Source organism: Pseudomonas tremae (assembly GCF_001401155.1).
Lineage (GTDB): Bacteria > Pseudomonadota > Gammaproteobacteria > Pseudomonadales > Pseudomonadaceae > Aquipseudomonas > Aquipseudomonas tremae.
Genome location: NZ_LJRO01000438.1, coordinates 1 through 54,783, shown reverse-complemented (window position 1 = coordinate 54,783; position 54,783 = coordinate 1). Strand labels below are relative to the sequence as shown.

At 56.7% G+C, this 54,783-nt stretch carries 54 protein-coding genes and 6 pseudogenes; 30 read left to right on the top strand and 30 right to left on the bottom strand.

Features of this window, described 5'->3' with window-relative positions; all coding sequences use genetic code 11:
- Positions 1 to 67 precede the first annotated feature (67 nt).
- The 8 genes and pseudogenes from phnH to ALO43_RS32235 all read right to left on the bottom strand — a co-directional run.
- Entirely contained in the window at positions 68 to 664 is a 597-nt protein-coding gene (phnH, locus tag ALO43_RS23745) for a phosphonate C-P lyase system protein PhnH (RefSeq protein ID WP_054998171.1), read from the bottom strand.
- Positions 664 to 1,128: a phosphonate C-P lyase system protein PhnG gene (gene phnG / locus ALO43_RS23740; RefSeq protein WP_054998170.1), complete on the bottom strand. Its 465-nt coding sequence runs from the start codon at positions 1,126 to 1,128 to the stop codon at positions 664 to 666. The genes phnH and phnG overlap by 1 nt, the downstream gene beginning before the upstream one ends.
- A gap of 14 nt (positions 1,129 to 1,142) precedes the next feature.
- Positions 1,143 to 1,874: a phosphonate metabolism transcriptional regulator PhnF gene (gene phnF / locus ALO43_RS23735; RefSeq protein ID WP_053480803.1), complete on the bottom strand. Its 732-nt coding sequence runs from the start codon at positions 1,872 to 1,874 to the stop codon at positions 1,143 to 1,145.
- A 37-nt stretch (positions 1,875 to 1,911) separates the two neighbouring features.
- Entirely contained in the window at positions 1,912 to 2,700 is a 789-nt protein-coding gene (gene phnE, locus ALO43_RS23730) for a phosphonate ABC transporter, permease protein PhnE (protein ID WP_024689862.1), read from the bottom strand.
- Positions 2,701 to 2,726: 26 nt separating this feature from the next.
- A complete protein-coding gene (phnD, locus tag ALO43_RS23725; RefSeq protein ID WP_054998169.1) occupies positions 2,727 to 3,737 on the bottom strand; it encodes a phosphonate ABC transporter substrate-binding protein in 1,011 nt (336 codons plus the stop codon).
- 53 nt (positions 3,738 to 3,790) lie between these two features.
- Entirely contained in the window at positions 3,791 to 4,624 is an 834-nt protein-coding gene (gene phnC, locus ALO43_RS23720) for a phosphonate ABC transporter ATP-binding protein (protein ID WP_054998168.1), read from the bottom strand.
- 267 nt (positions 4,625 to 4,891) lie between these two features.
- The gene (locus ALO43_RS32240; RefSeq protein ID WP_412778930.1) at positions 4,892 to 5,656 is read right to left on the bottom strand and encodes a methyl-accepting chemotaxis protein; all 765 of its coding nucleotides are present in this window, start codon (positions 5,654 to 5,656) and stop codon (positions 4,892 to 4,894) included.
- Positions 5,657 to 5,749: 93 nt separating this feature from the next.
- Positions 5,750 to 6,712: pseudogene (locus ALO43_RS32235) on the bottom strand (HAMP domain-containing protein); the annotation flags it as partial.
- A gap of 404 nt (positions 6,713 to 7,116) precedes the next feature.
- Between ALO43_RS32235 and ALO43_RS23710 the strand changes: the two are divergent.
- From ALO43_RS23710 to ALO43_RS23700, 3 genes are all read left to right on the top strand, one after another.
- Positions 7,117 to 7,941, top strand: a complete 825-nt coding sequence (locus ALO43_RS23710; protein ID WP_024669069.1) for an HDOD domain-containing protein — start codon at positions 7,117 to 7,119, stop codon at positions 7,939 to 7,941.
- 181 nt (positions 7,942 to 8,122) lie between these two features.
- Positions 8,123 to 10,096, top strand: a complete 1,974-nt coding sequence (locus ALO43_RS23705) for a DNA topoisomerase III (RefSeq protein WP_054998166.1) — start codon at positions 8,123 to 8,125, stop codon at positions 10,094 to 10,096.
- An 88-nt stretch (positions 10,097 to 10,184) separates the two neighbouring features.
- Complete coding sequence (locus ALO43_RS23700) at positions 10,185 to 10,583, top strand: RidA family protein (protein WP_053932260.1); 399 nt, start codon at positions 10,185 to 10,187, stop codon at positions 10,581 to 10,583.
- An 8-nt stretch (positions 10,584 to 10,591) separates the two neighbouring features.
- Here ALO43_RS23700 and ALO43_RS23695 read toward each other — a convergent pair.
- Positions 10,592 to 10,902: pseudogene (locus tag ALO43_RS23695) on the bottom strand (DUF6482 family protein).
- A 207-nt stretch (positions 10,903 to 11,109) separates the two neighbouring features.
- On the opposite strand from ALO43_RS23695, the gene ALO43_RS23690 reads away from it, so the two are divergent.
- On the top strand, positions 11,110 to 11,481 hold the full coding sequence (locus ALO43_RS23690) for a PH domain-containing protein (RefSeq protein WP_005893391.1): 372 nt from the start codon (positions 11,110 to 11,112) through the stop codon (positions 11,479 to 11,481).
- Between the two features lie 64 nt (positions 11,482 to 11,545).
- Here ALO43_RS23690 and ALO43_RS23685 read toward each other — a convergent pair whose 3' ends face one another.
- From ALO43_RS23685 to ALO43_RS32225, 3 genes and pseudogenes are all read right to left on the bottom strand, one after another.
- Positions 11,546 to 13,342, bottom strand: a complete 1,797-nt coding sequence (locus ALO43_RS23685; protein ID WP_054998165.1) for a methyl-accepting chemotaxis protein — start codon at positions 13,340 to 13,342, stop codon at positions 11,546 to 11,548.
- Between the two features lie 132 nt (positions 13,343 to 13,474).
- Entirely contained in the window at positions 13,475 to 14,200 is a 726-nt protein-coding gene (locus ALO43_RS32230) for a methyl-accepting chemotaxis protein (RefSeq protein WP_371906712.1), read from the bottom strand.
- A gap of 132 nt (positions 14,201 to 14,332) precedes the next feature.
- A pseudogene (locus ALO43_RS32225) lies at positions 14,333 to 14,617 on the bottom strand (HAMP domain-containing protein); the annotation flags it as partial.
- Positions 14,618 to 15,297: 680 nt separating this feature from the next.
- Here ALO43_RS32225 and ALO43_RS23675 point away from each other — a divergent pair.
- On the top strand, positions 15,298 to 16,242 hold the full coding sequence (locus tag ALO43_RS23675) for a DNA/RNA non-specific endonuclease (protein ID WP_053480798.1): 945 nt from the start codon (positions 15,298 to 15,300) through the stop codon (positions 16,240 to 16,242).
- 95 nt (positions 16,243 to 16,337) lie between these two features.
- On the opposite strand, the gene ALO43_RS23670 is transcribed toward ALO43_RS23675, so the two are convergent.
- Complete coding sequence (locus tag ALO43_RS23670) at positions 16,338 to 17,171, bottom strand: DUF1206 domain-containing protein (RefSeq protein ID WP_005893395.1); 834 nt, start codon at positions 17,169 to 17,171, stop codon at positions 16,338 to 16,340.
- A gap of 278 nt (positions 17,172 to 17,449) precedes the next feature.
- Here ALO43_RS23670 and ALO43_RS23665 point away from each other — a divergent pair, with 278 nt between their 5' ends.
- From ALO43_RS23665 to ALO43_RS23655, 3 genes are all read left to right on the top strand, one after another.
- Positions 17,450 to 17,821 carry a hypothetical protein gene (locus tag ALO43_RS23665; protein WP_054998163.1) on the top strand — a complete coding sequence of 124 codons (372 nt, stop codon included), beginning with the start codon at positions 17,450 to 17,452 and terminating at the stop codon, positions 17,819 to 17,821.
- Positions 17,822 to 17,823: 2 nt separating this feature from the next.
- Positions 17,824 to 18,006 (top strand): DUF1289 domain-containing protein, encoded by a 183-nt coding sequence (locus ALO43_RS23660; RefSeq protein WP_005893397.1) that lies wholly within the window; start codon positions 17,824 to 17,826, stop codon positions 18,004 to 18,006.
- Positions 18,007 to 18,111: 105 nt separating this feature from the next.
- Positions 18,112 to 19,365, top strand: a complete 1,254-nt coding sequence (locus ALO43_RS23655) for an MFS transporter (protein ID WP_054998162.1) — start codon at positions 18,112 to 18,114, stop codon at positions 19,363 to 19,365.
- Positions 19,366 to 19,371: 6 nt separating this feature from the next.
- Here ALO43_RS23655 and ALO43_RS23650 read toward each other — a convergent pair whose 3' ends face one another.
- On the bottom strand, positions 19,372 to 20,121 hold the full coding sequence (locus ALO43_RS23650; RefSeq protein WP_054998161.1) for a carbon-nitrogen hydrolase family protein: 750 nt from the start codon (positions 20,119 to 20,121) through the stop codon (positions 19,372 to 19,374).
- Positions 20,122 to 20,311: 190 nt separating this feature from the next.
- On the opposite strand from ALO43_RS23650, the gene ALO43_RS23645 reads away from it, so the two are divergent.
- The 5 genes from ALO43_RS23645 (at position 20,312) to ALO43_RS23625 (ending at position 27,987) form a co-directional block, all read left to right on the top strand.
- Complete coding sequence (locus ALO43_RS23645) at positions 20,312 to 20,848, top strand: hypothetical protein (protein ID WP_054998160.1); 537 nt, start codon at positions 20,312 to 20,314, stop codon at positions 20,846 to 20,848.
- A 334-nt stretch (positions 20,849 to 21,182) separates the two neighbouring features.
- Positions 21,183 to 22,484, top strand: a complete 1,302-nt coding sequence (locus tag ALO43_RS23640; RefSeq protein ID WP_054998172.1) for an Nramp family divalent metal transporter — start codon at positions 21,183 to 21,185, stop codon at positions 22,482 to 22,484.
- Positions 22,485 to 22,710: 226 nt separating this feature from the next.
- Complete coding sequence (locus tag ALO43_RS23635) at positions 22,711 to 24,822, top strand: TonB-dependent siderophore receptor (protein WP_005893402.1); 2,112 nt, start codon at positions 22,711 to 22,713, stop codon at positions 24,820 to 24,822.
- Between the two features lie 52 nt (positions 24,823 to 24,874).
- Entirely contained in the window at positions 24,875 to 25,603 is a 729-nt protein-coding gene (locus ALO43_RS23630; RefSeq protein ID WP_005893403.1) for a DUF4198 domain-containing protein, read from the top strand.
- Positions 25,604 to 26,046: 443 nt separating this feature from the next.
- On the top strand, positions 26,047 to 27,987 hold the full coding sequence (locus ALO43_RS23625) for a methyl-accepting chemotaxis protein (RefSeq protein WP_024671170.1): 1,941 nt from the start codon (positions 26,047 to 26,049) through the stop codon (positions 27,985 to 27,987).
- Positions 27,988 to 28,195: 208 nt separating this feature from the next.
- On the opposite strand, the gene ALO43_RS23620 is transcribed toward ALO43_RS23625, so the two are convergent.
- Positions 28,196 to 29,080, bottom strand: coding sequence for a LysR family transcriptional regulator (locus tag ALO43_RS23620; protein ID WP_005893405.1), 885 nt, complete (start codon positions 29,078 to 29,080; stop codon positions 28,196 to 28,198).
- A gap of 110 nt (positions 29,081 to 29,190) precedes the next feature.
- On the opposite strand from ALO43_RS23620, the gene ALO43_RS23615 reads away from it, so the two are divergent.
- The 3 genes from ALO43_RS23615 (at position 29,191) to ALO43_RS23605 (ending at position 31,128) form a co-directional block, all read left to right on the top strand.
- Positions 29,191 to 30,066, top strand: a complete 876-nt coding sequence (locus tag ALO43_RS23615) for an MBL fold metallo-hydrolase (RefSeq protein ID WP_054998159.1) — start codon at positions 29,191 to 29,193, stop codon at positions 30,064 to 30,066.
- A 117-nt stretch (positions 30,067 to 30,183) separates the two neighbouring features.
- The gene (locus ALO43_RS23610) at positions 30,184 to 30,582 is read left to right on the top strand and encodes a hypothetical protein (protein WP_053480794.1); all 399 of its coding nucleotides are present in this window, start codon (positions 30,184 to 30,186) and stop codon (positions 30,580 to 30,582) included.
- Between the two features lie 60 nt (positions 30,583 to 30,642).
- A complete protein-coding gene (locus ALO43_RS23605; protein ID WP_054998158.1) occupies positions 30,643 to 31,128 on the top strand; it encodes a GNAT family N-acetyltransferase in 486 nt (161 codons plus the stop codon).
- 72 nt (positions 31,129 to 31,200) lie between these two features.
- On the opposite strand, the gene ALO43_RS31780 is transcribed toward ALO43_RS23605, so the two are convergent.
- The 4 genes from ALO43_RS31780 to ALO43_RS23590 form a co-directional block, all read right to left on the bottom strand.
- On the bottom strand, positions 31,201 to 31,326 hold the full coding sequence (locus ALO43_RS31780; protein ID WP_005617503.1) for a hypothetical protein: 126 nt from the start codon (positions 31,324 to 31,326) through the stop codon (positions 31,201 to 31,203).
- A 55-nt stretch (positions 31,327 to 31,381) separates the two neighbouring features.
- Positions 31,382 to 32,872, bottom strand: coding sequence for a chemotaxis protein CheW (locus ALO43_RS23600; RefSeq protein ID WP_054998157.1), 1,491 nt, complete (start codon positions 32,870 to 32,872; stop codon positions 31,382 to 31,384).
- A complete protein-coding gene (locus ALO43_RS23595) occupies positions 32,869 to 35,001 on the bottom strand; it encodes a methyl-accepting chemotaxis protein (RefSeq protein ID WP_054998156.1) in 2,133 nt (710 codons plus the stop codon). The genes ALO43_RS23600 and ALO43_RS23595 overlap by 4 nt, the downstream gene beginning before the upstream one ends.
- A gap of 843 nt (positions 35,002 to 35,844) precedes the next feature.
- Entirely contained in the window at positions 35,845 to 36,936 is a 1,092-nt protein-coding gene (locus ALO43_RS23590; protein WP_005893412.1) for an NADH:flavin oxidoreductase/NADH oxidase, read from the bottom strand.
- Between the two features lie 59 nt (positions 36,937 to 36,995).
- Here ALO43_RS23590 and ALO43_RS23585 point away from each other — a divergent pair, with 59 nt between their 5' ends.
- Positions 36,996 to 37,331, top strand: coding sequence for an ArsR/SmtB family transcription factor (locus tag ALO43_RS23585; RefSeq protein ID WP_005893413.1), 336 nt, complete (start codon positions 36,996 to 36,998; stop codon positions 37,329 to 37,331).
- Positions 37,332 to 37,343: 12 nt separating this feature from the next.
- Here ALO43_RS23585 and ALO43_RS23580 read toward each other — a convergent pair whose 3' ends face one another.
- A complete protein-coding gene (locus ALO43_RS23580; RefSeq protein WP_005893414.1) occupies positions 37,344 to 37,907 on the bottom strand; it encodes a DUF6891 domain-containing protein in 564 nt (187 codons plus the stop codon).
- Between the two features lie 26 nt (positions 37,908 to 37,933).
- Between ALO43_RS23580 and ALO43_RS29545 the strand changes: the two genes are divergently transcribed.
- Entirely contained in the window at positions 37,934 to 38,293 is a 360-nt protein-coding gene (locus ALO43_RS29545; protein ID WP_081022034.1) for a hypothetical protein, read from the top strand.
- Positions 38,294 to 38,528: 235 nt separating this feature from the next.
- On the opposite strand, the gene ALO43_RS23575 is transcribed toward ALO43_RS29545, so the two are convergent.
- The 6 genes from ALO43_RS23575 to ALO43_RS23550 all read right to left on the bottom strand — a co-directional run bounded on the left by ALO43_RS23575 (position 38,529) and on the right by ALO43_RS23550 (position 45,512).
- Positions 38,529 to 40,151, bottom strand: a complete 1,623-nt coding sequence (locus ALO43_RS23575; protein WP_024691365.1) for a methyl-accepting chemotaxis protein — start codon at positions 40,149 to 40,151, stop codon at positions 38,529 to 38,531.
- A gap of 449 nt (positions 40,152 to 40,600) precedes the next feature.
- Positions 40,601 to 41,920 (bottom strand): MFS transporter, encoded by a 1,320-nt coding sequence (locus ALO43_RS23570; RefSeq protein WP_054998155.1) that lies wholly within the window; start codon positions 41,918 to 41,920, stop codon positions 40,601 to 40,603.
- An 81-nt stretch (positions 41,921 to 42,001) separates the two neighbouring features.
- Positions 42,002 to 42,880, bottom strand: a complete 879-nt coding sequence (locus ALO43_RS23565) for an SMP-30/gluconolactonase/LRE family protein (RefSeq protein ID WP_054998154.1) — start codon at positions 42,878 to 42,880, stop codon at positions 42,002 to 42,004.
- A gap of 103 nt (positions 42,881 to 42,983) precedes the next feature.
- Positions 42,984 to 43,916 carry a beta-keto acid cleavage family enzyme gene (locus ALO43_RS23560; RefSeq protein ID WP_024691368.1) on the bottom strand — a complete coding sequence of 311 codons (933 nt, stop codon included), beginning with the start codon at positions 43,914 to 43,916 and terminating at the stop codon, positions 42,984 to 42,986.
- An 89-nt stretch (positions 43,917 to 44,005) separates the two neighbouring features.
- Positions 44,006 to 44,794: an SDR family oxidoreductase gene (locus tag ALO43_RS23555; RefSeq protein ID WP_024671771.1), complete on the bottom strand. Its 789-nt coding sequence runs from the start codon at positions 44,792 to 44,794 to the stop codon at positions 44,006 to 44,008.
- The gene (locus ALO43_RS23550; protein ID WP_053480791.1) at positions 44,781 to 45,512 is read right to left on the bottom strand and encodes a GntR family transcriptional regulator; all 732 of its coding nucleotides are present in this window, start codon (positions 45,510 to 45,512) and stop codon (positions 44,781 to 44,783) included. The genes ALO43_RS23555 and ALO43_RS23550 overlap by 14 nt, the downstream gene beginning before the upstream one ends.
- A 309-nt stretch (positions 45,513 to 45,821) precedes the next feature.
- Between ALO43_RS23550 and ALO43_RS23545 the strand changes: the two genes are divergently transcribed.
- The 4 genes and pseudogenes from ALO43_RS23545 (at position 45,822) to ALO43_RS32215 (ending at position 48,452) form a co-directional block, all read left to right on the top strand.
- Positions 45,822 to 46,124 (top strand): hypothetical protein, encoded by a 303-nt coding sequence (locus ALO43_RS23545; RefSeq protein ID WP_162010091.1) that lies wholly within the window; start codon positions 45,822 to 45,824, stop codon positions 46,122 to 46,124.
- A 235-nt stretch (positions 46,125 to 46,359) separates the two neighbouring features.
- Positions 46,360 to 46,563, top strand: a pseudogene (locus ALO43_RS31675) (hypothetical protein); the annotation flags it as partial.
- A gap of 248 nt (positions 46,564 to 46,811) precedes the next feature.
- Positions 46,812 to 47,597 (top strand): annotated as a pseudogene (locus ALO43_RS32220) (MCP four helix bundle domain-containing protein); the annotation flags it as partial.
- Positions 47,589 to 48,452: a methyl-accepting chemotaxis protein gene (locus ALO43_RS32215; RefSeq protein ID WP_371903753.1), complete on the top strand. Its 864-nt coding sequence runs from the start codon at positions 47,589 to 47,591 to the stop codon at positions 48,450 to 48,452. The pseudogene ALO43_RS32220 and the gene ALO43_RS32215, both read left to right, overlap by 9 nt.
- A gap of 110 nt (positions 48,453 to 48,562) precedes the next feature.
- On the opposite strand, the gene ALO43_RS29535 is transcribed toward ALO43_RS32215, so the two are convergent.
- Positions 48,563 to 48,790, bottom strand: a complete 228-nt coding sequence (locus ALO43_RS29535; protein WP_083492238.1) for a hypothetical protein — start codon at positions 48,788 to 48,790, stop codon at positions 48,563 to 48,565.
- Positions 48,791 to 49,195: 405 nt separating this feature from the next.
- Here ALO43_RS29535 and ALO43_RS32210 point away from each other — a divergent pair.
- The 4 genes and pseudogenes from ALO43_RS32210 to ALO43_RS23525 all read left to right on the top strand — a co-directional run.
- Positions 49,196 to 49,414, top strand: a pseudogene (locus ALO43_RS32210) (DUF2388 domain-containing protein); the annotation flags it as partial.
- A gap of 517 nt (positions 49,415 to 49,931) precedes the next feature.
- Positions 49,932 to 50,099: a hypothetical protein gene (locus ALO43_RS30460; protein WP_005893429.1), complete on the top strand. Its 168-nt coding sequence runs from the start codon at positions 49,932 to 49,934 to the stop codon at positions 50,097 to 50,099.
- Entirely contained in the window at positions 50,096 to 50,377 is a 282-nt protein-coding gene (locus ALO43_RS23530; protein WP_005893430.1) for a hypothetical protein, read from the top strand. Before ALO43_RS30460 ends, ALO43_RS23530 begins: the two co-directional genes overlap by 4 nt.
- Complete coding sequence (locus ALO43_RS23525) at positions 50,374 to 51,018, top strand: MazG-like family protein (RefSeq protein ID WP_054998152.1); 645 nt, start codon at positions 50,374 to 50,376, stop codon at positions 51,016 to 51,018. The genes ALO43_RS23530 and ALO43_RS23525 overlap by 4 nt, the downstream gene beginning before the upstream one ends.
- 320 nt (positions 51,019 to 51,338) lie before the next feature.
- Here ALO43_RS23525 and ALO43_RS29525 read toward each other — a convergent pair whose 3' ends face one another.
- The gene (locus ALO43_RS29525; protein ID WP_080268167.1) at positions 51,339 to 51,578 is read right to left on the bottom strand and encodes a hypothetical protein; all 240 of its coding nucleotides are present in this window, start codon (positions 51,576 to 51,578) and stop codon (positions 51,339 to 51,341) included.
- A gap of 276 nt (positions 51,579 to 51,854) precedes the next feature.
- On the opposite strand from ALO43_RS29525, the gene ALO43_RS23520 reads away from it, so the two are divergent.
- The 4 genes from ALO43_RS23520 to ALO43_RS23505 all read left to right on the top strand — a co-directional run bounded on the left by ALO43_RS23520 (position 51,855) and on the right by ALO43_RS23505 (position 53,449).
- Complete coding sequence (locus ALO43_RS23520) at positions 51,855 to 52,286, top strand: hypothetical protein (protein WP_122326330.1); 432 nt, start codon at positions 51,855 to 51,857, stop codon at positions 52,284 to 52,286.
- A 16-nt stretch (positions 52,287 to 52,302) separates the two neighbouring features.
- A complete protein-coding gene (locus ALO43_RS23515) occupies positions 52,303 to 52,641 on the top strand; it encodes a hypothetical protein (RefSeq protein ID WP_054998151.1) in 339 nt (112 codons plus the stop codon).
- Complete coding sequence (locus ALO43_RS23510; protein ID WP_024689633.1) at positions 52,638 to 52,826, top strand: hypothetical protein; 189 nt, start codon at positions 52,638 to 52,640, stop codon at positions 52,824 to 52,826. Before ALO43_RS23515 ends, ALO43_RS23510 begins: the two co-directional genes overlap by 4 nt.
- A gap of 104 nt (positions 52,827 to 52,930) precedes the next feature.
- A complete protein-coding gene (locus ALO43_RS23505; RefSeq protein WP_235662558.1) occupies positions 52,931 to 53,449 on the top strand; it encodes a DUF7168 domain-containing protein in 519 nt (172 codons plus the stop codon).
- Positions 53,450 to 53,603: 154 nt separating this feature from the next.
- Here the strand turns inward: ALO43_RS23505 and ALO43_RS23500 are convergent, their stop codons facing one another.
- Both ALO43_RS23500 and ALO43_RS29520 read right to left on the bottom strand, forming a co-directional pair.
- Positions 53,604 to 53,837, bottom strand: coding sequence for a hypothetical protein (locus ALO43_RS23500; RefSeq protein ID WP_024669845.1), 234 nt, complete (start codon positions 53,835 to 53,837; stop codon positions 53,604 to 53,606).
- 392 nt (positions 53,838 to 54,229) lie between these two features.
- The gene (locus ALO43_RS29520) at positions 54,230 to 54,472 is read right to left on the bottom strand and encodes a hypothetical protein (protein WP_083492237.1); all 243 of its coding nucleotides are present in this window, start codon (positions 54,470 to 54,472) and stop codon (positions 54,230 to 54,232) included.
- Between the last annotated feature and the right edge of the window lie 311 nt (positions 54,473 to 54,783).

The following is a 54,783-nucleotide window of genomic DNA, read 5'->3' as shown; positions in this document are numbered from 1 at the left end:
CGCCTGCTGGCCAGCAGGCGGTGGGCATTATCGATGGCCTGTTCGCCACCCTTCACGGCAACGTACATCAGGCACACTCCTGCACGCGGGTGCTGCGTGGCAAACCGAGCATTTGATTGCCCGATACGAAGAACATATCCAGCCCGCACGGAAATTCGTTGCGCGATTCGCGTTCGTTCCAGAATCGCTCGTCGAGCGGTAACTTCACGCTGTTCTGACGCTCGATGCCCGGGCCGACACAGCTCATTTCAGGCCCGCCCTCAAGGCTCGGCAACTGGATAAGCAGCGTGCAGGACTGATCCGGGTAACGATCATTGCCCGTGTCAAAACCTTCAAGGTCCTGAGCTGCTGGCCCATCGAGCAACGCAAAGCGCGCAGCTTTTCGATCAGCAACAATCGGGCTGCCGCAATGAAACGAAAGGTTCGCGCGAATCGCCGGCGTATCGAACGCCGACGCCAGCCAGACAGGCGTATCCAGGTCCAGCAAGGTCAGGCACAAGGCGTGGGTCGCGGCGTCCAGCCCCTGCAATGCAGGCGGCTGATGCCGCGCGGGCAAGGCCTGAATCACGCCTGGGCCGGCGAGCGCCTTGAGCGCCACCCGGAAACTGCGCTGCGCATCGAGTACGGGGTCAGTGAAAGCGGGTTGCAACAGAACGGCATTCATCAGTCTTCTCCTCGGACCAGGGTAAAGAATTCCACTTTGGTCGCAGCGGTTTCAGCGTCCTTGCGCGCCCGGCACTCGGCTTGCGCACGCACCAGGGGCTCGATCAGTTCGGTCAGCCACCAAGCCTGCTGCGCGCCCTGCAGATGCGCGTCGGCCAGGGCAGCCAGCTCTGCATGTCGCTTGTCGCGTCCTGCCAGATAGCTGTAGCCAGTGCGGCCGTCGGCCAGGCGAACCACGCAGCGCGTGACACTCATCTCGCCCAGATTGAAGGCCGAGCCAGTCCCCCCCATACGCCCGCGCACTAGCGTCATGCCGATTTCAGGGGCGCGGATCATCTGGTAGTCGGCATCACGCAATGCCGCTTCGTGACGGTTGAACTGTTCGCGGCCCAGCTCGTCGACGTGGGCGCGGGCCAGTACGCCCATCCAGCGCTGACGCGCAGCTGTTTCAGGAGTTGTCTGCATGGAACACCTCGGTGTCAGGTCGTCTTTATGGGAGTCGCCACTGGGGTCGTGACTTGATACTGGAAACGGTCAGCGCGGCTCACGGATCTGGAAAGCTCCACAGCTTGCCCGGAGGCATCAGAGGAAACCGTCAGCACCGTCAGCGCAGGCATATGCCGGGGCATCAGCAGCAGCCCGGCCTCTTCACGGGATGGCAGGCGCGCGCCAATCAGGCTTTGCACACGGCTCAACGGCAGCTCGCGCTCGGCCAGATACTGACGCACCGAACCTCCGTGATAATCGGCCAGCAACCCGCTGTAGCGGGCGCTGTAGCGGTGAAAAATCAGGCTGACTGCCTGCCCGTCCAGCTTGCGCAGGGTCTGCAGTTCGATCAGCGGCGCATGTTCTTCCAGCCCCAGATGCAGGGCATCTTCACGCGTCGCCTGGCATTCGCGGCGTTGCAGCAGAATCGCCTCCACTCCCAGGCCCTGCGCCGACCATGACTTGCTGTAGGCGCTGTCGGCCTGCACCGGATAAATCAACGGGCGCTCCAGCACTTGAGTGCCCTTGCCCTGGCGGCGCAAGACGCTGCCCTCGCGCACCAGCTCATCGACCGCACGGCGGATGGTGTGACGATTGACACTGAAGCGCTCAGCCAGTTGAAATTCGGCCGGTAGAAAGTCGCCAGGCTGATAAGTGCCCAGCTCTTCACGCAATGTATTGGCGAGCTCGCGGTACATCGGAGTAACTTGTCTAGACAACTGCATGTTTAAAAAAAGTGTTCATCGGAACACCCCTCTTTAGTCAAATGAATTGCTTGCGCAGGCGCTGCGAAACAATGTCGATCGCGCTGACCACGACGATGATGACCAGCAGCACGGCGCTGGTCTGGACAAAGGCAAAGGCACGGATATTTTCCCAGAGAATAACCCCGATCCCGCCTGCCCCGACCATCCCCACTACCGTCGCCGAGCGCACGTTCGATTCGAAACGGTATAGAGCATAGGAGATCCACAACGGCATGACCTGCGGAATGACGCCATAGATCACTTCCTGCAAAGCGCTGGCCCCAGTGGCACGCACGCCCTCGACCGGCCCGGGTTCTATGGCTTCCACGGCTTCGGCAAACAGCTTGGCCAGCACCCCGGTGGTGCTGATCCACAACGCCAGCACCCCGGCGAACGGCCCGAGGCCGACCGCCACCACGAACAACATGGCGAAGACCATTTCATTGATCGAGCGAAACGCATCCATGCAACGCCGTATCGGCAAGTGAACCCACCACGGTGTTATGTTTTCGGCGCAGAGAATGCCCAGCGGTATCGAACAGACAATCGCCAGCGCCGTGCCCCACAGGGCGATCTGGAGGGTTACCAGCATTTCCTTGAGGTAGCTGCGCCATTCGCGGAAGTCAGGCGGAAAGAAGTCCGAAGCAAAGGTCGCCATGTTCGACGAGTCGCGCACCAGTGCCATCGGGTTCATCTCGGCGCCTTGCCAGGCCCAGGCCAGCGCGGCCAGCAGCAGCCCCCAGCCCAGGTACCTTGACCAGTTGTGCTTGCCCGCAAGGTGGATATATGCAGCGTGAGTGGTCATGACGACCTCCTGTTGGCAGACTGATATCAGCCTGCAGTACTGGCTGCGGTTTTCTGATTCAACTCTGTGATGCGCTCCTGCAATTTGCTCAGGTTCGCGTCGATGTCCTTGAGGCGGCTGGCTTTCTCCTGCGCGTCCAGCGTAGTACTGGAGACAACTTCAGTACGCTGCTTGAACAGCTCGAGTTGGCGAATCGGCAACAACTGGTCGTCGCTGGAGGGGAGGAACTTGCCCAGTTGCATGTTCTTGAGGACGGCTTTCTCTTCGTCGGTATCGCCGTAACTGGCGAAAAACTCACGAATCTTCACCTTGTTTTCGTTCGACAGAGCCTTGCTCCAGACCATCGGGTCGGACGGGATAAGCGGCGACTTCCAGATCACCTTTAGCTCCTTGACCTTGTCCGGCTGGGTCACGGCCAGGCGATCCCAGCTTTCGGTGTTGAACGTCGCTACATCCAGCTGGCCCTTGGCGACGCTCAGTGCATTGACTTCATGACTGGAGTTGAGCGTGCGCTTGAACGCGGTGGAGGCGTCTACGTGATTCTTGGCGAATACGTAATAGCCTGGCACCAGATAACCCGACGTGGAGTTGGGATCACCGTTGCCGAAGGTCAGGTTTTTGGCATTCTTGAGCATGTCCTCGACCGAGTTGATCGGGCTGTCCTTGCGCACAATCAACAGGCTCCAGTAACCGGGGGCACCGTCGGCCGCCGACGTCTGCGCAAAGATTTCGCCATTGGAGCGGTCCACTGCTTCCAGTGCAGCCTTGTTGCCCAGCCAGGCCACATCGACCTTATTAAAGCGCATGCCCTGAATCAGCCCGGCATAGTCCGAGGCGAAGGTGGCATTAATCTTGAGGCCGGTTTTCTTGCTCATGTCATCGAGAAACGGCTGCCAGATACTTTTCAGGTTCTGCGACGATTCGGTGGACATGATGCCGAAATTGATGACTTTCTCTTCTGCTGCATGAGCAGTGCCCAGCAAGCAGGCGGTCAGCAAGGCGGCAGACGCGAGGACGCGACCGATACGGTTGAACATGCAAGCTCTCCTGGTAATGAGGTTGATGCAACGGCGGTTGATGGTGAGCGTCATCAGACTTTGGCCAGCGCCAGACGCGGCTTCTGGCGGACACGACGGCTTCGTTCGGTAATCATCAGGCTGGCATCCTCGTCTGCACCGTACAGGTCGTTGAGGAACGTCTTGCTGAGGTCGCTGGCCAGGCCGTCGTAATGGATCCGCCCGCCCTTGAGGGCCACGGCACGCGGGCAATAGCGCACGGCATAATCAACCTGATGCAGCGTGACCACGATCGTCTTGCCATCGCGGCGATTGATGTCGGCGAGGATTTCCATGACCTTGCGGGCGGACTCGGGGTCCAGCGAGGCGATAGGTTCGTCCGCCAGAATGACTTCGGCGCGCTGGGTAAGTGCACGGGCGATTGCGACGCGTTGCTGCTGGCCACCTGACAACGTCGAGGCACGCTGCCCGGCAAGGTCTGCCAGCCCTACCCGATCCAGCGCGGCCATGGCTCGCTGTTTCTCTTCGCTATTGAACAGCCCCAGGCTACCGCGCCAGCGTGGCATGCGGCCCAGGCAGCCGAGCAATACGTTGTCCAGTACGCTGAGACGGTTGACCAGGTTGAACTGCTGGAAGATGTAGCCAATGTCGGCGCGCAAACGGCGCACCTGGCTGTTGAGACGGCCCGAAGACTGAACCTCGCGGCCCAGCACACGGACCTGACCGCCATTGCCACGATCACAGCAGGCCAGGCCTGCAAGATGGCGCAGCAACGTCGACTTGCCGGAGCCGGAAGCCCCGATCAAGGCAACCATTTCGCCAGGTTGTATAGACAACGCGAGGTCTACGAGAGCACTCTTGTGCGAGAAAGTCTTGTTCAGGCCTTCGACATGAATGGCTGCGTCCATGAGGCTTCTCGGTCTTGGCACGACCCGGGACAGGTCGTATTCGGTGTCAACCAAACTGGACCTGTGTTGTTGCAGCCTCATGAACCGCAAGTGACGAGCTGATAACAGTTTGTCGCAAAGGGTGTTGCAAAGCGCCCATGTGTGATGCAGAGCATCACCCCACGCAGCGCTCAGCGTACATACGTTTTTAGGTGCCCGCAGACTGGGCTTGGGTCCGCTCCTGCGCCGCCCGCTTCAGGGCATGGAGCGGCGCAGAGAGCAGCTGGATCAGATCCTGAAGCTGCCTACCAGTTGCTGTAGCCGGGCAGCTTGTTCCTCCAGAGAATTGCAGGCTTCCAGGGTCTGGCGCAGGTTGTCCACGCCCAGCTGGTTGAGGGTGTTGATGTGGGTGATGTCGACGTTGATCGACTCGACCACCGAGGTCTGCTCTTCGGTTGCCGCCGCGACCGACTGGTTCATGCCGTTGATCTCTTCGATGCGGCGGGTCACGCTACCCAGACGCTCACCGGCCAGGTTGGCGATACCGACGCTGTCTTCGCTCTGGCGCTGACTTTCGGTCATGTTGATCACCGCTTCACGAGCACCGACCTGCAGCTCTTCGATCATCTTCTGCACTTGTTGCGCGGAGTCCTGAGTGCGATGCGCCAGGTTGCGCACCTCATCCGCTACCACCGCAAAGCCACGCCCCGCTTCACCGGCACGCGCCGCTTCAATAGCCGCGTTCAGTGCCAGCAGGTTGGTCTGCTGGGAAATGCTGGTAATCACCTCGAGAATCTGGCCGATGTTGGCCGTCTTGCCGTTCAGCCTCTCGATGTTCACGCAGGACTCACTGATCTTGCCGGACAGCTCGTTCATCGCCTTGATGGTCTGCTGCACCACGTTTTGACCATCACTGGCCAGCCCGCTGGCATCGCTGGATTGCTGCGACGTGCGCGCAGCGTTCTGAGCGATTTCCTGCGCAGCAGCACCCAGTTCGTTGATAGCGGCTGCCACGCTTTCGGTGCGATGAGCCTGTTGATCGGAGTTGCCCATCGATGCGTTGGAAACCTTGACCACACGCGTGGCGACTTCGCCCAGTTGCGCCGCCGTGGAGGCGACTTCGCGGATCGACGTATGGATGCGTTCGACGAAGTGGTTGAACGATTCTGCCAGTGCGCCGAATTCGTCCTGCGAGGTGATCGCCAGGCGCTTGGTAAGGTCACCCTCGCCATCAGCGATGTCGCGCATCGCACGGCCCATCTGGTGCAACGGTTGCATCAACACACGGATCAACAGGCCCAGGAGCAGGATAATAACCAGCACGACCACCACCATTGCGGTGATGGCCGAGGTACGAAACTCGGAAAGCATCGCATAGGCCGTGTCCTGTTCAAGCACCAGCGCCACGTACCAGTTGGCAGACGGCACGCCTTGTACCGGAGTGAACGAGATGATTTCCGGCTCGTTGCCAGAGTCGATCTCGGTTACGCCAGTGCTGATTTTAGGGGTGTTGACCGGGTAGGCTTCGCTAATGTTCTTGAGGACCAGTTTGCTGTCCGGATGGACCAGAATCTTGCCTTCGGCACTGACCAGAAACGCATAACCGTGGCCGCCGAAGTTCAGCGAATTGATGATCTTTGTAACGTTGTCCAGGGCAATATCGGCGCCGGCAACACCCACAAACTCATTCTTGTACTTGACCGGCGTTGCCATAGTCATAACCAGCTTGCCGGACGAAGCCGCGATATACGGCTCGGTGACGATGGTGCCGGTCGCATTCTGCGCCGCCTTGTACCAGCCTCGCGCACGCGGGTCATAGTCAGCAGGACGATTGGCCGACGGAACCGAAAACATCACGCCTTCGGTACTGCCGAAATAGCTCAGCTGAAAGTTGTCACTGTAGGTCGGTACGCCGATTGCGCGCTGCAACTGTGGCAACTCTTTGCCGTCTACCGCAATTTGCTGAGACATCGATTGCAGCAGCTGAATGCGGCTTTCCAGCCAGGTCTGGATATTTTGCGTCGTCAATGTGCCCAGCTGTTGCAGCTCGGACTTCACGCTGGATTTAAGCGATTGACGTTGCCGATAATCATTGATGACGATGAACATGCTGAACGCGACCACCACGATCAACGCGGCGGCGAGCAGGATCTTCTTGCTGAAACCCAGACTTTTCATAGCGGTTACTTCCACGGCGAAAACCAATTAGGACGATCTCTGAATCGTCAATCAAACATCACAACTGCACTGCCTTCTTGAGCAGCGCAAATACAGGCCGTTCAGCAACCAGCGTCGACAGGGCTCGTTTACTGCATTGAGGGCATCAGGCAGGAACGAGAATCGATACATTACGGAATTGCTTGTGTCGTCATATCGGCCGCAAGGGACAAGTCCTTGATTATTTTTTTATGCTGTCGTGAGAGGGCTGTCCCACAATCGATGGCAAAACGTGCAGAGCTTGGAAAACTGGCTATCGTTGAAAACATCCCCGCCTTGCAGAGGATGGCCTTGCCATGCTGAGTATCGAAAAACTTTTTGACGATTTGCACAGTCTTCCCAGTATTCCCAAAGTGGCTCAGGACCTGATGCTGCAGTTCGACAACCCCTCCTCCAACCTCGAAAGCATTGCCCGTAATATAGAAAAGGACCCGGTGATCGCGGCCAAGGTGCTGCGGCTCGCCAACTCGGCACGCTTTCGGGGATCGCGGGATTCCTCGAGTATCGAAGACGCCGCCATGCGCCTGGGTTTCAACACCTTGCGCACCTTGGTAATGGCCTCCGCCGTGACCGGTGCGTTCAAGGCCGGGCCGAGTTTTGATCTAAAGGGGTTTTGGCTGAAAAGCTTCCAGGTCGCCGGGATCTGCCGAATGCTGGCCAGGCAGACCGGCGTCGACCCGGAAATCGCTTTTACCTGCGGGGTGATGCACAACATCGGCGAACTGCTGATCCAGACCGGCGCCCCCGAGGTCGCAGAGCGTCTGAACGCAGCCGGGGCCAGCACACCGGGACGCGGCGCCAGCGAAACCCTGCAGTTGGGCTTCAGCTACCCGGAAGTCGGTGCCGAACTGGCCCGGCGCTGGCAGTTGCCGAAGGTGATCCTGCAAGCCATCGCTTATCAGGCCAAGCCGATGCAGGCCCCGGACAACGCACCGTTACCGCGTATCGTCGCTCAGGCAATCACTGTATCGGATGCGCTGGAAAGCCACAGCGGTGCGACACCCGAAGCACAGAATGCGTCCGGCGGACCGCTGATGGAAGGGATCGACCTGGATGCGCTTTTCGCAGGACTGCCTGCGGTGCTGGAAGCGGACAAGGCGTTTTCGGAGCTTCTGAGCTGAACTGCATGGCGCACGCCTGGCACCTGTGACACCTTCCAGCCTGCGACGCTGTCATGTCCGGATGCTCCGCATGACAGCGACAGCCACCTATTTATCTGTATATCCATACAGATAAAACTTGCTCCACGTTCGTTCAGCGTCCATCCTTGCAGCCTCACACCGGTAATCGACGACGGTAGTCATGCGGCTGTTTCTCTGCGAAAAACCCTCCCAGGCCAAAGACATTGCGGCTGCGCTCGGCGCTACCCGGCGTGGCGATGGCTGCTGGGTGGGAGCCAATGCCACCGTAACCTGGTGCATCGGGCATTTGCTGGAAACCGCCCCGCCCGATGCCTACGATGCGCGCTACAAACGCTGGGTGCTGGAAGACCTGCCCATCGTTCCGGAAAAATGGAAAATGCTGGTCAAACCCAGAACCGCCAGCCAGTTCAAGGCGGTCAAACGGTTGCTGGGCGAGGCTCAGGAACTGGTCATCGCCACCGATGCCGACCGCGAAGGCGAGATGATCGCCCGCGAACTGGTCGAACACTGCCGCTATCGCGGGCCGATTCAGCGTTTGTGGCTGTCGGCACTGGACGACGCGTCCATTCGCAAGGCATTGGCAGCGCTCAAGCCAGGTGCAGACACCTTCAGCCTGTACCACTCGGCTTTGGGCAGGTCGCGCGCCGACTGGTTGATCGGCATGAACATGAGCCGCCTGTTCACGCTGCTGGGGCGGCAGTCCGGCTACCAGGGCGTATTGCCCGTCGGACGTGTACAGACCCCGACCTTGCGCCTGGTGGTGGACCGCGATCGCAGCATCGCGGACTTCGTCCCCGCGCCATTCTGGGCCATCGACGTAGAGCTGCTTCACGACAATCAGACGTTCATCGCCCAATGGCGCGCGCCATCCGATGCCTGTGACGATCAGGATCGCTGCCTGAACCAGCCGCTCGCGCAACAAGCCGCCGAAGCCATGCGCAACGCATCCAGCGCGAGGCTGGTCAAGCTGCGAACCGAGCGCATTCGCGAGACAGCCCCCTTGCCCTTCGATCTGGGTACCTTGCAGGAAATTTGCTCGAAAAAGCTCGGGCTCGGCGCGCAGGAAACCCTCGACATCGCTCAGTCGCTGTATGAAACCCACAAGGTCATTACCTACCCGCGCAGCGATTGTGGCTACTTGCCGAACAGCCAGCACGGCGAAGCGGCGAGCATTATCGGCGCACTGGGCAAGGCCGACCCGGCGTTGGCAAGCCTGTTGCCACACCTCGACCCGCAACGTCGCTCGCGTGCGTGGAACGATGCAAAGGTCACCGCCCACCACGGGATTATTCCCACAGCCGCCGTTCGCGGCGTTGAACGTCTGACCGGCAAACCCCGAGCGGTGTACACCCTGATCAGAGCCCGCTACCTGGCGCAGTTCCTGCCCAACCACGAATATGATCGCACTCAGGCAGATTTCGACTGCGCGGGCCATGCGTTGCGGGCCGTCGGCAAACAGATTGTCGAGCCCGGCTGGAAACGGGCCATGCCAGAAGCACTGGCACCAGCCAAAGGTCGCGAGGCGCCTGCCCCGCAACCACTGCCCACGTTATTTCAGGGCTGCGAGTGCGCCGTTGCAGACGTGACTCTCAAGGACCTCTGGACCCAGCCGCCCAAGCCGTTTACCGAAGGCGACCTGATCAAGGCAATGAAGAACGTCGCCAAATTGGTGGAAGACCCGCGGCTTAAGCAAAAGCTCAAGGACACCACCGGCATCGGCACCGAAGCGACCCGCGCCGGGATCATTCAGGGGTTGCTGGACCGCGGCTACCTGACCAAGCAAGGCAAGGCGCTGTGCGCCACGCCGGCGGCCTTCAGCCTGATCGATGCAGTGCCCCGCGCCATTGCCGACCCGGGGACCACGGCTATCTGGGAGCAGGCGCTGGACATGGTGCAGAGCGGCGAGATGAGTCTTGAGGAGTTTGTCGCCAAACAGGCGGCCTGGATGAGCAAGCAGGTCAGCCGTTGCGTCGGCATGCGCATGACCATCAGCGGCCCAGCCAGCCCGGCAGGCGCTGCGCCGCCCTGGAAGAAAAAACGCAAGACGGCAAAGCGCAGCGCTGCGGCATCCCCGGCATCTACAGGCGCGACTAAAAAGCCACGGCGCGCCGCCAAGCCAGCCGTGAAAAGTTGAGCAGGCACAAGCCACAAGCACGCTAAACGCGCCCGACAATTGCACACTCATCCGTTACAGACCAAGGCGTTACAAACAGGTGTTATCTATGTCAGATCGCGAAATCATCGTCCCGCCCACCCATCAGTCGATCATGGACCGCGCAGGCTATGCCCCTGCTGTAAGGGTGGGCGATACGCTTTACTGCGCCGGGCAGGTAGGACGTACACGGGATATGGAAGTCATTCTCAACCCGGAGGCACAGTTCATCGCCTGCTGGGAGAACCTGCGCACCGTCCTGGCAGAAGGCGGCTGTACGTTCGAAGACATCGTGGACATGACCACTTATCACGTCGCGATGAGCGAACACATGCCGGTATTTCGCGAAGTAAAGAATCGTATCTTCCCTCGCGGTCAATGTGCCTGGACCTGTATCGGCGTCGCGGAACTGGCACACCCCGGCCTGTTGCTGGAGATCAAATGCATCGCGGTCAGACGCAGCGCCTGACCTTGTAATCACAGGCTCGAACGCAGCGGAATCTCGTGGCGGGAAGACTCTGGCTCAACACTGTCCATGCCCACCATCTCATCATAAGCAGTGGCCTGGGACATGAACAGTTTCACATCCGGCACTGAGGCAAGTACCTTGGCGCTTCTTCTACCGAGGCGACGTGCAGCGTCTTGCCGGTCGAGTCCTGCACAGGTACGGAGCTGCCGTCCACCCGAGCATGGAGTACGTAGGATCCGCCTTCCATGGAGATCAGATCGAGTTCGCGAACCTTCTCTTCTTTTACATGTTTTGTCAGTTCTTGAATGTTCAAAGTCACACCTCCGGGGACGTTCTGGAAATCAGCGCCTTGTAGAAATTGAGCCTTTAACGGCGTGAACGTTCCGTTGTTCAACTTCAAACCGCGTCATTCTCCCCGGCCATTGCCGCATGAAATGCGCAGAGCGATGTTATTCTAAGCCTCCATCGGGCGCAGGGCTGCGCATGTAGCACATTCCCGTCCGAATGACCGCTCAAGGATAGACCGATGATTGATTTCAATAACAAAGGCTTCTTCAAACTCAAGCAGAATGACGAATATGCAGACCGGGTCAAGGAGCTGCTACTCGACGGCGAAGAAGTGATCGACTCCTATAAATCCATGCGCGATGGTGTGGTGTTTACAACCAAACGCATTATTTCGGTCAACGTGCAGGGTTTGACGGGCAGCAAGAAAGACTTCACGTCACTGCCGTACAAAAACATCGTGGCGTGGTCGGTTGAAACGTCGGGCACGTTCGACCTTGACTCAGAGCTGGAGATCTATTTCTCGGCAATCGGTAAAGTGAAGTTCGAGTTCACCGGCAAGACGTCTATCGTCCAGATATCCAGATACATTTCCCAGCGTGTTCTGGGCTAATAGCGTTCCTGGCCTGCGCCTGACGCAGGCCTGTCAGCCTCGCTGCCTTAGTTCTCCAGCAGCATTACTTGCCCAGCAACAGCGCTGCGTCGAAGCCCATCCGCAAGTTGCCCCAGTGGCGCCCTTCGAAAAAGAACGGCACATCTATTTCAGTCATGATCTCGCCGGTATCACGCAAATAGGTCTGTAACAGGAAGCGTTGCTTGTTGCCCGCCGCTCGCAGGCCTATCGGGTCGGAGAACATGCGTTTATTGCGGCACACCGGCAGGTCAACATCGCGATTGCCGGTCGGTTTCTGCGAGACCCAACTGTTATTGACCGGGCAATACCCCTTGCTGTCCACAATGAACGTTACCTTGCCGCCGCGGGTGCCCTTGGTCAGCTTGTCACACTCCTCCTGACAGACCTGCGCAAAACGCTCGGTGTAACCGGTGGTGTATTGCTTGGGGTCTGTTCCCGGGATCAGCTTGTAGCTCTGATCGAACAGGTTGACGCCCTGCTTGTGCAGCTCGGCCAGACGCACTTGCAGAATGTCACGGCATTGGCTGGCTCTGGTGATTGCCGCATCCAGCTCGCCATGCCCGAGCACGAATCGTCCCAGCAGGCTCTGAACCTGCTCGGCCACACCTGAAAGGTCACGAGTCGCAGTGGCTGAGTGTTGCATGCGCTGATCAATGGCCTGACTGTCAGAGTAAATCCGCGTTACCCGCTCATTTATGCCGGTGTTGGTGGCCGCAAACTGCTGGATATGCGCGGCGATGTCCGCCAGCTTGTCATTGGTGGATTCGAAATCGCCGATCATGCTCTCGAAGTGACCGGACGCGCGCTCCACCACCATCTGGGTTTCGCGTGCGCTGTGACTGATCTGAATGGTCTGCTCGTGGGTGGAGCTGACTTCCTGAAGCATCGCGTCGATGTTACGCGAGATGTCCTCGGTAGCCCGGCTTACATTCTGTGCCAGGGTACGCACCTCATCGGCCACCACGGCAAAGCCTCGCCCGCTCTCCCCGGCTCGCGCGGCCTCGATGGCCGCATTGAGTGCCAGCAGATTGGTCTGCGCCGAAATCTGCTGAATGAGCCCGACAATGGATTTGATACTGGATGAGCGCTCGTTCAGACCCGATACCAGCGAGCCAAACTCATTCAGGCTACTGGATATCTGGCTGATGTTGCCGGTCACCTCCAGTAGTTCGGCGTACGAGTCGCGAGCCATGCTCAGATTTTGCGCGGTGGTGCTGGAAATACCCTGAGTCTGCTGCGAGACGTCCTTGATACTGCCCACCGCCATGTTGCTCTGGTCCATGACTTCTCTGGCAAAACGTGCTTGGTCAGTAGCGCTGTCGCTGGAGTCACTGATGTTTTTCAGCGAGCGTGCAGACTCGACCGCAATTTGCACGGTCAGCCCCTGGATACTGCTGATGACCTCGCGCTGCTTGGCCAGAAAGCGGTTGCAGGTACTCGCCAGCACCCGAATTTCGTCATGAGTGAGCAACGGCAGGTCTTTGGACAGGTCCCCCTCACCGCTGGCGACCTCTTCGAGCGCGCGAGTCATGGACATGACCGGACGCACGATCAGGTGACGAAAGTACCAGACCATGAAACTGACCATGACCAGCGTGAATAGCGTGCTCAGCAGAATTGCGTTGCTCAGCACGTCAAGCTGGCTCTGGACCTTGCCCAATGCCGCAGCGTCCATTGGAGTGCTGCGCAGTTGCAGCATGATGTCGGAGCGAATGTTCAGCGCCACCCAATACAGCAGGGCGCTGACCAGGACCAGCAGAAAGAGGCTTGAGAGCTTCTTGGTCAGTGTGTCGAAAAACTGCTTTTCAACTGACTCGTACAAAGCCTTTAGCGTCTGCATCGTGTTGCTCCTGGGGTGAAAGGTGATTCTCGTGCGATGGTTAACGTCAGTCGGTGGCAAAGCTTTAATGCATGACTCGCCAGTCACACAGTTCGCGGCACCTGAGGCGCCGCTGATCCGGAGTATTTAGTCTCAAAGTTGAAAGCGGTCAACCGATTGCGAGAGCTGCCCGGCCATCGCTGACAGCTCATCTGTGGTGCTGGCGGTCTGGACGATGATTCGGCTGTTGCCCTCGGACATGCTGGCAATCATCTCCACCTGATGGGCGATTTCGTTGCTGGCCAGGCTCTGTTCGCCAATTGTGCGGGTGATGTCATTCACCAGTTGAGTCGTGCTCAGCGTGGCATCGAGGATATCGCTGATCGCGCGTTCTACTTCGGCGGTGACGGCCATGCCCTTGTCAACCTGAGCGACACCGGCTTCCATGCTGGTCACCGCCTCGCGGGTACTCTGCTGAATGCGCGCGACCATCGTGGTGATTTCCTGAGTAGAAGCGCTGGTGCGTCCCGCCAGGCTGCGCACCTCGTCGGCCACCACGGCAAACCCCCGGCCTTGCTCACCGGCACGCGCCGCTTCGATGGCCGCGTTGAGCGCCAGCAGATTGGTCTGATCGGCAATGCCCTTGATGACCTGAATAATATTGAAGATCCCCTCCGAATCCTTGTCCAGCGTGCGAATGACCTGCGCGGACTGTTGCGCGGAGCGGGCAATACTGTCCATGTCATTGACCACCTGATGAATCACCCGACCGCCGTTCTTGGCCAGGGCTTCGGCCTGACTGGCCATTTCCAGAGCTTGCCCGGCATGCCGGGTGATTTCCTCGATGCTGGCGGTCATCTCGCTGGTCGCTGCCGACATGGTGCCCGCTGCAGAGCTTTGCTGCCGACTGCTATCGGCCACGTCATGACAACCGCTGCTGAGTTGGCGGCTCATGCCGCTGACGCCATGCGCATTGGTACGAACCACTTCAATCATGCCGCGCAGATCGCGCTGCATGATTGCCAGGCTACGAATCAACATGCTGGCTTCGTCACGGCTGCGCGGCTCGGCGATGGGTTCGCTGAGGTTGCCGCGAGCAATGCTGTCGGCGATACGGCTGGCCGATGCCAGAGGGATCATGATGCTGCGAGTCACCCAGTGCCCTTGCACGATCAGCAGTAAAAGGCTGACCGCAAGCACCACCACCAAGGTGAAATTGGCACTGAGGATCGCCTGCCGGGTCCCCTCGCCGCTGGCTTTGGAATTGTCTTCGATCAAGTCGCTGAGCGTCGACATCCGCTCCTCCAGTTGAGTGAAGGCGCTGCTGAACGTGCCAAGCTCCTGCTGTGCGCGGTCCGGGCTGTCGAGGGCGAGGCCGACAATGCGCTCACCTGCAACGATATAGGCGTCGAGGCTTGGTTTGAGGCTGTTCAATTCTGCCCTGATGACAGCGGAGATCGGCAACTCGAGATTTTCGCCTACCGCTTTACGAAATTGCGCAGCATGTTCGGCGAGAGAGGCCTGCACCTCGTTGCGGGTGCTGCTGCTTTTGCCCAGGCCGACCAGCATCGCTGACAGCACATCGGAGCGCAGCGCGTCGTGCATCATGTCGGCTTGCAGGTGATTGCCCAGCGCCGCCATGCTGACTTCGCTGTCAAGCATTGCAGTCTCGGTGCGGGTATTGCCCAGGTAATTGACCAGACTGATGACCAGGACGGTCAGAACACTGGTGCCTATAAGCAAGAACAGACGTAGTTTTATCGACATCCTGAAGCCTCTGCGGTTAATGAATAACACGAGCTGCGGATTGCTCTTATCAAGAGCTTATCGACGCACATGGCCTGTAACTTAAGCCTGTTTAAGGACTTTTAATGAATCAGCGTAATGGTGCGTCTGATGGTCTTACCTGACGCAGGCCTGTAACGCGGCTATGGTGAACTGTGACTCAATTCACGCCCATCGCAGGAGCAAGCACCGTGCCTGACAAGAAGATCGCTATCGACCTCAACTATCGACCCCGTCTTGCCGACCTCAAGCCACTGACCTCAACTGCGCGATTGCTTGAGCCACAGGCGCTTGCCGCAGCTCGTACAACGCCGGCAAGCGAATTGAAAAAGCGCAAGGGTTACGCCGACAACTTTCTCGGCGATTTCGTCGTGCCGTGGCCTGCTGCGGACGAAGAGCTGGCGCCTGATGTCTATCCGCTGGGCAACACCGGCAACCGCCTCGATTACACGCACTTCTCCATTACCATGTCGCGCAGTCGACGCCTGGCACTGTATGTGGGCGTCAATATTGATGGGGCCAACAGCGTAGAGGTCAAACGCAGCAAGGATACCTGGTCTTTGGATGGCCGCCTGCCCGCCGAGGCGCAGATCGGCGAAAGCCTGTATGCCGACAACTTGCTGGATCGCGGCCATCTGGTCAGACGTCAGGACCCTAACTGGGGCAAGGAAGCCGAGGTGGCCAACAGCGATACGTTCCACTTCACCAACTGCTCGCCGCAGATGGGCGCGTTCAATCAAAAGACCTGGCTGGAGCTTGAGGACTACATCCTCGATAACACCAAGCGCTGGAAATCCAGGGTAACGGTATTTACCGGCCCGGTACTGCGCGATGACGATCGCAGCTACCGGAACATCATGATTCCGTCGGCGTTCTGGAAAGTTGTGGCGTTTCTGGGCGATGACGGCAAGCCTTCAGCCAGCGCTTACATGATCAATCAGAGCAGCGAGCTGGGTAAGCTGGACATCGTGTTTGGCCCGCTCAGAACCTGGCAACGCAGCGTCGCGCAGATCGAGCAACTCACCGGCATACGCTTTGGCGACCTGTCCAGTTACGACGGCTTCTCCAACGAGGAGCGCCTGACCGGGACACGCATCGAGGCGCAGATCCGCGGGCCACAGGACATTCGGGTCTAGCACGTTACACAAGCCATCGACTTCAGACCGTTCTTGCGCAGATAAAAAAGGGCTGCCTGACACAGGTGTCAGGCAGCCCTTTAATTTACAGGCAATCAGCGAAAATGACGCGCCACGGCCTCCGGCGCGTCGGGTACGTCCATATTGATCTTGCGCCAGGCGGCCTGGGCAAAGCTGTACACCGAAAAAGCGATCAAACCGAGAGCCACGACAAGCAGCACCAAGCCACCTGCTGGCAGGTCCTGCAAGCCATTCAGCGCGTCCTTCATGCCCGGCGGATGCATCGCCTGATAGCTGGAGCCGCTGACAGCCAGTAACACGGCAATCTCGATGAATGCCACGCCGCGAGCGATCAGGCCAAAGCGAGACACCGGACGGACATACTTCATGACATCTTCGTCAGCCTCGAAGTACTTCTCGAAAGACGCTTTGTAACCCTTGATGATATGCACGATGCCCAGTGCCAAGGGCACCAGCGCAACGACATAGACCAGCAGGTTGGAATGATCCCACGACAGAATCGAGGCCAGCAGGTCCTTGGTCTGGCTGCCACCCGAGCCGCCTGAGCTTTTCAGCCCGCTGATCAGAAGACCGAGCGCGAAGAACGCCAGTGCGCCATACGTGAAGCCGCCCACCAGCAGGCCGCCCCGGATGACCAACCCCTTGAGCTCCCGACCATGATGGTCCACATCCTGCGTGGCCTGCAGCACTCGCCAGGCGGCAAAGGCGAGAAGACCGACGATCACCAGACTGACAAGCACATTTCCGAATGGCTGACTCAACAACGCCTCAAGGCTGCTGTGACTGTCAGCAGGCTGAGAAGAACCTTGAGCGGCCAGAACGGCGAACAGCCCGATAATCAGATACACCACACCACGAGCGGCATAACCACCTCTTGCAAGCAAAATCAGTCCACGTTGCGCCGACATAAATACAGATCCCTGAAAGTAATTACAGGAACAGACCCGGCACGTTCTCAGGGGTTCGACTCAATTGACGGCGTGCAGCCAAGCACATGCTTGCGCAGTGTTCAGGTTCCCGCCAGCTCTCGCACCTACTGCGGATTACCGTGCATAGAGCAGCGAATAATTCCTCTCCGCTGCCTGAAAGCAACCAGGCATCACTTGTAAAATGCACTGTTTTTGGACCGCGCCAACAATTCAGGTATCGTGCGCAGCCATCCACCTGCCACTACCAGAGGCCCCAGATGCCCTCAAGCAAACGCGAGCAGGCCCACACTGAGCGCAAGCTTGTCACGGCGCTGACGCAGGCTTGTGAAACCGCCAAGTCTGAAATGCCCGGCTTTTGCTGGCTGACACACGAAGTCGACTACGCAGCCTTTCCCTCCAGCCTGCAGGTGGTTTGGGTGTTCGATACGCTGGCCGACAAAAATGCGGCGCTGAGCCATGCTCTGGACAAGCGAATGATCGAACTGACCGGCGAGGCGTTTGCCGAAGCACAGCTGAGCGTTGCGAAAGTGTCAGCGCATGTGCATGTCGACTCTGAAGAAGAGTGCATTCGCGACAACGGCGGTGATTGGCAGCAGCGCATTCGGCGCAAGTACACCAGGCGAGGTTGATCATGGCGAAGGACATCGAAAACCCGTGCATTTCAGTCTGCCAGCTCAGTGGCGACCTGTGCGTCAGTTGTGGGCGCACCAAGGATGACATTCGCAAATGGAAACGTATGAAACGCCCGGAGAAAATGGCGGCGGTACAACGCGCTAGCCAACGCATGAAGAGCTTGCAAAAAAAGAGCATTTAAAAACGAAAGTTTCATCTTGGTCGGGAAACTTCTCCAAAACGGTTTATGTCAGTATCCACCGTGACTCGGTTGCCTGGAGTCTGACGAATTACGGGAATAGAGCTATTGACCAGCCATGCCGATCGCCGCAACACCCTTTCACTGGACAGCCTGAATTTTTTCCTCGCTGATGTGCGCGATGGTTTGGGCCCTTACCTGGCGATTTACCTGCTTGCGGTTCACAAATGGGACCCGGCAAGTATTGGTGTGGTGATGACCATCGCAGGCATTGCGGGGCTGCTGACCCAGACACCGGCAGGTGCGCTGATCGACCGCACGCCCTACAAGCGAGCAATGATCGGCGTCGCGGCACTGCTGGTGACGCTGAGCTGCCTGATCTTGCCTTTCACCTCATCGTTTACCCTGGTTGCCCTGACTCAGGCCCTGAGCAGCGTTGCCGCATCAGTGTTCGCACCCGCCATCGCCGCCATTTCGTTGGGCATCACCGGACCAAAAGCGTTTACCCGACGCACCGGGCGCAATGAAACCTTCAATCATGCGGGCAACGCCTGCGCAGCCTTGCTGGCCGGTGGCTTCGCCTACCTGTTCGGCCCGATTGCAGTGTTTTATCTGATGGCCGCGATGGCGCTGGCCAGCGTCGTCGCGATCAGTTTTGTCTCTGCCGACGCGATAGACCATGACGTTGCCCGAGGCTTCGATGCCAGTCACGACACCAGTGGTCATCACGCCTCCGGACTTTCCGCCCTGTTGAGCAATAAACCGCTGCTGATGTTTGGCATCTGCTGCGCGCTGTTCCACCTGGCGAACGCAGCGATGCTGCCACTGGTTAGCCAGAAACTCTCGCAGATCAACATGCAGATGGCGACACCGCTGACATCAGCCTGCATCGTTGCCGCGCAACTGGTCATGGTTCCAGCAGCACTGCTGGTAGGTATGAAAGCGGACGTCTGGGGGCGCAAGCCGCTATTGCTGGCCGGCTTTTTGTTTCTTCCGATTCGGGGGGTTCTCTACACCTTCTCCGATGATCCGTACTGGCTGGTGGCAGTGCAAATGCTCGACGGAATCGGTGCAGGCCTGTTCGGCGCCTTGTTCCCGTTGATGGTCAAGGACCTGACCCAGGGCAGCGGACGCTTCAACGTGAGCCTTGGGGCGCTGTCGACCCTGTTCGGGCTGGGCGCGGCGCTGAGCAACAGCCTGGCCGGATTCGTCGTGCATATGGCTGGCTACAGCGCAGCGTTTTTGACCTTGGCAGGTGTAGCAGCCGTTGCGTTCTGTCTGCTGCTGGTGGCAGTGCCCGAGACGCTTTCACGGCCCCGACACACGCCGGCTCCGAAACCTGATCAGGCATTGAGTACGTAATCTGAGTTATTCCCACATCACCCCTCTCACCTGCCAGCCTTCGTGCTGGCAGGTCGCAATGACCAAACCGCTCCCGGCCCCGTCCATCCCTCCAACCCAACGCCCTGTTTCGTCCCACAAACCACTGCGTCCCGCCGACTGCCAACCGCCCGTAGGCCCGCCGTGATTGGCCATCAGCACCGGTAACCGGTGACGCTGGGCATGCCCGGCGAGCAACTCTGCATCATGTGCGTAGCCGCCTGGCGAAATCAGCACGCTTGCGGCGTACAGCCATGCACCGCCGTCCGAGATACGTTGCACATGTTCAGAATGACTGAAGTCGGCACACACGCACAGGCCAATTCGGTGCTGATCGAGGTGCAGATAGCAATCTTCGCTGCCGGGACTGAAGACCGCATCTTCTCCGGGATGCAGGTATTGCTTAGCGTAGCTAATGACATCGCCATGGGTGGTGAACGTCAGCGCGCCAATTTCGATGCGGCCATCGGGTCCTTTTAGGGGTACGCCAACCGTGGTCACCAGTTGCAATTGCATGGCCAGCGCGCGAATCGGGTCCAGGCATGCATCGTCGGGTGAAAGCGCCAGTTCGCGGGCGAGATCAGGCTCGTAGCCAGTCAGCGACAACTCAGGAAACAGCAGGTAGTGCGCGCCCAAGTCAGCGGCACGCTGCATGAACGCCAGATGTCCGGCGAGATTGTGCTTGAACTCGCCTCTGAGTGAACAGAATTGCGCAGCAGCCAGTGTCGGTGAAGTCATTTAATTGTCCATAGGCCATTGAGTTCGGTGGGGCGTGAATCACTTGGGGTTTGATGACGTCCGCCTGAATACCGTTCAATATGAAGACTGCGCCAACCATCATTCTGACTAGCGCAGTGCTGCCGAATGAGCGGGCGAACTGCTAATCTTGCGGGGTGCTGATCCGGCACCTTACTGAGTTATTCCGATCATGGCTGATCAATCTTCTTTCTCGCGATACAACATCCATTTCGCAACATTGCTATTGAGTAGCCTGGCATTTTCGCAGGCACAGGCTGCGGTCGAGGTTACTTCGGGCGGGGCGGTGTCTCAAGACAGGATCGCGGCAATCCATGCAGAAAGCGTCGGTCACTCTTTACGCAATACCGACATGACTGTGAGCGATTTGCAGGAACTGCAGCGCAACTCAAAGCGCAACGCTGATGAGATTGCGAGTTTGAAACAGACCATCAATGCACAGGCAAAATTGATCGAAGAGTTCAAACGCGGCGCAGGCAGTCAGTCGCTCGGCAACGCGAGTGATACATCAGCGTTGAAGAGCAAAATCGACGAACAGAACAACAAAATCGAAAAGCTGGAAAGTCAGATAAGCACCCTGAAACGCAGTTCCGAATCCGGCGCCAATGCCAATGATGTAAGCAACCTCAAACGCGAGATCAGCAGCACGCAAAGTGACCTTAAGTCGCTGAAAAGTACAGTCGACAGTCTGAGCAACCGTATCAAATAACGGCATCACTCGATGAAAAGTGAGCGACACCAAAGCTGTTTTCGCTCACCCCCGTGTTTTTTACATTGCGCCACTCTTCATAGGGCACATGGCTCGTACTGCGGGCAGTACGAGCCACAAACAGTGTCTGAGGCCAAGCCTGGTCGTACTTTTCTTTGCGCGAGACTGATGATGCGTTGGTCTTGTGCGAAGCCAATGAACACCAACACCGTCCCCACACCCGTAAAACGTTTTTACACATAGTTACATTTGAATCTCCACGCCAGTTGTACGACGTCTTATCTTGCTCATGAGTGAGTGAAGTCTCAATACAATAACAATGGAGATCAAACGCATGTCCGGCCCCCCTACGCTTGAAGAAAAGGCGGCACCTGCAGCCGAACCCCGTCTCAAAAAGCTTGCCAAAATGCTCGGCCCCGGGATCATCGCAGTGCTCTCCTGGCTGGGCGCCGGGGACCTCATCACGTCATCCGTGGCAGGTTCCAGTTATGGCTACGCCATGATGTGGGTGCTGGCGATATCCTTGCTGCTCAGGTTCCTGATCGTCAACATCATCGCCCGTTTTCAGCTGTGTAATAACCAGGGCATGACCATTCTGCAGGGCTATGCGCAGCTTCACCCGCTCTTTGCCTGGTTCATGCTCGGCTACGCGTTATTGATGGGGCATTTGATCAACGCCTACATGATCAAGGGCGCGGGTGAAGCACTGGCGATGCTGTTGCACATCAATCAGCCGCTGCTTTGCTCGGTCGCGGTGGTGCTCGCCGTGTGGCTACTGGTCGGTCGCAATATCTACACGATGATCGAAGGCGTCATGAAAGTGCTGCTGGCAATCATGACTCTGGCGTTTCTGACTCTGGCGATCATGTCTGGTCCGGATGTCACCGGCATCATCAAAGGCACGATCGGTTTCAGCATTCCGCCCGACGAAGGCGTACATGGCGCACTGCTCGTAGCCGTGTCAGTAATCGGTGCGGTGGCCGGCTCCATCGCCAACTTCGTCCATCCTTATGTCATGCGCGAAAAAGGCTGGACGGGGCCGCAACACAAGCGCATGCAGCGCAACGATCTGCTGTTTGCGGTGATCGTCGGTATCGTCATCAACCTGGCCATCTGGGTGGTAGGCGTTGAAATTCTGCGACCCAACGGCATTCAGGTGAATACCCTCGCCGACCTGGGCAAGGCGTTGGAGATATTCTTCGGCCCGTTGGGCTGGTACATCTTTTTCATCGGCGTGTTTGCCACGCTGTTTGCCAGTATTTCCGGCAAGACCACCGCCTTCCCGATGCTGATCACCGACGCCTTCCAGCACATCAGCCCAAAGCGCCGCGAACGCTATGGCAAGGTCTTCCACAACGACCCGATGCACAAATGGTTCATGCTGTTCATTCTGGTTACTCCACTGATCTGGTCGCTGCCCGGCATGCCCGACTTCGTGACGCTGACGCTGGGCGTCAACGCGCTGAACATCATTGGCTTGCCGATCATCTCGCTCGGGCTGCTGATCATGTCCAATCAAAAGTCGCTGTTGAGCAAGGAATACCGCAATAACTGGTTCGAGAACATCGCACTGACCTTCGCCACCGGGCTGGCGTTGTGGGTGGCGTTTCAGTTGGGCACGGAGTTGATGGCGTAAGCCGGCAAACGCTGGATTTCCGCTGAGTACCCCATCCCCAAGTCCATTCCCGCCCATAGGAATGGACGCCGTTCAACGATCAAACCGTCGCCCCAACTCCAAACGTTGCCCTCACACATCCAGCAACCTGCTGATCGAAGGGACTGCAACACTTCGCCTGCCAACAAACAGAAATAATTCTCAACGGAGATGTTATATTGTATCTATAACTATCAGGAAGTATCACATGTCGTCTCGTAGAATCGCGTCTCTGGCAGGCTTTGCAATCGGGGTGTTGGGCAGTAATGGCTATGCGGAGGAGCAGCCAAAGGCCATCGAGCTGGAGAGCGTCAACGTCACCTCCGATTATCAGTACGAAACCGCCACCGGCCCGGTAAAGGGTTATCGCGCCACCCGTTCGGCCACCGCCACCAAGACCGACACAGCCCTCCAGGACATCCCGCAGTCGATCAGCGTGGTGCCCGCTTCGGTACTCAAGGATCTTGGCAGCAACAGTGTCGAACGTGCGCTGGAGTTTGCCGGAGGCGTGTCAAAGCAAAACAACTTCGGCGGCCTGACCCTCTACGAATACAGCATCCGCGGCTTCACCACTTCCGAGTTCTACAAGGACGGTTTCAGTGCCAACCGGGGCTACCCTGCCACGCCGGACGCGGCGAATATCGAGCGTATCGAGGTGCTGAAAGGCCCGGCAGCCAGCCTGTATGGGCGTGGTGACCCGGGCGGGACGGTCAATATCGTTACCAAGAAGCCTCAGCGCGAAGCGTTCACTACGCTGCAAACCAGTGCGGGCAGTTGGGATCGCTATCGCACCGCACTGGACGTCAATACGCCGCTGGACGAAGAAGGCAAACTGCTTTCTCGGGTCAATCTCGCCGTCGAAGACAACAACAGCTTTCGTGACCATGTAGAAAGCAAACGGGTCTTTGTTGCGCCCTCCATCAGTTGGCAGCTGAACCCCGACACCAGCCTGCTGGTGGAAACCGAATTCGTGCGGCAAAAATCGACGTTCGACCGGGGAGTGGTCGCCCCCAACAACAAGTGGAGTGGCGTGTCCCGCTCGACCTTCCTGGGTGAACCGGACGACGATATCGACAATGACAACAACATGGTCCAGTTTGCGCTGGACCATCAGCTCAATGATGTCTGGTCGTTGCGCCTGGCCAGTCACTACAAGCAAGGCGAGATGTCGGGCTTTGCCAGTGAAGCGCGCCCTCTCAACCCTGATGGCCGCACCGTCAACCGCCGCTATCGCGAGCGCGACAATAACTGGCATGACAGCATCACCCAACTGGAACTGCATGGCCATTTCGACGCACTCGGTCTGGAGCACGAAGTGCTGATCGGTACCGAATACGAGAACTACCGCAAGAACGAGCGAGTCACGAACATTGGCGGTAGCGCCTACGCCATCGACATCTATAACCCGGTGTATGGCCAGCCCAAACCAAACGGCGTGCGCTCCGGTACGGATTTCTACGAACACATTGAAAGCCGTGCGCTGAACCTGCAGGACCAGATTGTCTTTACCGACAAGCTGCGCGGCATGATCGGCGCGCGCTACGAGCACTTCGACCAACAGGTCGATGACTTCATCACCAAAACCAACCCCGACCAGCGTCACGATGCATTCACCCAACGCGCCGGGCTGCTTTACCAGCTCACTCCGCAGGTGGGCGTATTCGCCAACGCGTCCACGTCATTCAAGCCCAATAATGGTCTGGACGCAGCCAGCAAGACCTTCGATCCGGAGGAAGGCGTCGGTTACGAAGCCGGGATCAAGAGTGAGCTGTTTGACAACCGTCTGAGCACCACCCTCGCCGCTTTCCATATCGAAAAGGAAAACGTTCTGGCGCTGGACCCGGGCACCGACACCAACCGCGCCGTGGGCAAGGCCCGCAGCCAGGGTTTTGACCTGCAATTCACCGGGCAGGTCAGCGAAGCCATTCGTGTGATCGGCGCGTTTGCCTACATCGATGCTGAAGTGACCAAGGGTGACCGAGCCATACCCACAGGCAGTCGTATCCTCGGCGTGGCCAAACACAGCGGCAGCCTGTTGAGCGTCTACGAGTTTCAGGAAGGCCTGTTGCGTGGCTCGGACATAGGCGCAGCGTACACCTACGTCGGCGACCGCTCAGGCCAGTCGGGTACAGGCTTCGAGCTGCCTGCCTATCAGACCGTCGACTTGCTCGCTCATTACAAAGCCAGCGACAACGTTACGGTGGGTCTGAACCTGAACAACATCTTCGACGAAAAATACTACGAGCGCTCTTTCAGCAATTACTGGGTTGCTCCCGGCGAACCGCGTAATTTCACGGTCAGCCTGACACTTGGCCTCTGACGCTGATAACAATCGATTAACAACAGACGACCCACAACAACAAGGATGCACCATGCTTTCAACAAAACCTTTTCTGGCCTTGGGCCTGCTCGGTGCGCTGTTTGCCACGCACGTCAGCGCACATGGCCTGTGGACCGAGCAACGCCGCGGCAATATCGAAGTGGTCTACGGTCATGGCGCGGAAGACAACGCCTTCAAGGCACAGAAAGTCAGCGGCGCTTGGGCATTTGACCGTCAGGGCAAGATGATCCCGGTGACCGTGCAACGCCTCGAAGACCAAGCTCGGTTAGTGCCGCTCAAGCCGCCTGCAGTCATGTCCGTGGCGCTGGATAACGGTATGTGGACGCGCGACGCCGAGAAAAAATGGATCAACGAAGGGCGCAGCAAAGTGCCCAACGGTACCGACTCGATTCATACGTTCAAATACAGCGTCGCCATCTATGAAGAAGGTGCGCACCTGCCATCGTTCAACAAACTGAATTTTGTGATCGTGCCGCAGGCTGATCCATTGAAAGTCGGTGTGGGCAAACCATTACCGGTGCGTGTACTGATCGACGGCAAGCCCGCCGCCGGTATCAAACTGATCGGCGACTACCGCAGTGCGCCAGGCGTGATCAGCAGCGAAACGGATGCTCAGGGCATGGCCAATGTGATCGTACGCAACGAAGGGCTGAATATCATCGCCGCCGAGGTAACACTGCCCGTCAAGGACAATGCAGATATCGCCGAGCGTGGCCTGTTTACCTCACTGACCTTTGTCGGCGAGGCGCATCACGACTGACCCTCGCTGAAACGAAAAACGCCTGCCCTGGGCGTTTTCCGCCTGATGACAAGCGATACATGGACGCCTGCCCTGTATCGCACTCTCCCTCCATATTCCCTCCGATAAAGAACGTTTCCAGAAACCTCCGGACTCTGCATTTCCTTTCGTCCAAACGACACCAACTGCCTGTTGCCGGGTGATTCTGATCAATCTCGGTGCGCAGGCGGAACCGTGTTTCCAGATGTTTGACGGACGGGCCTGTAACGCATCAATACTCGCCATATTTATGCGTGAGCGACAGTGCATGTCCATTAACGCCATGCTGCCTAAAGGTCGACAACAATAAGCCGTTGGCTTCTTGGTAGACCATAAGACCACGCTCCAGGTATTGGCCTGAGGCGACAGACTGCAAACATGCAGCGCCCGACACGTGCGGCAGTAATGAACACTCCGGAGCTCATATGAACATCAAGCAAAAATTGACAGGGGCGTTCGCAGTCATTGCGTGTTTGCCCATAGTGGTAGTGGCCGCCATCGTTGTAGTGAACTTGCGCGGCAAGGCGACAAGCGATTTCGTCGACAGCAGCGGACGGGAAATTCGCCAGGTCGACAATGCCATGCAGTTGTTTTTCGATGGGATCGCACAGAACGTCAATTACATTTCAGCGCACCCGTTGATCGCCGGGGCGGGCGATGATTTTCGTAGTTATACGGGCGCCGCCCCTACCCCGCAATCGGACAATGACAAGCAGGCAACCGAACTCTTTGCCAACATTGCCAAGGCTCATCCCGCCTACGCTTATATTTCTTACGGCTTGGTCAACGGCAGCTACATCATGACGCCGGAAGACCCGAAAATGAGCAACTACGACCCGCGCGTGAGGCCTTGGTACAAGACCGCCATGGCAAACCCAGGCAAAACCGTGCGCAGCGATGCGTATTACTGGGCCAACGACGATGCCACATTGGTCAGCACCATCAGGGCGATTCCCAACAAGCTGGGCAACCCAGGCGGTGTAGTCAACATTGACGTATCGCTCAAGCAACTGACCAACATCGTCAAGCAGATGAAGCTCGGTGATAGTGGCTACGTGATGCTTATGGAAAAAAGCGGCACGGTACTGGTCGACCCCAAACAGCCAGAGCACAACTTCAAGAAGCTGGGTGAACTGGGTGACGGTTTCGCCGAGCTGGCAAAGACCGACCGGGGCCTAGTTGAAGTGACGCTCAATGGCGAGCGTTACATGGCTAACGTGTACCCTTCCGAACAACTGGGGTGGGACTTCATTGGTCTGATCAGGCAGGACGAAGTGATGGCCTCGGCCACCCGCCTGACCTGGCTGATTGGCATTATCGCTGCGGTGCTGGCGTTGGTTTTCGCGATTGTCGGGGCAAGCTTCGCCCGCGTCATCGTGCGTCCGATACACAGCGTTTCCACTGGCCTGGAAGGTATTGCCGGCGGCGAAGGCGACCTGACTCAAAACCTTGTCGTTCGCGGCAACGATGAAACCGCGCAACTGGCAGGCTGGTTCAACAAGTTCCTGACTGCGATTCGAGGCCTGATCCAGCATATAGGTCAGGCAGCCGGAAAGATTCTCGAGGCGTCGCACAGCTCCACTCGCGTTTCCAACGACATGGCCGAGGCCGCCGGACGCCAGCGCGAAGCCGTGGACATGGTGTCGACTGCGTTTCATGAAATGGTTGCCACCTCCAACGAGGTTGCACGCTCATGCAGTCAGGCGGCCGACTCTGCCGACAGCGGCCAGCAGCAGGCCCGCGAAGGTCAGCGGCAGATTGATGACGCGGTGCGCAGTGTCGACCAATTGAGCGAAGAGCTTGCCCGCTCGGCCAAAGAGATGACGCAACTGGAGAAGGACAGCACCGGAATCCAGTCGATCCTGAACACCATTCGCTCGATTGCCGAACAGACCAACCTGCTGGCCCTGAACGCTGCCATCGAAGCTGCCCGCGCAGGTGAGCAGGGTCGTGGTTTTGCCGTGGTAGCCGACGAGGTTCGTGCGCTGGCTAAACGTACTGCCGATTCGACCGCCGAAATCGACAGCCTGCTGGGCAATCTGGCCAAAGGTACGGCGTCCGTCGCACAACAGATGCACGCGAGTCTTGGCGTTTCTCATCAGTCGGTCACCAAGATCGGCCAGGCACGCAGCAGCTTTGGCCAGATTCGCGAGTCGGTGGATGTGATTCGCGACATGAACACCCAGATTGCAACCGCAGCCGAAGAGCAGCATCAGGTAGCAGAAGATATCAATCGGCACATCAGTCAGATCCACGGCGATGCGCAGCTGATCGCCGACCTTTCGGACGCGGCCCGCGCCGACTCCAGAAGTCTGGAGACGCTGTCCAGCGAACTGGACAGTCTGGTGCACAAGTTCAAGACTTGAGGCCTGCAACTCTTGAACATGCGACGCAGTGCGGGTCTTTGACGCAGAGCGTCACTAACGGCATTCCCACGCTGGAGCGTAGGGAACGATAACTGCACTATCGTGCGATAGCCTGAGCGTACTGCACGATAACCGTAACTATCGTGCGACGCTCTGCGTCGACATGCCGTTCCGGACGCTCCGCGTCAGCTCCCGAGCAGGCGGCGTATCATTCGCTCGCAAACCATTCGGCCAGAAAATCCAGCATTGTGCGCAAGGTTGCAGACTGGTGATGCCGTGAGGTGTAGATCGCATGTATCCCCAGCGCACGGGGCTGGTAGCCGGGCATCAGCGCAACCAGCTTGCCGCTGGCAATCAGTGGCGCTGCAGAATGCACTGGCTGCAAGGTGATACCGGCACCTGCTACTGCGGCTTCCAGCAAAACCACTGAATCGTTGGCGCTGAGGTTGCCGCCCACCGGCACACTGAGTGGCGATTTTCCATGAGTAAATTCCCACAGGCTTTTGCCGAAGTAGGAATAGGTCAGACAGTTGTGCGCAGCCAGCTCCTGAGGCCTGGACGGCGTACCGCGCAAAGCGAGATACGCTGGCGAAGCACAGACAATCGAATAGCACTGCCCCAGCGGACGGGCGATCACGTTAGGGTCCAGTTGATTAGTGATGCGGATCGCCAGATCGATACGCTCGCTGACCAGATCCACAGCCTCATTGCCGATCAGGAAATCGACCGAAGTGCCGGAATAACGTTGCAAATAGGCCGTCACCGCGGTTGCCAGAACTGCCTGCGCCAGTGACTGCGAACAGGCGATACGCAGCATGCCGCGTGGCTCATCAACTTGCGTATCAGCAGCCAGCGGCACTGCATCAGCCATCTCGACAAGCTGCTGGCAACGCAACAAAGTCACTTGTCCGGGCGCAGTCAGGCCGAGTTTACGCGTTGTACGGTGCAGCAATCGCGCGCCCGCCCAAGTCTCCATTTGCGCCAGATACCGAGTAACCATGGCCCGCGACATGTCCAATGCCTCGGCGGCAGCAATAAGGCTGCCTCGCTCGTTGATGGCAATGAACACACGCGCGGCAGTGATGCGATCCATTATTCGTCCGGTTCAAGCAATCAATAATTGCCGATACTGAGGCTTTTGTTTCGTTTCAAGCAACCTAAGATAGTCGCTTCAGCCCTGCCTCGTGAAAGGTTGCCTCCCCTATGCTGCGTATTTCCCTGCTCGCCCTATCGCTCTCCGCCCTGCTGCCCATTGCCGCCCAGGCCGCCACCCCATTGGTGATCGACGTCTACAATCCGGCAGAAAAAGCCGTATTCCCGGTGTCATCCGAACTGGTTACCGGCGAACACGATGCAGTGCTGATCGACGCACAATTTCAGCGCAACGATGCTCAGGCGCTGGTAGAGAAGATCAAGGCCAGCGGCAAGAAGCTCACCACTGTCTACATCAGCCACAGTGACCCCGATTACTATTTTGGTCTGGACGTCATACAAGCGGCTTTCCCGGATGCAAAGATTGTCGCCAGCGCGCCCACCGTCAAAGCGATCAAGGCGTCGATGCAAGGCAAACTCGCGTACTGGAGCCCTATTCTCAAAGACAACGCGCCTGAGAAACTGGTACTGCCGGAGGTGCTCGAGGGTGATCACCTGAGCCTCGAAGGGCGTTCGCTGGAAATCAAAGGTTTGACAGGCCCGGCACCGGAGCGCAGCTACGTATGGATTCCATCGCTCAAGGCCGTCGTCGGTGGCGTCGTGGTGTCCAGCGGCATTCACGTCTGGGTAGCTGACACGCAGAGCCCGAAGTCCCGGCAGGACTGGCTCGCCACACTCAAGGGCATCGAGGCATTGAAGCCGGCCACGGTGATTCCAGGCCATTACCTGGGGCAGATTCCTCAAGGCACCAAGGCCGTTGCCTTTACCGCCGACTACCTCAAATCCTTTGAAAAACAAGCCGCCAAAGCCAAGGACTCCGCAGCCTTGATCGATGCGATGCAGAAAGCCTGGCCACAACTGGCCGAGCCGAGCTCGCTGGAACTGAGTGCCAAGGTCATCAAAGGCGAGATGAAATGGCCTAACTGATCTGGCAAAGGCAAAGCCTTCACCGCTGCGTGATACCTGAGGCGAGCTTGCGGAATACGCAGTGAAATCGCTGCACGGGTATGGTCAGACGCACACCTCAGTGGCTATGCTGCGTCGATGAATGCGCCTGCCAAGATCCGTAACCCCTGCCCGCCCGGCGCTTGCGACTGCAAGCGCGAACGGCTGGACACAGAGGATGCCGACCTGCGGATTCTGCTACTGACACGCGAGGCCGAAAAAAGTCTTATAGAGCGTCTGGAACGCATCGAAAGTCTGGAAGACCTTGAGCACATGCAGCGCAAGATTTTCGAGCAACTGGGCGTGCGCGTCGAGATCGCCCCCGGTTTCAATGAAGTACGCACCATGCGCGGTATCAGCATTGCCGTCGAAGAGAAGATCGGGCTCTGTCGCAAGGCCCGCCAGTCGATCCCCGCTGCCATCCGCCGCGCCCTTGAGGCACGCCCTCAAATCGCCTACCAATTGCTCAATGCCAACGACCTGCTGCGCGACGCCTGACTATCGAGCGGCTGACAACTGCAGCTATCATGCGGCGCCCATCAGCCAAGGAATCCCTGCGTGCCTCTCGAAATTCGCCCTGCCACTGTCGCCGACGTCGATCAGATTCTAGCCTTCATCACCGAACTTGCGATCTACGAACGCGCCGGGCATGAAGTCAAGGCCAGCGCCAAAGACATTCAAAAGTCCCTGTTTGCCGACGACGCCCCTGCGAGCGCACTGATGTGCCTGTACGACGGCACACCGATTGGCTACGCCGTGTATTTCTACAGCTATTCCACCTGGCTGGGGCGTAACGGAGTGTATCTGGAAGACCTTTACGTCACCCCTGAACAGCGCGGCGTCGGCGCCGGACGCGAACTGCTTCGGCATATTGCTCGCGAAGCAGTGGCCAACGACTGCGGCCGTCTGGAATGGAGCGTGCTGGACTGGAACGAGCCGGCTATCCGGTTTTACGAAGCGATCGGTGCAGAATCGCAAAGCGAATGGGTGCGCTACCGGATGGAAGGCGCCAGTCTGCTGGATTTCGCCAACGGCGGCGAATGAATCATAAGGCCCTCAAACGACAACGCCCGACCTGAAAAGGCCGGGCGTTCTGGTGATAGCACCTTGAGTCGGTCAGCAGACCCCAGGCGGAATGCCGTCCTTGTTGAAGTCCTTCAGGCGTTCCTTTTCTTCCGGCGTTGAATGCGCTGGTACGTCACTGGCCGGTTCTGGTTTTTTCTCGTCTTTTTTCTCGGTCATGGCTGGATACTCCGTGTGTGGGTATTTCAGTAAGGCCACACGCGATGCATTCGGTTCAGACTGATTGCACATCCGCCCGGCGCTGCGGGAGGCCGCATTCCAGTTGCCTGGCCAGCCCCTGCAAGTCGAGCAGGGTCGCTCGCCAACTGCGCTCCTGGCTACCGACACTGACCAGCGAACGCACCCGATCATTCACTGAAATGCCCTTGCCGTTGCTGGCTTGCCAGCCTTGGTCCAGCATGGACGGATCGAATTGGTTGAAGGCGTCGATCGCGTCGACTCGGCTCACAGCGAAACCAAAACACAGGCGATCGCCGCGCACGATCAGTACACGCGACGCTTCGCATTGAGGCTGTGCGCCCTCCCCGAGCAGACTGCTGAGGCAGATCAGCGGCACTTGCTCGCCACGCAGGTTGAACTGACCAATCAGATGAGTCTCGGGTTGCAGCAGACCAATCAACTGCGTAGGCACGCCCATGATTTCTACAATCTGGCTCAGTGGCGCCACAAAGCGCGTCGGCGCGTCAAACAGCAGGCACGCATGACGCAGCATGGCCTTGGTCACATCGTGTGAAGCCTGAGCGGGCTTGACGTCATGCTGGTAGACCTGAGTGTAACTCTTGATTTCCGGGCGCTGTAACAGCATCGGGTGATCGAGCAACAGGGCTTGCCGGCCCTCCTCCAGGTTCATCACCCCGGCGAACAGCTCCGGGTGCGGCAGGCCGTAGGCAGGTGCTGCCAACAGACTGTCCGGGTCCTGGCGCTGGATAGCGACCATGCGGTCATAACCAAAACCGCACACCCGGCCATCCGCAGCGGTCAGCAATAACAATTGCGGCTTGGTGGTCTGGCGCCGATGATCCAGTCCCAGCACTTCAGACAGGTCAAGCGCAGGAACCTTGGTGCCGCGTACTGAAGTGACGCCGAAGCAGCAGTCGCTGGGGAAATCCGATGGAGAAATCTCTGGGTTATCGACCAGTTCAGTCACAACGCTGGCATCGATGCAGAAGTTACGCTCATCGCACTCGAACACCAGATAATGCAGCAGACGACTTTTGGCAGCCTGGGCCTGCTCAGTGCGCACCTGAGCGCTCGGGTCGGAGGCAAACAGCACGCCGGGCAGACGAGTCAGCGCATCGAGATCCAGCTTATAGACCATTCGCGCTTCGTCGGCGTCCAGCAGCACCGATGGCAGCAGACCGGGCCGGGCGCCATCGGAGCCCAGAGGGCTGAACTGCGAATCCCGGGCCTTGAGAATGTCGCAAACCGCGTCAATTGCCAGCCCCAGATACCCCCCGTTGTATTTAAGAATCGCCACCAGCGGCGTCGGCGGTGAAGCCTCGGTACCCTGTGCAAGCTCGCCACGCAAGTCTACAAGTGGCACCGGCTTGCCACGCAAGGTGAAAACCCCCAGCAACGCACCTCGGGTCAGCGGGTGCGGCTGCAGATTTTCCGGCCAGTGCACGGCTTCCATCAGAGCGTCAGCAACCACTGCGAGGTAGACGCCGTTGATCTGCACGACCCCATAGGCGATCAGGCTGCTCATGCAGGCTGTCCGACCGATACCTTATCCAGCGTTTCGGTGTACCCGTTCAGGTTGGCGTTGTGCAACTCAGTGATCAATGCTTCGACTTGTTGCGCCGACAATCGCTGTTTATCGGTCGCAGTGTTGATCCCGTCAATGGCCTGCGTGGTCTGCATAACGCCTTCCACGATGTGCTCGAAGGCTTCACCGGCGGACTGCGATATCTCGTTGCCTGACTCGATCCGACTAACCGTTTCAAGAATCAGCTTATTGATTTCCTTGGTGGCCCGAGAGGACTTCTCGGCCAGCTTGCGTACCTCATCGGCAACCACCGAGAACCCGAGGCCATGCTCGCCGGCTCTGGCAGCCTCAATGGCGGCGTTGAACGCCAGCATGTTGGTCTGGCTGGCGATTTCGCTGATCACCTGGATGATGTCTTGGATGCCTTCGGCCGACTTGGCGATCATGCTCATCGCATCAGACGCCTTGACCAGAGTCTGCGAGCCACGAGAGGCTTGCTCACGGGTCAGCCGGGCCAGCTCTGTGGCAGTGTCAGTGCTTTGCGCAACGTAGGAAATTGCCGCCATCAGCGTCTTGACCGACTCGCGCATGGCAAGAGTCTTGGCTTCGATGGCTTTCTCCATCTCGACCTGACGAGTGATATCAGTAGCGAACTTCACGACTTTGAATGGTATGCCGTCGTGATCGAAGATCGGGCTGTAAGTGGCCTGAATCCAGATCTGCTGACCATATTTGCTGACCCGCATAAAGCGTCCCGAATAGAACTCGCCCTGCCCCAGGCCGTGCCAGAACTCACGGTATTCGGTACCGCGTACGTATTCTTCGTCGCAGAAGATCCTATGGTGCTGGCCTTTGATTTCCAGCATTCCGTAACCCAGCGCTTTCAGAAAATTGGCGTTGGCAGCCAGGATATTACCGGCCATATCGAACTCGATGACCGCCTGAGCACGATCAATCGCATTGACCTTGCCTTTGTCCTCAACGCTGGTCTCCTTGGCCTCGGTCACGTCGAGTGCAAACTTGACGATTTTGTAGGGCTTGCCCTGCGCATCGAAGATCGGGTTGTAGGTCGCCTGAATCCAGATTTCCTTGCCATCCTTGCGTAGGCGCTTGTACTCGTTGGCGTCGTATTCGCCACGGCCCAGTTTTTCCCATAGCTCACGGTATTGCAGGCTGCTGACGAACTCCTCGGAGCAGAACATGCGGTGATGCTGCCCGACGACTTCATCAAGCTCGTAACCGAACACAGAGAGGAAGTTGCGGTTGGCGTTAAGCACCTTACCGGCCAGGTCGAACTCGATCACTGCCTGAGAGCGCTCGATCGCCGTGACCTTGCCCGCAAACTCCGCCTGACGTGCACGACTTTCAGTCACGTCGTTGGCAAATTTGACGACCTTGTACGGACGCCCGTCAGGATCGAAAATCGGGTTATAGGTGGCGCTGATCCACAGTTCACGACCGTTCTTGCCGATACGTTTGTATTCGCCGGAATCGTATTCTCCGCGCTCCAGTTTGGCCCAGAACGCACGATAGGCCGGGCTGTTCAGGTAGTCTTCGTCACAGAACATGCGGTGGTGCTGGCCCTGAATTTCATCAAGGCGATAACCCAGCACTTTGAGGAAGTTTTCATTGGCATGCAGCACCCGACCGTTTAGGTCGAACTCAATGACGCCCTGAGAGCGATCGATGGCGGCAACCTTGCCTTCGTATTCGGCGTTAGCCTTGCGCTGCTGAGTCACGTCAGTGGCGAATTTCACCACTTTGAAAGGGTTGCCTTGCTCATCGAAAACCGGATTGTAAGTTGCCTGCAGCCATATCTCGCGACCATTCTTGCCGAGTCGCTTGTATTGCCCTTCGTCGAAATTGCCCTTGCCAAGTTTCTCCCAGAACGTCGAATACTCGACGCTGGACGCATGTTCGGGCGTACAGAACATACGGTGGTGCCGACCCTCGACTTCTTCCAGCCGATACCCCACACACTCCAGAAAATTGCTGTTGGCCCGCAGAATATTACCTCCGAGATCGAACTCGATCATCGCCTGTGACCTGTCAATGGCGGTCATCAGCGAGTGAAGGTCCAGCTGTACCCCGGCTCTGTCCCTGGAGATGCTTTCTATTAAGGTCGACATGTGAAAATACTCTGCGGGTAAACATCTATGGATGTTGTTGGGGTTTAACTTCGGTTTACGCCGCCTGGCCCCACGCACCTGTGTAGGTGGACTGTGGCGCCTTGCAATAAAACCAGATAATCGTCTTTCTCAATGTCCGCCATAGCGCTGACCATCAAAAAATCAGGGCAAGGTTCAGATACCGACATCGTGCAACAAGCAGGCAGCCTGCTTCAGCGATCTCGCAAGCCACTATTTGGCCACTGCCTGATACGTCCTATTCAACCTGCCGGATCACCGGTCGGGCATAAATCCTGGGGCGCTCACCCACACACAGTAATTGCCCCTCGTGTTCAGGAATAAAACCAGATGACGAGAAGCACCGCACCGGTCCACCCCAGCGTGAGCAAAAATGAAAGTCCAGCGAGACGCGGGTCCATGAGACTCCTGTTCCAGAAGGCTTGGGCAAGCAGAGCGCTGCATATATAGGTGTATATCGGCCGTATCACCGATAAATAAATTAATTTCCGCATTTTTAAACAGTATCAGGACGTTCGAGATGCGCCAGATCAACCCGCCCAACGTGATGTAAGCAGAGCGGTGTGACACTCAAGATATGGAAGGTGCGCTCATCAGGCGCTTGGGACCTGCACAGCGCCTGGAACACAAGCGCCCACGCACTCCCGCTGCCTTTGCCCGACAAACCGGATCGCCAACAAACAGCACAGGCTCTGTACGAAAGTCAGTGAGAAGGTCAGGTCAGGCAAAAGCAGACAAAGAAGCGGTGGGAGCCGATTTACATAACGAATCTAAGCGTTGAAGGGGCAAGCATCGAACGATGCCGCCCCTGCTAGTGCCAGCCGCTTAGCGATAACGCTCAAGCCAGTGAGCGTAAGGCGCAGGCAAGGTCCAGGCCGATTTTTCGACGCCCAGTTCTTTCGCTGCAAAGTACGCCCAGTGCGGGTCGGCCAAGTGCGCACGACCTATCGAAACCAAGTCGAGCTGACCTGACTTCACCGCCTCTTCAGCCAGTTTCGGCTCGCCAAAACCCCAGGCGCTGGTCACCGGAATATCCGCTTCGCGACGCACGCGCTCGGCAATCGGCCCCATGAACGCTGGCCCCCAAGGGATGTTGGCGTCCGGCGTGCTGAAACCCACGCTGACGCTCAACAGGTCCAGACCACCGGCCTTGAAGCGACGCGCCAGCTCGATCGACTCGGTAAGCGTCTGCTCGTCACGACCGTCATATTCGATCACACCAAAACGCGCAGTCAGCGGCAGGTTTTCGGGCCATACCTCACGAACGGCTGCCAGCGTCTCAAGCAAGAAACGGCTGCGGTTATCGAAACTGCCGCCATACGCGTCGGTACGCTGGTTGGAATGCTCGGAAAAGAAACTCTGCCCCAGATAACCGTGGGCAAAATGCAATTCGATCCATTCGAAGCCAGCATCACGGGCACGACGGGCAGCATCGACGAAGTTCTGGCGAACGCGAGCGATGTCTTCCAGCGTCATGGCGCGCGGGACTTTCGGCAGATTGTCACCGAAGGCGATGGCGGACGGGGCAATGGTCTCCCAGCCGCGTGAATCGGAAGCGACAATATGATCGTCGCCTTCCCACGGACGGTTGGCACTGGCTTTGCGGCCTGCGTGTGCGATCTGGATACCCGGCACACAGCCTGCATCCTTGATGGCTTTGACGATCGGCACAAACGCCTGTGCCTGCTCATCATTCCAGATACCGGTGCAACCGGGGGTGATGCGCCCTTCCGGCGCAACAGCGGTGGCTTCAACCACCAGCAAACCGGCGCCGCCACGTGCCATGCTGGCAATGTGAACCTGGTGCCAATCGTTGACAACCCCGTCGATTGCCGAGTATTGGCACATCGGCGGAATGGCGATTCGGTTGCGTAGCGTGACGTCTTTCAGTTTGAACGATTCGAACAATGCAGACATTGAAAAGCTCCCGTAGGCCGTATGAATTTGATTTTCAGTTGTTCGATGGTAATCGAACTATGGCAATGAACGGAAGCCTTGATATCATGCACCCTATGCGAACCTTCCAACATCCAGAAGCCGAAGACCTCACCCTCGAACGCGTGCTTTACGCCTTGAGCGACCCTGTGCGCATGGGCATCGTACGCTGCCTGGCAAGCGTAGCCGAAGCCACGTGTGGGGAACTGGACGGTGGTCGCCCGAAGTCCAGCATGTCCCATCACTTCCGAGTGCTGCGCGATGCGGGGCTGGTACAGACGCGGAACATCGGTACCACGCACATGAATTCATTGCGGACTGAAGTACTGGAAAGCCGCTTTCCCGGCTTGCTGGAGAGCATTCTGGCGCAGCGTTGATTTAGCAAGGCGTCAGTCCTGTGCCAACCTGCGCTGCCACTTCATTGCGTGGATTTCGATGCGCTGTTCATCGCTTTCATTCCACGCCACCTGAAAGCCTGCAGTTTTTAACGCCGCGCAGACTGTCTGACCAACCTTGACGCCGTGCACTGGATCATCATCAAGCGAACCAAAGGCGATCATCAGCTCGCTACCTTCAACCACACGCTCGACATCCTGCCCATGATAAAAGCAGTAACCGTGATAATGACCTTCCGGTGCTTCGTGAATGGCCTGGGCAACCTCCGAATAGCCGTCTGACATCGTGTAACCCGCATTCGACAACGCGCAGATACCTGCTTCGTGCAAGGCGTAGAAAACACTGTCCAGTCGATCACAGTCCGTTACCTGGGGCCAGGAACGCTCGGTGTCGAATTTGGACTGCAACTCCTGCGGGATCAAAGCCTTGAGCGCTATAACATCACAGTCATCTTCTATGATGTCTTCGAGCATCTCGTTCATTTCTTCCGCACTGTAAAATCCGGACCATACCCATGTCTTGATGCTGTCAGCGATATACTTTTCATCTTCGTTCATCAGTATTTCTCTATGGTGAAGTCAAAATGACTGAACACCGCTATACCGAAGCGGAGCGCATCCAGCAACTGAGAAAGCTTGAACAAGCGCTCGTCGCTCTGCTTCCTGTTTCGATACAACTGGGTCTTGAGCAAACGCCCGATTATCACGAAGCACTTTGCCGAACGAGAGTTCTTTTAGAGACAGGCTTCACTCAAACAGATCTCACTGATCTGTCACGTTCGGTTCCAGATGCAGTTCCACGCGGACGAGACTGGGAAGCACGCTATCTCGTTCAAAAAGCAGACGGTTCCTGGCGCTGGCCAGAGTGGTTCTCGGAACTGGAGTCGCGGCTTGTGCCTGTGATCAGGACCGCCGAAACCTTGCGCACGCTTGGGTACTATTAAATTATGGGGCTCAGGCTGAAGGACGGGGCTGAGAGGTATTCATTCCTTCAGGACCTCGACAATTGCTTGGCGCCTATCAATACACCCGAAGCAATAGCAAACAAATCCAGTATCCGCCTTCACGACGCGCTATCACCCTGGACCCACACGCAAAAACGCCCGGCATCATCTGTAGTCTGATACCGGGCGTTTGCGGTGATGTGGATCTATCTACCGATCTGCTAGCACAATGGCCTTACAGTTTGAATTTACCCACTTCCGCCTGCAAGCTGGTGGCAAGGCTCTTCAGGCCACCGCTGGTTTTGAGCAGTTCCTGCACCGACATGTTGTTCTGCTCGGCCATCTGCGCAGAACGCTCGACGTTGCGCGCTACATCCTGACTGGCGACCGTCTGCTCGCGCAATGCGAACGATATCTGATCGACCACTTGTAGAACCTTGCTCGAGCTGTCGCGGATTTCGATGATGGCTTGACCAGCCGTGCCAGCCATTTCGACGCCCTGGTTAACTTCTTGAACACCGCTGCGCATGCTTTCGACTGTTTCACGTACACCCGCCTGGATCTTCTCGATCATGCCGGCGATTTCCTTGGTGGACTTGCCAGTGTTTTGCGCCAGCAGGCGAACTTCGTCGGCAACAACCGCGAAGCCGCGACCCTGCTCGCCGGCACGTGCGGCTTCGATGGCAGCGTTGAGCGCCAACAGGTTGGTCTGGTCGGCAATACCTTGAATCACACTGATGATCGACGAGATATGCTCGGAATGCTGACCCAGGCCTGCAACCTGAGTAGACGAAAGCTGCACGGTCTTGGCGATGCCGTTCATGCTGGACAGCGTACTCTCGATGACCTGCGCACCATCTTTGGACTGCTGGCCCGAACGACTGGCGAGCTGGTGGGCCTCGTCGGCGTTTTCGGAAACGTGGTGGATGCTGACAGTCAGTTCTTCGATGGTAGCCGCCATCATTGAGGCGGACGTCGACTGTTCCTGAATTGCGCCGGAAAGTTGCTCGGATGCGCCGGAAATCTGTTGCACGGCAACTACCAACTGATTGGCTGCCTGGCTGATCTGATGAATCATTTCGCGCAAGCGATTCTGCATGCGGTCAAAGGCTTTCGGCAGTTCGTCATGGCTGCTGGTATCGATCACGGTGTCGAGTTTGCCATTGGCAATGGCAGTTGCAGCATCAATAGCCAGCTGCAGGCGTGCGGTAGTGCTGCGACCCAATAACGTAGCCAGGATTCCCGCGAGGACAGCCGCTGCAAGGCCGCCACACATGAGGATCATGATGGCGAGATGTTTGGCGTCCACCATGTCTTGGGTTCTTACCACCAGCAGCTTGTTTTCGACAGCGCTGATTTCGCTCAGAATAGCGCGCATGCCGTCCATCTTGGCTTTGTCGGCACCGGAGGTAATGCGCGCATCCAGTTCGTCATCCGGCATATTGCGTGCGGTCAGGTCACGACGCAGGGCGATGATCGGGTTGATGTCCTCATCCATCCAGCGCTTCTGGGTCTCCCCCAGAGTGGCCAGACGACGCTGTTGTTCGGCATTATCAGATGTCAGGCGCTTGAGCGAATCAAGTTCTTCAGCAAAGCGCCGCTGACCCGCTACCAACGGCTCGAGAAATGTGTCTTTCGACGCGATGACGAAGCCTCGCATGCCTGTCTCGATGTTGATCAGTTGCTCAAGAGCCAACTGTGCGTCGCTCAGCACTTGATAAGTGTGGACGTTGTTGTTGGTGGCGTCTTCTACCTGCTCGAAGCCTCTGTAAGCACTGGCTACCAGCACGGCAATAAGTATGACTATCGCGACAAAACTGAAATAGAGCTTTTGCGAGATACTGAGTTTGCTGAACATGATGTCGATCCTGAACATAGCCGTTCCGTGGCTTGCATGGGCGTAATCACTCGCAAAAATGCGTTGAACCATTTCACGCGAATAATATCATTTGGATATTACCCATTTCGCCCGCTTGCTCAGTAACTTTAGAGGCGGCATCTGCACTGACGCTGAATAAAAGCTCTAATTCAAGATAACTCATTGATAAATATAGATAAATAAATTTAATTATAATTAGCATTTACAGAATTTCAGCTATGGAAACTCCAATAATTTGACAGTTCGAGATGTCAAATTTCCGACCAAAAAAACGCCACACATCCCGTTTACGACGCTGACCATGTCGCGTATAGAGCAACTAATGAGACCGCGGACGGGCAGTGTCGCCCCGAAAAGTGGGCACTTTTGCAGAACAGGTGCTTCAGCACTGGCACGTCCCGAACCCAAGAGCTCGGGACGTGGAAACATCACACGCTCCGCTGCACTGTCAGCGATTCGGGGCGATGTGAAAATAGTTGCAGAAACGCCCCGCCCAATGCGCAGCCAGCCATCACGAAGAAGCACACGGTGTAACCACTGAGGCTGCTCCAGCCGCCGCCCATGGATATCAGGGTTCCCATCAATACCGGAGCAATACCGCCGCCGATGAACATCGCGGTGGTGATGATGCCATTGGCAGTCGATGTCGCCGAAGGTTGCGCAGAATCGGACGCGACTGCGTAGTAGATAGGCCAGACCGCGTTGGCCACCAGACCGAACAGCAACTGCACCGCGATGACGATCAGTATGGTGTTGGCAAAGTAAAAGGCACCGACGCTGACTGCCATCCATACCCCGCAGATGATCAAGGTAATGCGTCGGCCGATGATGTCCGACAACGACGGCCAGATCAGTTGCCCGAGAATCCCGGTCAGGGTGAATACGACGCTCATGCCAGCCGATTCAGCCAATGACAGGTTGAGGATGTTGTACAGATAGGCAGGCAGGACAATATTCACGCCCATGTAAACCACTTGCGTGAGCAGGGTATTACCGGCAGTCAGGGCAATATTGCGGTTACTCAACGTTGCTTTGACCGACTTCCAGACCTGACCTTTGACGTTGGTCGACGGTGTGCTGTCCGGCGGGGTCATGCCTTTGGCAGCAATGTCCACATACAGCTTGGTAATACGCTCGGCCGTCGAGTAGCGCGCCCAGAAAATCATCAACGGCAGAGCCACTACGAAGGCGAAAAAGAACACGTAACGCCAGTTATCCTCACCAAATGTGGTGATCACAAAGCTGGCGACAATGCCGCTGAGCATAGCACCTATGGGGTAACCGGTGTGGTGGGCGCCCAAGGCAAACCCACGACGCTCCACGGGCCACCATTCAGCAGTGTTGCTGACACCGACCGGCTCGCCCCAGCCAGCGCCCAGATTCACCCCTACCCGCAACGCAATGAAACTGGCCAGGCTGCCACTCAACCCCTTGAAACCCGAGAGGAAGGACAGCGCTGTATAGCCCAGCACCAGTGGCACCTGGAAACGCGCCCGCTTCCAGCCGCCGCCGTAACGGTCACTCCAGATAGAACCTGGAATGTCGAGAACCGCCAAGGCCAGCATGACGACAGTGGCCACCGTCCCCCACTGATCTGCAGACAATTCGAAATGCTTGGAAATAGTCGGGCCCAGGCGCAATACGATCTCGCGATCATAGGCATTCAGAATCCAGATCATCCAGCACACCAACAACGACACCCACGAAAATCGATGAATCTTGCCCAGCGATGCATTCTTGTTTGGCATGGGAAATCTCCAGGCGTGTAGCACACGCCCTGGCGAGAAGGTTCAGTCGTCCTTAACGTTCAGGTTCAGTCTGTTGTCGGGCTAGCTGGCGAAGCGCCGTTCAGCAATGCCCTTCACGCCCAGCCCGGTGATGGCGAACAACGCACCGCGCTGCTGACCGTCCTCCGGGAAGCGTGGTAACGGCGGTTTGGCCATGGAGGTGACGAACAGCGTGTCCAGATTCGGACCGCCGAAGGTCAGGCTGGTCACCTTTTTTACAGGCATGTCGATGACGCGATCCACCTGTCCGTCAGGGGTGTAGCGCACCAGTTTTCCGGCGTAGACCAGCGCCTGCCACAGGCAGCCTTCGGCATCCACAGTGCAGCCATCCGCCGCACCTCCCGCAGAGGTGTCGACCTTGGCAAAGGTGCGTCTGTTGGCGACTGCGCCAGTGGCATTGTTGTAGTCATAGGTCCAGATATCCCCGGACCAGGTGTCGGCAAAATAGAACGTTTCACCGCTCGGGCTCCAGCACGGTCCGTTGGACACGATGATGTTTTCATCCAGCGTGTGCAGGCTCAGGTCCGGGTCGAGGCGATACAGTCTGGCGCTGGCATTATCTTCAAGAGTGTCCATTGAACCGACGATGAACCTGCCCTGCCGGTCCACCTTGCCATCATTGAGCCGATTGTTCGGCAGCTCCGGCTCCGGGTCGATTATCAGTTTGAGATCGCCCGTTGGCAGGTCAAGGTTGTAGATGCCGGTCTGCAACGCCACGAGCGCCGAGTCGCCATTCTTGCGCAGGGCCATGGAGCCAATCTTCTGGCCGACATCCCAGGCGCGCAACTCGCGGCCATCATCCGTGCAGCGCAGAACACGACCGTCGAAGCTGTCGATCCAGTAAAGACGCTGTTGCTCGACATCCCAGACCGGGCCTTCGCCCAGCGTGGTTTTCACGTCGACAACTATTTCGATACGCATTTTTCACCTCTGTCTTGTTGTTATTGAGATGACACGTTTTGCGGCGATCAGCGGGTAACGCATGTCAGGAAACATACCCGCACAGGAACAGCATCATGAATACCTAGAAATCAACCTTGTCCTGCCCCTTCAGATCGAGCATCTCGCGAGCCTCGTCCGGCGTGGCCACGCGCCCGCCCAGGGCTTCGATCACCGTGCGAATGCGTTTGACCTGCTCGGCATTGGAGGCTGCCAGCTTGCCCGGTCCGTCCCACAGCGAGTCTTCGAGGCCGACCCGCACATGACTGCCCATCGACAGGCCCATGGTGCCCAGCGGGATCTGATTGCGACCGGCGCCCAGAATCGACCACTGGTACGCGTCGCCAAACAGACGGTCGGCTGTACGCCGCATATGCGCAAGGTCTTCAGGGTGCCCACCGATCCCGCCGCGCAAACCAAAGACAGACTGGATGAAAATCGGTGCCTTGAGCAGCCCGCGTTGCAGAAAGTGCGCAGCGGTATACAAATGACCGATGTCATAGCATTCGATTTCAAAGCGTGTGCGGTTCTCGGCGCAGGTATTGAGAATGTGAGCGATGTCCCGGAAGGTGTTACGAAATATCCGGTCATCGCTCTCGGCCAGATACGGGCGCTCCCAGTCGTGTTTGAATTCGGTGTAGCGATCGAGCATTTCGTACAGCCCGAAGTTCATCGATCCCATGTTCAACGAGGCAAGTTCCGGCTTGAGCTGCGCGACTGGCTGCAAACGCTCTTCCACTCCCATGGTCGGCGCCCCGCCAGTAGTGATATTGATCACCACATCGCTTTTCGCCTTGATCTGAGGCAGAAACTGCCGAAACAGATCGACATCCTGACTGGGTCGCCCATCAACCGGATCGCGAGCATGCAAGTGAACGATGGAGGCCCCCGCCTCCGCTGCACCGACGGCAGCATCGGCGATTTCCTGCGGAGTGATCGGCAAATGCGGCGACATCGAGGGCGTATGGATCGCCCCCGTCACTGCGCAGGTAATGATGACCGGACGTTTTTTTGGCATGAGCGTTCTCCATTCTTGTTGTTGGCGAGAAGTCTGATGTGCAACATCAACCGGAAGGTGTGCGGCCATTGATGCTGCGGGACAAAAACTCAGAGGTATTCGACGTTGCCATCCACACTGATGGCCTGCCCCGTGATATTGCGGGCTGCGGGCGAGCACAAAAACAGCGCCATCGCGGCAACGTCCTCGGCGGTGACCATGCGCTTGAGCGAAATCTTTTTCAGGTACTCCTCACGCATCTCCTCCTCAGGCACATTCATCTGCTGCGCACGGGCACGAATCACCCCGTCCATCCGCGGGCCTTCGACGATGCCGGGCAGCAAGGCATTGACGCGGATGTCACTCTCGCCCAACTCGGACGCCAGCGATTTCATCAGTCCAACGATCGCCCATTTGGTCGCGGCATAGGGCGTGCGCCAGGCATAGCCCAAACGACCGGCGACAGAGGCGATATGGATCAGATGCCCATTGGGCGACGCCTTGAGCAACGGCACTGCGTGATGAGCAAAGCGGTATTGCCCGGTGAGGTTGATGTCGATGGTGCGCTGCCACTCGTCCTCGGTGATCGCATCGATGCCTGCGGTCGGACCGGCGATGCCGGCGTTATTGATCAGCACATCAAGACCGCCGAATCGCTCACGCTGCACCCTGAACACCGCTTCGACCTGCGCCGGATCAGCAACGTCTGCGCGGGTGGCAACACTGTCCGGGTAACGCTCTACAAACGCCGCAAGGGCCGATTCGCTGACATCGCACACATGAACCTTTGCGCCCGCCTCCATGTAGGCAGCCGCCAGCACTTCACCGATTCCGGCGGCACCGCCAGATATCAGAACCCGCAAACCTGCATAGGGAATCAGCCGATCAAGAACACTCATGCTTTTTCACTCCCGAGACACGCGACCTTGAGTGGTCGCTCTTTGCGATCAGCCGCGTCAGAGAATCGGCGGCCTGCATGATGTCGTCAGTGACCGCGGCACGAGCGGCCGCTCCGTCACGCACCGTCAGCGCCTCGACGATCCGGTTGTGCGCCTCCATCGAACGCTGGAGGTGCGCCCTGTCAGGCGCAACAAGTGCGAAACACGGGCCTATGTGCAGCCAGAAATTCTCGACAGCAGCAACGATCAGCTCAGCCTTGGCCACCGCATAAATACGCCGATGAAAAGCAAAGTTGGTCCACAGATACAGGGCCACATCAACGCTGTCAGCAGCCTGCTGCATCTGCCCGCACAGCAGGCTGATGTCTTCAAGATCGGTGTCGTTGATGAGGATGACTGCTTTCTCGGCCAACAGGCCTTCGAGTGCGACTCTGGCATCGCGAATCTCGCGCAGCCGTTCCGGAGTCATCATGGGCACGCGCAGCCGGGCGGTTTCAGTGACTTCGAACGCGTTTTCGGCGCTGAGCCGGTTCAAAGCTTCACGCACCGGCATAGGACTGGACCCCAACGCCTCGGCTAGACCGCGAATCGTCAGCTTCTGTCCTGGCTGAAAGCGCCCGCTCATGAGCGCTTCACGGATCTGCCGGTAAACCTGATCCTGGAGGGTATCGCGGGAAACCTGCCGCATGGCGGGCAGGAGGATCGGACGATCTGTCATGGGAGTGACTCATATTGGCGTTCTTATGGGGGTCAATATGTGATCACAAATAACATATGTCAAATTATTTTTGGGGGAGATGGAAAGCGTTGTTGATCTGGTTCGTTGGGCCTACCGAAAGAACATCCAGCCAAAAGTGCCAACGCCGATTGCCCTATCAGAACTCACGTGTTTATTCGTTTTTGAGCAAAGCCAGAGATTAACAAATAGCTGGCCATCCACTCAGCCTGTATGGAAAGACAGTGGCGTAAGCACAGATCGAGTAGTAGCTTTTGGCCTCGCTTGAGGTTTACCTACCGAGATATGCGCATGAACGATCCAAAACAGGCTCTCAATAAAATCGAGGATCTTCTCAACGCTGCACGCGGAACCGACGATTTGTTTCACCGCGCTGCGGCGTTCAGTGCGATATCCATACTTGTAGAGAATTTGGGCAACCATCTCAAAAAGTACGCCCCTTACGCTGCCGAAAACATCGAAAGCCTGCGTTCTCATGCATCGTCAATGCTCGGATACGACGTAACGATCGGACACAGTACAGAGCAGCATCACTTGTGGGCTTTAGCTGCAATAGCTGCATTGAACGAAGCCCTCGACAAACTCAGTAGGTAAAGGATTACCCCAAGCGCCTCATCTGCCCGACTTGGGTCAATTCATTGCAAACCACTCAGCGGTGAAGTGTAAGCTTATTGAGCTATTCGCCTTGGCGTCGGCAAGGCAATTGAAGAAGCTCAACGGTTATCCATTGTGTAGTTCTGAAAAGCCTGAGGCTTGTCATTGAAGCAGCGCAGCGCGAAACGGGTTCGGCGCTCAACGCTCGCTTTAAATAGCTCGTTAGATTCAAAGCCTGCGGATGCTCAAACCGTCCGATTTGTACAAGGCTCAGGGCTTCCCCGACGACTACGTCATCATTCGCGGTGCAGACGGCAAGCCATTCACCAAAACCCGGCAAGTTAATATGTGCGGGAACAGCGTCAACCCGCCAACTATGGCAGCGCTCGCTCGAGCGAACGACCCGAGGCGCACATCAGCTCAACATCAGGTGGCAGCACGATCAATCTATTCTGGCTGCTGCTCGCCAAGCCAATTGCGCCCTGGCAATCGCTGCCTTGCCAGCGATGCTGATCAGGTACGTGGCTTGAGAGCGCTATGAGGAGAGCTGCAACGAACATCCGGCGGCTCCGCGTTGTATAACGTGTGCCGCTGGTCGCAACCTACTGCAGGAAAGGCAGTAGCTGGCCGATACAACTGCATTACCCTTCTAGTTCGGATAGGGAAATCAAGGAAGGCTGCACGGCGATGAATCTTTTACGCGGCACTATGTTATCAACACGCCTGATTTCTGCGTTCGTAGTATGCGCAGTTGTCACGCTAGGCGTCGGCCTTGTCGGATACATGGGCATCACTGGCCTCAAAAACAGCGTAGATGGGATTGTAAGCAACAACCTCGTCTCTGTATACAACACGAGTAACGCACGCTCAAATGCTATAGCACACTATCGCGACTTGCACCGCGCACTGCTGTATAAATATGCAAAGGCAGACCAAGCTAAATACGACGAAGTATTGAAGTCCATAGCTGACAACCAAAAAGAGGTAGAGCAACTATTCAATGCGTACCGGCAAACACCTCTGGAAGACGATGAAAAAGCTGCAGGTGATCAGTTTGAGAAAGACTGGCCAGCGTACATTAACGCATCCTCTCGCGTGATCGGATTAGCGGCGAACGGTGACCTTGAAAGCGCGAGCAGGGTATTCGCACAAGAGGTGGACCCTGCATACAAGAACGCAAATGATGAGCTAAAAATAATAGTAGCGTCTAACAAGCGCCAGAGTGACGACGTCGCACTAGAAGCCGCGAAGACTTCGAGCGCCGCTTACGGTTCATTGGGCATAGGCGTAGTTATCGCGTTTGTTGCTGCAATTATTCTGGGTTTATTGGTAACACGCTCGATCACTCGACCGCTTTCAGGAGCTCTACGGACCGCAAAACAAGTGGCCGACGGCGACCTTTCTCAAAAAATTGATGTGAATGGAAATGACGAGATCAGCACACTGCAATCAGCACTAAGCACCATGCAAGTTAACTTAAGAGATACGATTAAAGAGATCGCTGGTGCGGCTGATCAATTGGCATCTGCGTCCGAAGAACTGAATGCAGTTACGGAGGAAAGTTCCAAAGCACTGATACGCCAGAACGATGAAATCCAGCAAGCCGCCACGGCGGTGAACCAGATGACAGCCGCTGTGGAGGAGGTAGCGCGCAATGCCTCAGGAGCATCTGAGTCCTCTGAAGAAACTAGCCGCAGTGCTATTGAAGGACGTGATCAAGTAAAGAATGCTGTTGGATCGGTTAATACAATGGCAGAGCAGATTTCTCAATCGACTGAAAAGGTCACGGTACTCGCCACCAGAGTCAATGAGATCACGGGAGTTCTTGCAGTCATTCAGTCCATAGCTCAGCAAACCAACCTTTTGGCGTTGAATGCCGCAATTGAGGCAGCCAGGGCTGGCGAGCAGGGTCGCGGCTTTGCGGTAGTAGCCGATGAAGTACGTGCCCTTGCGCACCGAACGCAGGCATCGACCGCAGACATTGAGGCAATGATGGCCCAAATTCGTGCGGGTGCGGATGAAGCAGTGATCGCGATGAATAACAGTAGGAGCCTTGCAGGAGAAACCCGTGATCAAGCCATTCAGGCAGGCTACGCGCTAGACAGAATTACCGAAGGTGTCTCAATGATTAATGAGAAAAATCTCGTGATCGCGAGTGCCGCCGAAGAGCAAGCTCACGTCGCTCGAGAAGTAGACCGAAACTTGGTTAATATTCAAGACATCTCCACTCAGACCGCAACTGGCGCACACCAAACCAATGCCTCCAGCGCCGAGCTTTCTCGCCTTGCCGCCTCATTTGGAGTATTGGTCAATAAGTTCAAGACCTGAATGGGGCTGATCAGGACGCGCGCGTATATAGTGCGCATCCAGATGCCTATGTGCTTCAGCTGTGCTGCCGCAAATCTTATTTTGCGGCAGCTGTTTTAATAGCGATAGTGTTAGTCACAGTCTCGGATGTTACGGCATGGATCATTGAGCTGCGGATCATTTGGAATACGCGCCGCTACCTGGATAGGGGCTGATTTCGACTCCTTGGAGGCATTGCTTGCGTCCTGAACAAGAGCGTATCTCCCATCGGCTGTAGGAGCGGATGGCTTGGAAGCCGCTGCGAATGCAATGCCTTGCAAACCAACCACTGCAACAGTAGTCACGACAAGCCCTTTCAGAACGGATTTTCTTGTGATGTTCATGGTGTTTCCTCTAGTCATTTATAGGTGGCATAGCAGACAAACTGCTATGGAAATACTGTACATGCTTAGTGACGACAGCTGTATCGCGCAAAAGTTAAATAAAGTTTCATTCGTTTGGTTGCTAATGAATTAGCTCACGTCTCCGCCTTCTCGACACCGAATCGACCTCATCGAAACTACACCAATTAACTCAATTTCAGCCGCGTGTGCGGCAAGGACGAAGTCATGCCCGAAGAAAAAATCGTGCTTATTCAGCCAGCGACCGTCACTCGCGACGGAAATGATTTTTCCAGCATCCCGACCTCCCAGGGCTTCGATGAGGGTGACGGCGACAAGTGCAAAGCCTGGATTGCTAAGGTAAAAGCCGCTGATTACGTCAGGTTAAGTACGCTCGCGATGGCTTTGGGGACTACAATGTCATCCGAAAAAATCGCTGACTTTTTTACGCCAGCTCGTGACGATGCTCTAACTTTTATCGGCTCAGATGGCGAGATCCGTGGCGCGTAATTTGAGCAGGCAGTCCAGCACTACCGCTGCACTGCCAAATCGCCTTTGATGTCCGACCTACAACTGGCTAATGCCATCACCGCCACCCACTAAGCAGTTCAATCGCTTGGTTTTTCCTATCAGCCCTTCCCATGTATCGCGGCGCATCGCCTTGGCGCCTTAATCCTCAAGACCCACCAAGCATCATAAGGACTCGCGATCGCCCGGCCCAGCGCCAGGCTTTTTCGTTCTACCCCCTCATCGCTTTTTCCTGCCAGCCAGAAGCAAGCCCCCTGCCCCGCATATCCTCTTTCAGCTTCACTACCAGTGCTGTGATCGCGCGAGCCGAACCCAGTCTTGATAAGTCGATACCGGTGACTGAGTTCTTCCCTGTCCGTCGAGAGGCGATATCTTCGGGCTGTGTCCGATTTGTGGCCGGATTCCCGCCATGCACAGATGTCGCGGTGTCAGGAACGCCTCACTTCGCCGCCAAGGCTGGCAAAGACAAATTCTTCCAGGCCAAGGCGGCGCTGATCGCTGAACAATGCCGGGTGATTGGGCAGTTGGCAGGCGCGCCTTGGTTTTTCGAAAACCCGGTTAGACGTCCGTCTGATTGGGTGGAGCGAGCAGCTTGAACGCCCTACGCAGCCCCACCAAACCCGAAAACCTGCCCACCCCCTGGCTGGCCCGCGATGGCCTTTGCGATATCTGCAATGGCTACCGCGCCCGAGGAAACCACAAGGCCTGCTTCAAAGCGCGTCAGGCCCGTTATGCGCAGAGCGCGAAGGAATCGAAATGAATAAGACGATGCTTGAACTGGTCAATGCTTGCGACGAAACATTTTCTTCGGGCAATCCGGTAGTGAATGCAGCAGTGCTGGGCGCCCAGAACGTCAACTCCGCAATGAGCACAATCGATGGCCTCCGCCAGCAGTTGGCCGACGTTTCGAATGAGCGGGATGGGTTGCGGGCTGCGGCTATCGAAACGCTGCGGGTAGCACGGATCGCAAACCAAGGTAGCAGCGCCTACCGCCGCGTGTTTGAAGACTTGGAGAAAGTAGTCGGGGTGAAATCATGAGCAAGCACCCAATACCCGACTGGCTTCGTAGCCAGTTCAGTCGCATCGAGGACGAAGTTCAAAAGCTCGGCCCGTGCGGAGTTTTCACACAGATGCGCACCGTGACGCAGGCTTACTTTGAGCAGCAGGCCGAAGCAGATCAACCGCCAGCGCTCGGCGGGGAGGCGGAACTTGACGGCTTGAGCTTTCAGAAATTGCGCCAAGCAAACGTGAAGCGCTTGGCATCGTCAAAATACAAGCTGTGCGAACAAAACTGGCAGCCTGCACACTGGATGAACGCGCTGACCGGCGAAGCAGATGAGTGCGCCAACATCATCAAGAAGGTTGATCGAGATGATTACTCGCTAGAATCAGCACTGCCAAATATCGCAAGAGAGCTTGCCGACATTCAGTGCTATCTCAATATTTTGGCGTTCAAGCTGGGCATTGATCTTGGCGCCGCAACCGCTTCTATATTCGACGAAGTGTCGGAGCGCATCGGTTCTTCGATACGACTGGGCGAGCCAGTGAAAGAACCTGACGTTTGCGGAGCATGTAACGGCAAACGTGAAGTTTTTCATCGCGGCCTTGAGGATGGTTGGTACGAGCCGTGTAATGCCTGCCTTGATGACGTTGCGAAGTTGAACGTCGACCAGTCATGACCAGAAGGCCAATCTGCTGGCGTGCAGCTGCCCAGGCAGTGCCGAAACAACCGAGTATCACCGCCGAAAGGCCGATACTTGAACTCATAAAGCGCTTCTCCAAGGGTTTGACAGGGCCTCACTTTTGCCCGGTGGGCCCGGACACCCCCGCAGTAACAACCCCCTCTCAATCAATTCAATGTCAGTCGCGTGTGCGGCAAGGACGAAGCCTCGCCCCAGAAAAGGTTAATAGACTCTGTAAAAGTCATTCGTGATATTTGGACACTTTCACTATAAAACCGCAAAGTATTAGTTTGCGGCTACTGTATCAGTCAGATGGTTTAGCCGTGCGGGCAATTACTAACAGTGGCATCACACGCATTATTGATTCTCAAACCTGATTTTAAGCGTGAAGCTACTTGCACAGGCACTGATGTGGAGTCGCGGACAACGCTATTACCCGAAGCCTGTACGGAAGCATATTTTTCAATCGCAGCAGGTGCGGCTTGTGCACGGGTGCTCGCAAAGGCCATGCCTTGCAAGCCCATCACCGTGACAGTAGTCAATACAAGCCCTTTCAGAATAGTTTTTTTTGTAATGCTCATGATATTTCCTCTAATAACCAATGGTTCGACAGTATTGGTGCATCTGACTTATATGTGCATAGCAGACAAGCTGCTATGGATAGACTGTACATGCTTTGTGACAACAGGCGTATCGCGCCAGAAGTGAATAAAGTTTCATTCGTTTGGATGCCATTGAATTAGCTCGTCTCTCTGCGCTCTCGCTACCGAATCCCCTCATCAAACCAAATTAATTAACTCAATGTCAGTCGCGTGTGCGGCAAGGACGAAGTCATGCCCGAAGAAAAGCAAAAGCTCGGCCCGGACCATTATCGATACGTCGACGAATCAGACCCAAAGGGCCTGTCGGTCACTAGCAGGCGTTACGTGGTTGTCGGTGAAACCGAGCAGTGCTGGTACATCGTGTCTGAATTCCACGACAGCCTGTTCGGTGAATCTCAGCGGGAATCTCAGCGGGAATCGCTGCTTAAGCAATATCGCAAGCGGGTGCTCAAGGATGGTGGCGAGCACGGTGGGCGGTTCGCCTACACCAGTAAAGAGCTAGCGCTGCGCTCATACAAACAGTGCAAAGCATGGCAGTTGAGACATGCCCAACTGTCGCTTGAGCGCGCCAAGGCCGCTATTGCGTATTTCGGCGATGTAAAACCGAAAGCACCGTTCCGGCAGATAGCCTTATGGTCGCTTGCGAGTACATCCAGGGCATGAACTGGAGCGATTGTTAATGAGCAACCACACCAAAGAACAATGGTTAGTAGACCGTCAAGACTACTGCATTGGCGTTGAAAGAGATGGCGAGCCTCTGGAAATCGCCACGATCACGGCAATGGATCACAACGGCATCAAGCACTTCATCGGCGACCAAAGCTGGGCGAACGCTTACCTGATGCGCACTGCTCCCGAGCTCCTTAAAGCTCTCGAAGCGATACTCGCCAAAGCCTATAAGCAGAACTGGAACGACCATTACCCTGAGCTGCTTGAGCAGGCAGAAAAAGTGATCGCGCTCGCGAAGGCTGGATCTGCGCCCGGCGATGGCGACGAATCAGAGTATATGGAGCTTTGATTCTTCCTAAAGGCTGGGTGAGCAGAAAACTGGAAGCCGAGCTGATTCGCATCGCGGCGCGCATCCTCATGGGCCGCAACGTGGCCCGGTCCCCAGTCGTATCCCGCCGCGACAACAACGATATGTATTACATGGCCGAGCAGCTGGAAGCCATCGCCGACCAAATTTCCCGCCAGTACCCGTAACCCCCTTCCCTGAAGAGCCAGCCGGTGATCGGCGGGCGGAGAGCTGCGCGCCGCCCGGTATGGGATCAACACCTTAGCGCAGTTGTGGCCACGGTTTTTTTAACGTGAAAGCCCTGCGCTACACCCATTGGTGCGATACGAAAAAAAACCGCGTAGAGCGTGCCAAGTTTATGGGAGTGAGCCCTGCTCAGCATATCGCTCTGTACGCCTACGAGACTCTTCTTGCGAAGCTTACCAAGGCTCGCAACGCTTACATCGCTGAGGTTCGCGCTGGTATTCACCGGAGCAACTATTCCGCCACTACTGCCGGCGATCACTTTGCGATTGCTTGGGTGTTCGCGGTACAGAGCAAGTTGCAACAGTTGGTGCCGCGCGGCGAAGAAAACATGACGCCCGAACACAAAGGCGCAGGGCCTGGGCTTGTAGCAGTTGAAGCCCAGCACCAAGCGCTGATTGACACCTACCTTGCTGACAAGCAGGTGGGCAAAGCAAGAAAGGTGAGAGGGTCAGAGCTCGACCTCAACGCTCAGATAGCGGGAATGCTCGCCGGCACCAAGGTCGACTTACATGCAGGCCTAGCCAGTGGTGTCGAGCATGCGCCCGCCCTATCTGCCAGAGCTTGAACCCGGACTACAAATGAAACACTTAACGGCGGGCTTCGATAGGCTGACAGCCAGTAGGAGCCCTAACATAATCAATCTCTTCTGGCGACTGCTAGCCAAACTAAAGTGCTGCCGCAAATCTTATTTTGCGGCAACAGTTTTAATTGCGGCAGCGTTAGCCACCACAATGGAGGGGATCGATATCGCATTGATTGCGATTCGTGCCTAATGACATGCGGCCAGCTACCTGTATAGGCGCTGCTTTCGAGTCCTTGGAGATATTCTTGCCTGCGTCCTGCACAAGCGCATGGTTCACATCGGCCACAGGAGCGGATGGCTTGAAAGCCGCTGCGAATGCCATGCCTTGCAAGCCAATCACTGCGACAGTTGTCACGACAACCCCTTTCAAAACGGATTTTCTAGTAATGCTGTTCATTGTATTTCCTCAGAATGACTAATGGCTCAACCGTGTAAAAGCCTATAGCTATATGTTGCATAGCATATAAGCTGCTACAAAAATACTATACATAACCTTTGACAAAGGTGTACTTATTAAATGTTAAAAACATCCAATTTGTTAAGGTGACGCTAAATTTTCTTGACTCCCCACGCACTTATCACCGCATCACCCTAATAAAGATTAAACCAGTTAGCTCAATATCAGCCGCGTGTGCAGCAAGGAAGAGTCATGGCCTAGAAATTTTTGATAGACGACGTTTAAATAACTTATAACAGCATTGAAATAATTTTAATCTAAAGCCGCGAAAATATACTTCGCGGCTTCTGTAACACTCAGGTGCATTAGCCATGTGGGCAAGGCATACCATTGTCATCGCATGCGTTATAGATGCGAGTGCTTGACCTTAAGCGGGAAGCTGCTTGCGCAGGTACAATTTTGGTGTCTCGGGTCATGCCTTTACCCGACTCCTGCACTGGAGCATATTTTTCAACAGCAGAGGCAGGTGAGGCTTCTGTGCGAGTGCTAGCAAAGGCGAAGCCTTGCAAACCAATCACTGCGAACGTCGTCACGACAATTCCTTTCAGAACTGTTTTTTTTGTAATGTTCATGATACTTCCTCGAATAGCATACAGTCTGACAGAATAAGAGCATCTGATTTATATGTAACATAGCAGATAAACTGCTACTTAAATACTGTACATGCTTTGTGACAGCAGGTGCATCTCGCCAAAAGTGAATAAAGTTTAATTTATTAGGATGCTATTGAATTAGTTCACATCTCCACGCTCTCGACATCGTATCCCGCTCATCAAAACTACACCAATTAACTCAATGTCAGCCGCGTGTGCGGCAAGGACGAAGTCATGTCTGAAATAAAGGAAAGACCGATCCTGTT

Excerpts from the sequence above, each read along its gene's own strand:
- phnH (WP_054998171.1), bottom strand. The coding sequence starts at position 664 with ATGAATGCCGTTCTGTTGCAACCCGCTTTCACTGACCCCGTACTCGAT.
- phnG (WP_054998170.1), bottom strand. The coding sequence starts at position 1,128 with ATGCAGACAACTCCTGAAACAGCTGCGCGTCAGCGCTGGATGGGCGTA.
- phnF (WP_053480803.1), bottom strand. The coding sequence starts at position 1,874 with ATGCAGTTGTCTAGACAAGTTACTCCGATGTACCGCGAGCTCGCCAAT.
- phnE (WP_024689862.1), bottom strand. The coding sequence starts at position 2,700 with ATGACCACTCACGCTGCATATATCCACCTTGCGGGCAAGCACAACTGG.
- phnD (WP_054998169.1), bottom strand. The coding sequence starts at position 3,737 with ATGTTCAACCGTATCGGTCGCGTCCTCGCGTCTGCCGCCTTGCTGACC.
- phnC (WP_054998168.1), bottom strand. The coding sequence starts at position 4,624 with ATGGACGCAGCCATTCATGTCGAAGGCCTGAACAAGACTTTCTCGCAC.
- ALO43_RS32240 (WP_412778930.1), bottom strand. The coding sequence starts at position 5,656 with ATGGGCAACTCCGATCAACAGGCTCATCGCACCGAAAGCGTGGCAGCC.
- ALO43_RS23710 (WP_024669069.1), top strand. The coding sequence starts at position 7,117 with ATGCTGAGTATCGAAAAACTTTTTGACGATTTGCACAGTCTTCCCAGT.
- ALO43_RS23705 (WP_054998166.1), top strand. The coding sequence starts at position 8,123 with ATGCGGCTGTTTCTCTGCGAAAAACCCTCCCAGGCCAAAGACATTGCG.
- ALO43_RS23700 (WP_053932260.1), top strand. The coding sequence starts at position 10,185 with ATGTCAGATCGCGAAATCATCGTCCCGCCCACCCATCAGTCGATCATG.
- ALO43_RS23690 (WP_005893391.1), top strand. The coding sequence starts at position 11,110 with ATGATTGATTTCAATAACAAAGGCTTCTTCAAACTCAAGCAGAATGAC.
- ALO43_RS23685 (WP_054998165.1), bottom strand. The coding sequence starts at position 13,342 with ATGCAGACGCTAAAGGCTTTGTACGAGTCAGTTGAAAAGCAGTTTTTC.
- ALO43_RS32230 (WP_371906712.1), bottom strand. The coding sequence starts at position 14,200 with ATGTCGGCAGCGACCAGCGAGATGACCGCCAGCATCGAGGAAATCACC.
- ALO43_RS23670 (WP_005893395.1), bottom strand. The coding sequence starts at position 17,171 with ATGTCGGCGCAACGTGGACTGATTTTGCTTGCAAGAGGTGGTTATGCC.
- ALO43_RS23665 (WP_054998163.1), top strand. The coding sequence starts at position 17,450 with ATGCCCTCAAGCAAACGCGAGCAGGCCCACACTGAGCGCAAGCTTGTC.
- ALO43_RS23660 (WP_005893397.1), top strand. The coding sequence starts at position 17,824 with ATGGCGAAGGACATCGAAAACCCGTGCATTTCAGTCTGCCAGCTCAGT.
- ALO43_RS23650 (WP_054998161.1), bottom strand. The coding sequence starts at position 20,121 with ATGACTTCACCGACACTGGCTGCTGCGCAATTCTGTTCACTCAGAGGC.
- ALO43_RS23645 (WP_054998160.1), top strand. The coding sequence starts at position 20,312 with ATGGCTGATCAATCTTCTTTCTCGCGATACAACATCCATTTCGCAACA.
- ALO43_RS23640 (WP_054998172.1), top strand. The coding sequence starts at position 21,183 with ATGTCCGGCCCCCCTACGCTTGAAGAAAAGGCGGCACCTGCAGCCGAA.
- ALO43_RS23635 (WP_005893402.1), top strand. The coding sequence starts at position 22,711 with ATGTCGTCTCGTAGAATCGCGTCTCTGGCAGGCTTTGCAATCGGGGTG.
- ALO43_RS23630 (WP_005893403.1), top strand. The coding sequence starts at position 24,875 with ATGCTTTCAACAAAACCTTTTCTGGCCTTGGGCCTGCTCGGTGCGCTG.
- ALO43_RS23625 (WP_024671170.1), top strand. The coding sequence starts at position 26,047 with ATGAACATCAAGCAAAAATTGACAGGGGCGTTCGCAGTCATTGCGTGT.
- ALO43_RS23620 (WP_005893405.1), bottom strand. The coding sequence starts at position 29,080 with ATGGATCGCATCACTGCCGCGCGTGTGTTCATTGCCATCAACGAGCGA.
- ALO43_RS23615 (WP_054998159.1), top strand. The coding sequence starts at position 29,191 with ATGCTGCGTATTTCCCTGCTCGCCCTATCGCTCTCCGCCCTGCTGCCC.
- ALO43_RS23610 (WP_053480794.1), top strand. The coding sequence starts at position 30,184 with ATGAATGCGCCTGCCAAGATCCGTAACCCCTGCCCGCCCGGCGCTTGC.
- ALO43_RS31780 (WP_005617503.1), bottom strand. The coding sequence starts at position 31,326 with ATGACCGAGAAAAAAGACGAGAAAAAACCAGAACCGGCCAGTGACGTA.
- ALO43_RS23600 (WP_054998157.1), bottom strand. The coding sequence starts at position 32,872 with ATGAGCAGCCTGATCGCCTATGGGGTCGTGCAGATCAACGGCGTCTAC.
- ALO43_RS23595 (WP_054998156.1), bottom strand. The coding sequence starts at position 35,001 with ATGTCGACCTTAATAGAAAGCATCTCCAGGGACAGAGCCGGGGTACAG.
- ALO43_RS23590 (WP_005893412.1), bottom strand. The coding sequence starts at position 36,936 with ATGTCTGCATTGTTCGAATCGTTCAAACTGAAAGACGTCACGCTACGC.
- ALO43_RS23585 (WP_005893413.1), top strand. The coding sequence starts at position 36,996 with ATGGCAATGAACGGAAGCCTTGATATCATGCACCCTATGCGAACCTTC.
- ALO43_RS23580 (WP_005893414.1), bottom strand. The coding sequence starts at position 37,907 with ATGAACGAAGATGAAAAGTATATCGCTGACAGCATCAAGACATGGGTA.
- ALO43_RS29545 (WP_081022034.1), top strand. The coding sequence starts at position 37,934 with ATGACTGAACACCGCTATACCGAAGCGGAGCGCATCCAGCAACTGAGA.
- ALO43_RS23575 (WP_024691365.1), bottom strand. The coding sequence starts at position 40,151 with ATGTTCAGCAAACTCAGTATCTCGCAAAAGCTCTATTTCAGTTTTGTC.
- ALO43_RS23570 (WP_054998155.1), bottom strand. The coding sequence starts at position 41,920 with ATGCCAAACAAGAATGCATCGCTGGGCAAGATTCATCGATTTTCGTGG.
- ALO43_RS23565 (WP_054998154.1), bottom strand. The coding sequence starts at position 42,880 with ATGCGTATCGAAATAGTTGTCGACGTGAAAACCACGCTGGGCGAAGGC.
- ALO43_RS23560 (WP_024691368.1), bottom strand. The coding sequence starts at position 43,916 with ATGCCAAAAAAACGTCCGGTCATCATTACCTGCGCAGTGACGGGGGCG.
- ALO43_RS23555 (WP_024671771.1), bottom strand. The coding sequence starts at position 44,794 with ATGAGTGTTCTTGATCGGCTGATTCCCTATGCAGGTTTGCGGGTTCTG.
- ALO43_RS23550 (WP_053480791.1), bottom strand. The coding sequence starts at position 45,512 with ATGACAGATCGTCCGATCCTCCTGCCCGCCATGCGGCAGGTTTCCCGC.
- ALO43_RS23545 (WP_162010091.1), top strand. The coding sequence starts at position 45,822 with ATGAACGATCCAAAACAGGCTCTCAATAAAATCGAGGATCTTCTCAAC.
- ALO43_RS32215 (WP_371903753.1), top strand. The coding sequence starts at position 47,589 with ATGCAAGTTAACTTAAGAGATACGATTAAAGAGATCGCTGGTGCGGCT.
- ALO43_RS23530 (WP_005893430.1), top strand. The coding sequence starts at position 50,096 with ATGAATAAGACGATGCTTGAACTGGTCAATGCTTGCGACGAAACATTT.
- ALO43_RS23525 (WP_054998152.1), top strand. The coding sequence starts at position 50,374 with ATGAGCAAGCACCCAATACCCGACTGGCTTCGTAGCCAGTTCAGTCGC.
- ALO43_RS23520 (WP_122326330.1), top strand. The coding sequence starts at position 51,855 with ATGCCCGAAGAAAAGCAAAAGCTCGGCCCGGACCATTATCGATACGTC.
- ALO43_RS23515 (WP_054998151.1), top strand. The coding sequence starts at position 52,303 with ATGAGCAACCACACCAAAGAACAATGGTTAGTAGACCGTCAAGACTAC.